This window comes from Cupriavidus phytohabitans (genome assembly GCF_000426345.1).
Classification (GTDB): Bacteria; Pseudomonadota; Gammaproteobacteria; order Burkholderiales; family Burkholderiaceae; genus Cupriavidus.
The window spans coordinates 1-57671 of the sequence record NZ_AUFE01000041.1; the positions used below are offsets into that span (position 1 = coordinate 1).

42 protein-coding genes and 2 pseudogenes are annotated in these 57671 nt (G+C 58.3%); 29 read left to right on the top strand and 15 right to left on the bottom strand.

What is annotated here, in order from left to right:
* The 4 genes and pseudogenes from K309_RS37225 to flgA form a co-directional block, all read right to left on the bottom strand.
* Nucleotides 1-386 (bottom strand): annotated as a pseudogene (locus K309_RS37225) (transposase); the annotation flags it as partial.
* Between the two features lie 125 nt (nucleotides 387-511).
* Entirely contained in the window at nucleotides 512-973 is a 462-nt protein-coding gene (locus K309_RS0123840; protein ID WP_029048747.1) for a flagella synthesis protein FlgN, read from the bottom strand.
* A 7-nt stretch (nucleotides 974-980) separates the two neighbouring features.
* The gene (flgM, locus tag K309_RS0123845; RefSeq protein ID WP_029048748.1) at nucleotides 981-1289 is read right to left on the bottom strand and encodes a flagellar biosynthesis anti-sigma factor FlgM; all 309 of its coding nucleotides are present in this window, start codon (nucleotides 1287-1289) and stop codon (nucleotides 981-983) included.
* A gap of 201 nt (nucleotides 1290-1490) precedes the next feature.
* Nucleotides 1491-2285 (bottom strand): flagellar basal body P-ring formation chaperone FlgA, encoded by a 795-nt coding sequence (gene flgA, locus K309_RS0123850; RefSeq protein ID WP_029048749.1) that lies wholly within the window; start codon nucleotides 2283-2285, stop codon nucleotides 1491-1493.
* 233 nt (nucleotides 2286-2518) lie between these two features.
* Here flgA and flgB point away from each other — a divergent pair, with 233 nt between their 5' ends.
* From flgB to K309_RS0123960, 22 genes are all read left to right on the top strand, one after another.
* Nucleotides 2519-2926, top strand: coding sequence for a flagellar basal body rod protein FlgB (flgB, locus tag K309_RS0123855; RefSeq protein WP_029048750.1), 408 nt, complete (start codon nucleotides 2519-2521; stop codon nucleotides 2924-2926).
* A gap of 33 nt (nucleotides 2927-2959) precedes the next feature.
* Complete coding sequence (gene flgC, locus K309_RS0123860) at nucleotides 2960-3367, top strand: flagellar basal body rod protein FlgC (RefSeq protein ID WP_029048751.1); 408 nt, start codon at nucleotides 2960-2962, stop codon at nucleotides 3365-3367.
* A gap of 38 nt (nucleotides 3368-3405) precedes the next feature.
* Nucleotides 3406-4077: a flagellar hook assembly protein FlgD gene (flgD, locus tag K309_RS0123865; protein WP_029048752.1), complete on the top strand. Its 672-nt coding sequence runs from the start codon at nucleotides 3406-3408 to the stop codon at nucleotides 4075-4077.
* A 63-nt stretch (nucleotides 4078-4140) separates the two neighbouring features.
* Nucleotides 4141-5421 carry a flagellar hook protein FlgE gene (gene flgE, locus K309_RS0123870; protein WP_029048753.1) on the top strand — a complete coding sequence of 427 codons (1281 nt, stop codon included), beginning with the start codon at nucleotides 4141-4143 and terminating at the stop codon, nucleotides 5419-5421.
* Nucleotides 5422-5466: 45 nt separating this feature from the next.
* A complete protein-coding gene (gene flgF, locus K309_RS0123875) occupies nucleotides 5467-6210 on the top strand; it encodes a flagellar basal-body rod protein FlgF (RefSeq protein ID WP_029048754.1) in 744 nt (247 codons plus the stop codon).
* A gap of 80 nt (nucleotides 6211-6290) precedes the next feature.
* Nucleotides 6291-7076: a flagellar basal-body rod protein FlgG gene (gene flgG, locus K309_RS0123880; protein ID WP_029048755.1), complete on the top strand. Its 786-nt coding sequence runs from the start codon at nucleotides 6291-6293 to the stop codon at nucleotides 7074-7076.
* A gap of 11 nt (nucleotides 7077-7087) precedes the next feature.
* A complete protein-coding gene (flgH, locus tag K309_RS0123885; protein ID WP_035878273.1) occupies nucleotides 7088-7786 on the top strand; it encodes a flagellar basal body L-ring protein FlgH in 699 nt (232 codons plus the stop codon).
* Nucleotides 7787-7793: 7 nt separating this feature from the next.
* Nucleotides 7794-8939: a flagellar basal body P-ring protein FlgI gene (locus K309_RS0123890; RefSeq protein ID WP_369796494.1), complete on the top strand. Its 1146-nt coding sequence runs from the start codon at nucleotides 7794-7796 to the stop codon at nucleotides 8937-8939.
* A 2-nt stretch (nucleotides 8940-8941) separates the two neighbouring features.
* The gene (flgJ, locus tag K309_RS0123895) at nucleotides 8942-9979 is read left to right on the top strand and encodes a flagellar assembly peptidoglycan hydrolase FlgJ (protein WP_029048758.1); all 1038 of its coding nucleotides are present in this window, start codon (nucleotides 8942-8944) and stop codon (nucleotides 9977-9979) included.
* A 287-nt stretch (nucleotides 9980-10266) separates the two neighbouring features.
* A complete protein-coding gene (flgK, locus tag K309_RS0123900) occupies nucleotides 10267-12189 on the top strand; it encodes a flagellar hook-associated protein FlgK (RefSeq protein WP_029048759.1) in 1923 nt (640 codons plus the stop codon).
* A gap of 41 nt (nucleotides 12190-12230) precedes the next feature.
* Nucleotides 12231-13457: a flagellar hook-associated protein FlgL gene (gene flgL, locus K309_RS0123905; protein ID WP_029048760.1), complete on the top strand. Its 1227-nt coding sequence runs from the start codon at nucleotides 12231-12233 to the stop codon at nucleotides 13455-13457.
* A gap of 1001 nt (nucleotides 13458-14458) precedes the next feature.
* Nucleotides 14459-15589: an SAVED domain-containing protein gene (locus K309_RS0123915; RefSeq protein WP_029048761.1), complete on the top strand. Its 1131-nt coding sequence runs from the start codon at nucleotides 14459-14461 to the stop codon at nucleotides 15587-15589.
* 39 nt (nucleotides 15590-15628) lie between these two features.
* Complete coding sequence (locus K309_RS0123920; protein WP_029048762.1) at nucleotides 15629-16852, top strand: nucleotidyltransferase domain-containing protein; 1224 nt, start codon at nucleotides 15629-15631, stop codon at nucleotides 16850-16852.
* 92 nt (nucleotides 16853-16944) lie between these two features.
* Entirely contained in the window at nucleotides 16945-18573 is a 1629-nt protein-coding gene (locus tag K309_RS40235) for a ThiF family adenylyltransferase (protein WP_232232470.1), read from the top strand.
* A gap of 8 nt (nucleotides 18574-18581) precedes the next feature.
* Nucleotides 18582-19040 carry a Mov34/MPN/PAD-1 family protein gene (locus K309_RS40240; RefSeq protein WP_084402515.1) on the top strand — a complete coding sequence of 153 codons (459 nt, stop codon included), beginning with the start codon at nucleotides 18582-18584 and terminating at the stop codon, nucleotides 19038-19040.
* A 122-nt stretch (nucleotides 19041-19162) separates the two neighbouring features.
* A complete protein-coding gene (locus K309_RS41875) occupies nucleotides 19163-19990 on the top strand; it encodes a GIY-YIG nuclease family protein (protein ID WP_156914438.1) in 828 nt (275 codons plus the stop codon).
* 294 nt (nucleotides 19991-20284) lie between these two features.
* On the top strand, nucleotides 20285-21844 hold the full coding sequence (locus K309_RS0123930) for a class I SAM-dependent DNA methyltransferase (RefSeq protein ID WP_029048764.1): 1560 nt from the start codon (nucleotides 20285-20287) through the stop codon (nucleotides 21842-21844).
* Nucleotides 21834-23198 carry a restriction endonuclease subunit S gene (locus tag K309_RS40250; RefSeq protein WP_084402517.1) on the top strand — a complete coding sequence of 455 codons (1365 nt, stop codon included), beginning with the start codon at nucleotides 21834-21836 and terminating at the stop codon, nucleotides 23196-23198. Before K309_RS0123930 ends, K309_RS40250 begins: the two co-directional genes overlap by 11 nt.
* A gap of 7 nt (nucleotides 23199-23205) precedes the next feature.
* Nucleotides 23206-26292, top strand: coding sequence for a type I restriction endonuclease subunit R (locus tag K309_RS0123940; RefSeq protein WP_029048765.1), 3087 nt, complete (start codon nucleotides 23206-23208; stop codon nucleotides 26290-26292).
* Nucleotides 26293-26364: 72 nt separating this feature from the next.
* Nucleotides 26365-28833, top strand: a complete 2469-nt coding sequence (locus tag K309_RS37235) for a DEAD/DEAH box helicase (protein WP_035878280.1) — start codon at nucleotides 26365-26367, stop codon at nucleotides 28831-28833.
* A gap of 195 nt (nucleotides 28834-29028) precedes the next feature.
* Nucleotides 29029-30528, top strand: a complete 1500-nt coding sequence (locus K309_RS40255; protein ID WP_084402519.1) for an AAA family ATPase — start codon at nucleotides 29029-29031, stop codon at nucleotides 30526-30528.
* A 65-nt stretch (nucleotides 30529-30593) separates the two neighbouring features.
* Nucleotides 30594-31904: a hypothetical protein gene (locus K309_RS0123960; protein ID WP_051320579.1), complete on the top strand. Its 1311-nt coding sequence runs from the start codon at nucleotides 30594-30596 to the stop codon at nucleotides 31902-31904.
* A gap of 184 nt (nucleotides 31905-32088) precedes the next feature.
* Here K309_RS0123960 and K309_RS44055 read toward each other — a convergent pair whose 3' ends face one another.
* The 10 genes from K309_RS44055 to K309_RS0123995 all read right to left on the bottom strand — a co-directional run bounded on the left by K309_RS44055 (nucleotide 32089) and on the right by K309_RS0123995 (nucleotide 42398).
* Entirely contained in the window at nucleotides 32089-32637 is a 549-nt protein-coding gene (locus K309_RS44055) for a Mov34/MPN/PAD-1 family protein (protein ID WP_084402520.1), read from the bottom strand.
* A complete protein-coding gene (locus K309_RS44060) occupies nucleotides 32634-33242 on the bottom strand; it encodes a ubiquitin-conjugating enzyme E2 (protein ID WP_084402521.1) in 609 nt (202 codons plus the stop codon). The genes K309_RS44055 and K309_RS44060 overlap by 4 nt, the downstream gene beginning before the upstream one ends.
* Nucleotides 33239-33499, bottom strand: coding sequence for a hypothetical protein (locus tag K309_RS41880; protein ID WP_156914439.1), 261 nt, complete (start codon nucleotides 33497-33499; stop codon nucleotides 33239-33241). Before K309_RS41880 ends, K309_RS44060 begins: the two co-directional genes overlap by 4 nt.
* A gap of 1 nt (nucleotide 33500) precedes the next feature.
* Nucleotides 33501-34625, bottom strand: a complete 1125-nt coding sequence (locus tag K309_RS40270) for a HesA/MoeB/ThiF family protein (RefSeq protein WP_084402522.1) — start codon at nucleotides 34623-34625, stop codon at nucleotides 33501-33503.
* Entirely contained in the window at nucleotides 34622-34867 is a 246-nt protein-coding gene (locus tag K309_RS44065; protein ID WP_029048768.1) for a J domain-containing protein, read from the bottom strand. Before K309_RS44065 ends, K309_RS40270 begins: the two co-directional genes overlap by 4 nt.
* A 1305-nt stretch (nucleotides 34868-36172) precedes the next feature.
* Nucleotides 36173-37324: a hypothetical protein gene (locus K309_RS0123975; RefSeq protein WP_029048769.1), complete on the bottom strand. Its 1152-nt coding sequence runs from the start codon at nucleotides 37322-37324 to the stop codon at nucleotides 36173-36175.
* Between the two features lie 9 nt (nucleotides 37325-37333).
* Entirely contained in the window at nucleotides 37334-39181 is a 1848-nt protein-coding gene (locus tag K309_RS39280) for a hypothetical protein (RefSeq protein ID WP_051320580.1), read from the bottom strand.
* A gap of 2 nt (nucleotides 39182-39183) precedes the next feature.
* Nucleotides 39184-39990, bottom strand: a complete 807-nt coding sequence (locus K309_RS0123985; protein WP_029048770.1) for a hypothetical protein — start codon at nucleotides 39988-39990, stop codon at nucleotides 39184-39186.
* On the bottom strand, nucleotides 39990-41429 hold the full coding sequence (locus tag K309_RS0123990; protein ID WP_156914440.1) for a hypothetical protein: 1440 nt from the start codon (nucleotides 41427-41429) through the stop codon (nucleotides 39990-39992). Before K309_RS0123990 ends, K309_RS0123985 begins: the two co-directional genes overlap by 1 nt.
* Before the next feature lie 225 nt (nucleotides 41430-41654).
* Nucleotides 41655-42398 (bottom strand): DNA/RNA non-specific endonuclease, encoded by a 744-nt coding sequence (locus tag K309_RS0123995; RefSeq protein ID WP_232232469.1) that lies wholly within the window; start codon nucleotides 42396-42398, stop codon nucleotides 41655-41657.
* Between the two features lie 889 nt (nucleotides 42399-43287).
* Between K309_RS0123995 and K309_RS37245 the strand changes: the two genes are divergently transcribed.
* The 7 genes and pseudogenes from K309_RS37245 to K309_RS43085 all read left to right on the top strand — a co-directional run bounded on the left by K309_RS37245 (nucleotide 43288) and on the right by K309_RS43085 (nucleotide 50273).
* The gene (locus tag K309_RS37245) at nucleotides 43288-43491 is read left to right on the top strand and encodes a hypothetical protein (RefSeq protein ID WP_035878283.1); all 204 of its coding nucleotides are present in this window, start codon (nucleotides 43288-43290) and stop codon (nucleotides 43489-43491) included.
* A 70-nt stretch (nucleotides 43492-43561) separates the two neighbouring features.
* On the top strand, nucleotides 43562-45424 hold the full coding sequence (locus tag K309_RS0124005; protein WP_029048773.1) for a DUF262 domain-containing protein: 1863 nt from the start codon (nucleotides 43562-43564) through the stop codon (nucleotides 45422-45424).
* A 171-nt stretch (nucleotides 45425-45595) separates the two neighbouring features.
* Nucleotides 45596-46447: a hypothetical protein gene (locus K309_RS0124010; protein WP_156914441.1), complete on the top strand. Its 852-nt coding sequence runs from the start codon at nucleotides 45596-45598 to the stop codon at nucleotides 46445-46447.
* A gap of 1359 nt (nucleotides 46448-47806) precedes the next feature.
* Nucleotides 47807-48127 (top strand): hypothetical protein, encoded by a 321-nt coding sequence (locus K309_RS40275; RefSeq protein ID WP_084402526.1) that lies wholly within the window; start codon nucleotides 47807-47809, stop codon nucleotides 48125-48127.
* A 937-nt stretch (nucleotides 48128-49064) separates the two neighbouring features.
* Nucleotides 49065-49823 carry a type IV toxin-antitoxin system AbiEi family antitoxin domain-containing protein gene (locus tag K309_RS40280; protein WP_084402523.1) on the top strand — a complete coding sequence of 253 codons (759 nt, stop codon included), beginning with the start codon at nucleotides 49065-49067 and terminating at the stop codon, nucleotides 49821-49823.
* 79 nt (nucleotides 49824-49902) lie between these two features.
* Nucleotides 49903-50054: pseudogene (locus K309_RS43080) on the top strand (aldehyde dehydrogenase family protein); the annotation flags it as partial.
* A gap of 39 nt (nucleotides 50055-50093) precedes the next feature.
* Nucleotides 50094-50273: an HD domain-containing protein gene (locus K309_RS43085; protein ID WP_232232471.1), complete on the top strand. Its 180-nt coding sequence runs from the start codon at nucleotides 50094-50096 to the stop codon at nucleotides 50271-50273.
* 315 nt (nucleotides 50274-50588) lie between these two features.
* Here K309_RS43085 and proA read toward each other — a convergent pair whose 3' ends face one another.
* Nucleotides 50589-57191 carry an anti-phage protein ProA gene (gene proA / locus K309_RS0124030; protein WP_029048778.1) on the bottom strand — a complete coding sequence of 2201 codons (6603 nt, stop codon included), beginning with the start codon at nucleotides 57189-57191 and terminating at the stop codon, nucleotides 50589-50591.
* Nucleotides 57192-57671: the final 480 nt, after the last annotated feature.

Below are 57671 nucleotides of genomic sequence, written 5' to 3' on the forward strand. Positions count from 1 at the left end.
GTACATGGCAATAATGCGCTCATCGAAGCCGGTAAAGCGCCGCTCATGCTTCGGGATCAGAACTGGCTCGAAGCTGCCATCGCGGTCGCGTGGCAACTCGACCCGCACCGGGCCGCGCTCGGTGATCACGGTCTTGCCGCTGAGGCCGTTACGGGCATTGGACTGCTCGGCCGGCTTGGGCTCGCCTGGCTTATAGCCCAAATGCATGCTCATCTCGGCGCCCATCGCCCGTTCGATGATGGCCTTGTTGAACGCTAGCATCAGGTCCTGGACCTCGCTGGGGGTCATCGGCCCTTTGACCAGCTCATCCAGCCCTCAGGCAAAGCCGGCAGCGGCCCGCGGGCCGCTGCCTGAGACGCTACCGTACGTTTCTTCTTCATTGGCATATCCATGGTCATTACCTCCATGATATGCCTCGTACACAAAATTCCGGATAGGTCCTTCCGCCCTTTAGGGCGGAACCGGGCGCATCAAGTAGCTACCAGATGCCCAGCCGCAAATCCAAGCCCAATCAGCCAGCAGCCAGGCTGACACCCCCCACCCCAGCCGCCGCCTTCCCATCCTTCCCATACAACCCGGCATCCCCCCCATTATGCTGCCGCAGCGCCTGAATGGCCTCTTGCGTGAAATCGAGATGCGCCTTGATAACCGCCCCATTCAGCGCATTGCCGTCCCGCGTCACCCGCGCAGCAAAGATCAGCTTGCGCCAGGCCTCCGCGACATCGGCATCAATCTGCCGGCCAAGCAAGTGCCCATCCGCACCAGCACGCAGGCCAAGCGCCTGCATCTGCGCTTCACGCGCCCGAACCTGCCGCGACAGCCCCTGACCCACTTCCACCTTGCGCGTCAGCAACGCGCTGAGCGCGGTGAAATCCCCGCGCTTGATGGCATCGCGCTCTTCCGCGAGAAGTTGCCCGAAAGCTTCAACGCCTTCGGTTTCACGCTGCAAGGACTGGATCAGGCTTTGGCTCATGATTTGGCTATTGAGGGTCGGCCTGGCCTAGCTCGCGCAAGCTGGCGAGCAGGCCATCGGCAATCTTGCCCGGGTCGATCTTGATCCGGCCTTCGGCAATGGCCTGGCGGATTTCTTCGACCTTGGCGGTATCGATATCGTCGTCGGTTTCCTGCGCCAGGCGGCTGCTGATCTCGCGCACCTGCGCGGCCAGCGGGCTGACGCTCAGCCCGGAGGACGGCGTGGCGGCGCTGGCCGGTGCGGCCTGGGGCCGGGCGGCGGCGTCGCCTGCGGGCGCGTCGGCGGGCCGGGACGAGGTGGAATGGTTGATCTTCACGGGCGTTCCTTGCTGGTTTCCTATGGCATTACGGCCGTGGCGGGGAAATCTTTAGGGAACGTGCCCCAGGGGTGTGTCCCCGGAGTGTGCCCCCGGGGTGTGCACCACCATATCGCCCACACGGCAGGACCGGCGGCATTTTCGCATGCCGCGGCGCCATCTGAATCCGGCTGCCAGCCACGATCAGCAGACTAGAAGTGCCTATTGCAGCACGACCGTGTCGCTGCTGCGCACCAGGCCGTTGACCACCTGGCCATTGCGCAGGCGTACCTGCACGGTGTTGCCGGTGGCGGCGTCGGCCAGCACCTTGCCCTCGCTGGTGATCTGGAACGCTTCACCCTCGACCGACACCGTGACGGTCTGTCCCTGGCGCACCGCGATGGCCTTGCGCAGCAGGTCGCTTCGCATGGGCGAGCCGGCGGCGATGCGGTTGGCGGCGACGGCGCCGGCGAGCTGTGCCGGGTCGGTGATGACCGCGCGTGGCAGGGTGGCAAGGTCGCCCTGGCGCACTTCGATATCGCCCTGGCTGACCGGTTCGCCGGGGCCCAGCGCGCGCGCGGCGACGTAGTAATCGGTCAGCACCGACACGCGCGCCTGCATATAGCGCACCCACGGCCGCTCGCCGCCGCAGCGCACGCCGACCGAGACCCGGCCCCACGGCGAAGCGCCGGCGGGCAGGAACGGATCGGGCAACACGCATTCCGGCGCGCGGCCGCCCGACGGCGGCGCCACCTGCACGCTGACCTTGCCCGGCAAGCCGGCGGTCTGCTGCAGCAGGAAGCGCTCCACGGCAACGCGCGCGGGATCCTCGGTGAAAGGGCTCGCAGCGGCGGCGTGCTGGCCGGCCGGTGCCTGCATGGCGACCGGCGTGACCTGTGCCGGCGCGGCGCCGGTGGCGCCGGCAAGGCACAGCAGGCACGCCGCCAGCAGGGCCTGCGCCTTGCGCGGGCCGTTGCGGCGCGAATAGCGGCGGAGGGTGCGGCGATTTGGGTTCATGTGTACTTCCCGGCAAGGACGGCGGGGCCTGCGCTGACGGCATGCCCGGCGCGCTGCCCCGTGACTGGCGGCGCGCCCCGTCTACATCAGTCATCGGGTTCCGATTGTAGGCAGCGCCTCGCGCGAGGGCGTGCCGAAATGCAAGGATTTCCCGTCCTTATTCATCCGATTGGCGTGACCGGCCCCCGCCTAAGATGGCAACCCTGAAGAAGGTCGTCCAGGGAGATGCCAGCATGATCGACAGACTCGACGCGTCGCTACGCTTCCAGCAGGAAGCGCTGAGCCTGCGCAACCAGCGGCAATCGGTGATTGCCTCCAACATCGCGCACGCCGACACGCCGGGCTACAAGGCCCGCGACTTCGATTTCGCCAGCACGCTGGCGCAGTCCGTGGAACGCGGCCATCGCAACGAAGGCATGTCGCTGTCGACCACCCAGGTGCGCCACCTGCCCGCGCAGGCACCGACCCGCGAGGCGTTCGACCTGGCCTACCGCGTCCCGCTGCAGTCCAGCGTCGACGGCAACACCGTCGAAATGGATGCCGAGCGCGTGGCCTTCGCCGACAACGCGGTGCATTTCGAGTCGGGCCTGACGGTGATGAACTCGAAGATCAAGACCATGCTGGCGGCGATCCAGCAGTAAGCGAGCAACAGATCCAGCAGCAGGAGAGAGCGCATGCCGGCAATGAACATCTTCGACGTCGCGGGCTCGGCCATGGCGGCGCAGTCGCAGCGCATGAACGTGACCGCGTCCAACCTGGCCAACGCCGACAGCGTGGTCAGCCCCGACGGGCAGGCCTACCGTGCCAAGCAAGTTGTGTTCGGCATGGCGCCCACGCCCGGCCAGAGCGACGTCGGCGGCGTGCAGGTGGCGGGCATCAGCGAAGACCCGTCGCCGCCGCGCATGGTCCACAACCCCACGCATCCGATGGCGAACGCGCAGGGCTACGTGGTCATGCCCAACGTCAACCCGGTGGAAGAGATGGTCAACATGATCTCGGCCTCGCGCTCGTACCAGGCCAACGTCGAGGTGCTCAACTCCGCCAAGAACATGATGCTCAAGACGCTGACGATCGGCCAGTAATGGCTTTCGTCGATCTCAGGAACAGGAACCGCGCCGCCATGACAACCACGTCTTCGGTCAACAACAACAGCAGTGCCACGAACATCAACGACGCTCTGAAGAGCAGCAGCGCCAGCGCCGCCGACCTGCAGAACAACTTCCTGAAGATGCTGGTGACCCAGCTCAACAACCAGGACCCGCTCAAGCCGCTGGACAACTCGCAGCTGACCTCCCAGCTGGCGCAGATTTCCACGGTCAGCGGCATGCAGACCATGAACGCGACGCTGTCGCAGTTGCTGAACCAGGTCAGCGCCAGCCGCGCGATGGATTCCGCCGCGCTGATCGGCCGCACGGTGATGGTACCGGGCAAGCTGGTGACGGTGGAAGGCGGCGTGCCGGGCAAGTTCGGCATCGACCTGCCCTCCACGGCTGATGCGGTCACCGTCGACGTGCTCGACAGCAAGGGCAATGTGGTGCGCACCATCGACATGAAGGGCCAGACCAGCGGCGTGCACGACGTTGCGTGGGATGGCAAGAACGATGCCGGCGTGCCGGTCGCCGACGGCGAATACAGCTTCCGCGTCACCGCCACGGCGAACGGTACTTCGGTGGAACCGATTGCGCTGGTCTACGGCAAGGTGCAGAGCATCAGTGGCGATGCCTCCGGCGTCCTGGTCGACCTGGGCAACGGCCAGACGGCAAATGTGGACGACGTCCGCCGCATTCTCTAACTGCATGCGCCGTCCGCGCGCAGCGGCGGGCATCAATGACAGCTCATTCAAAGGAAGATAGCCATGGGTTTCGGTCAAGGGGTAAGCGGCATCAACGCCGCGGCAGCCAATCTGGATGTGATCGGCAACAACATCGCCAATGCCAACACGGTCGGCTACAAGCAGTCGACCACGCAGTTCGCCGACGTGTATGCCGGCAGCAAGATCGGCCTGGGTACCACGGTCAATGCGGTGGTGCAGTCGTTCAAGCAGGGCAATATCGAAGCCAGCGGCCGATCGCTCGATGTGGCCATCACCAATGGCAGCGGCTTCTTCCGGCTGGTCGGCACCGATGGCTCGGTGCATTTTTCGCGCAACGGCCAGTTCCTGCGCACCGATGACGGCCGCATCGTCAACGCGCAGGGCCTGCAGCTGACCGGCTATCCGTCGGCTGCGGCAGGCGGCGGCGCCACGCCGCAGCCGCTGGTGGTGTCTTCCGCGACGATGCCGCCCAAGGTCACCACCGACATCACCGCGCAGTACAACCTGGATTCGCGTAGTACCGTGCCTGCCGATGCGTTCGCCAGCGCGCCGGGGAGCCTGCCGACCACGTCGATGTACAACTACAGCACCAGCATGACGGTGTATGACTCGCTGGGCAATGCCCGGCAAGTGGTGGCGTATTTCAGCAAGACCAGTAACGACGCGACGGCGACGCCGCCGCGGCCGGCCGTCGCCGGCGGCACCGACTGGGTGCTGAACGTGACCGACGCTGCCGGCAACCGGCTCGGCGTCGACAACACCACGACCACGCCGCCCACGGCCGCGGGCAATACGGTCACGCTGTCGTTCGACAGCGCCGGCAAGCTGGTGTCTACCAGCCCCGCCAACTTCTCGCTGACTTCGCCGGCGGCCAACGGCGCCGCCGCCATGTCGATGAATGTCAACCTGGCCGGCACCACGCAGTTCGGCTCCGACAACGACGCCGCGCCGCCCACGCAGAACGGCTACGCTTCGGGCAGCCTGCTGGGTTTTGCAATCGAAGCCGACGGCACCATTCGCGGCAGCTATTCGAACGAGCAGACGCAGCAGCTGGGTACCGTGGTGCTGGCGAGCTTCGGCAATGTCGAAGGCCTGCGCGCCGAGGGCGGCAACACCTGGGCAGCCACTGGCGCTTCCGGCCAGCCGGTCATCGGCACGCCGGGCGGCTCGCGCGGCCAGCTGATGTCGAATGCCAATGAAGCGTCCAACGTCGACCTCTCCGCCGAGCTGGTCAACCTGATCATCGCGCAGCGCAACTACCAGGCCAACGCCAAGACCATCGAGACCCAGAACCAGGTCATGCAGTCGCTGGTGAACATGTAAGCCGTGGCGCGCCGCGTGAAAAGCAAAACCAGCTGAGGCAAGTCGATGGACCGCATGATCTACACCGCCCTGTCGGGCGCCAAGCAGATACTCGACCAGCAAGCGGCGGTATCGAACAACCTGGCCAACGTGTCGACGCCGGGTTTCCGCGCGCAGGTCAACCTGTATCGCGCGGTGCCGGTGGTCGGCGCCGAGGCCGGCACGCGTGCCTTCACGCTGGCGTCCACGCCGGGCGCCGACATGCGCGCCGGCCCGCTGACCTACACCGGCCGCGCGCTCGACGTGGCGCTGCAGGGCAACGGCTGGCTGGTGGTGCAGGCGCCTGACGGCACCGAGGCCTATACCCGCGCCGGCGCGCTGCAGGTGGCGCAGGACGGCCAGGTGCAGACCCTGTCCGGCCTGCCGGTGATGGGCGACGGCGGCCCGCTGGCGGTGCCGCCGGGCTCGCAGGTCACCATCGGCACGGACGGCACCATCACCGCGCGCGGCCCGGGCGAGGCCTCGGCCGGCCTGGCCCAGGTCGGCAAGCTGCGTGTGGTCAACCCGCCCAACGACGCCATCGCGCGCGGCGACGACGGCCTGTTCCGGCTGCGCCCCGGTGCGCAGCCGCTGGAGGCCGATCCCACCGTGCGCGTGATCTCGGGCGCGCTGGAAGGCAGCAACGTCAACCCGACCGAAGCCATGGTCGAGATGATCGCCAACGCGCGCCGCTTCGAGATGCAGATGAAGATGATCCAGGGCGTGGACGGCAACGAGCAGCGCGCCAACCAGCTGCTGTCGACCAATTGACCCGACTGACGCGGCGACAACACTGAACCCAAGCGCGGAGCGCCAGCGCTACCGCTACAAGATTCCCAGCAAGGACCACCATGATCCGCTCTCTCTGGATTGCCAAGACCGGCCTCGATGCGCAGCAGACGCAGATGGACGTGATCTCGAACAACCTGGCCAATGTGTCGACCAACGGCTTCAAGCGCGGCCGCGCGGTGTTCGAGGAACTGATGTACCAGACCATCCGCCAGCCCGGCGCGCTGTCGTCGGACCAGACCACGCTGCCCTCGGGCATGCAGCTGGGCACCGGCGTGCGTCCGGTTGCGACCGAGCGCATCCACACCCAGGGCAATCCGCAGCAGACCGGCAACAACAAGGACGTGGCCATCATCGGCCAGGGCTTCTTCCAGGTGGCGCTGCCGGACGGCACCACCGCCTATACCCGCGACGGCTCGTTCCAGGTGGACCAGAACGGCCAGCTGGTTACCTCCAGCGGCTTTGTGATCCAGCCCGCCGTCACCATCCCGGCCAACACGCTGTCGCTGACGGTCGCGCGCGACGGCACGGTGTCGGTGACGCAGCCGGGGTCGAGCGCCAACGTGCAGGTCGGCCAGCTGCAGCTTGCCACCTTCATGAACCCTGCCGGCCTGGAGAGCATGGGCGAGAACCTGTACGTGCAGACCGATGCGTCGGGCGCGCCCAACACCACCGTGCCAGGCCTGAACGGCGCCGGCGTGCTGCAGCAGAACTACGTGGAAGCGTCCAACGTCAACGTGGTGGAAGAGCTGGTCAGCATGATCCAGACCCAGCGTGCGTACGAGATCAACAGCAAGGCCGTGCAGACGTCCGACCAGATGCTGCAGCGCCTGGCGCAGATGGGTTGAGGGTTGTGGACATGGCCATCTTGCTTTCCCGCCTGGGCGCGCTTGCGCTTTACTGCCTGGCCGGCGTGGCAATGCTGGCCACGAGCGGCTGCGCGCTGGTACCGCGCGAGCCCCTGGTGCAACTGCCCACCACCGCGCGCGCCGAGCCGCGCCCGGTCGGCCCGGCTTCCGGATCGATCTACCAGTCGTCTTATGCCGGCAATCCGCTGTTCGAGGACCGCCGCCCGCGCAACGTGGGCGATATCCTGACCATTGTCATCACCGAGAACGTCAACGCCAGCAAGAACTCCGGCACCAATACCAGCCGTACCGGCAACACCACGCTGGCATTCGACGCCGTGCCGCGCGCGCTGGGCGGGCTGTTCGGCACCAGCCAGAACGCCGACATCAATGGCGCCAACACCATGAAGGCCAGCGGCGGCGCCAGCGCGGCCAACACCTTCAACGGCACCATCACCGTGACCGTGCTGGAAGTCTTGCAGAACGGCAACCTGGTGGTTTCCGGCGAAAAGCAGATGGCCATCAACCAGGGCGCCGAGTTCATCCGCTTCTCGGGCGTGGTCAATCCGCGCACCGTCACCGGCGACAACGCAGTGCTATCCACGCAGGTGGCCGACGCGCGCATCGAATACACCGCCAAGGGCGTGATCGACGAAGCGCAGAACATGGGCTGGCTGCAGCGCTTCTTCCTCAATGTCTCACCGTTCTGAGCGCGCCATGTCCGCTTCCATGCTCGCCCGTTTCCTGTCACGCCTGCTGCGCGTGAGCGTGATCAGCCTGGCGCTCGGCGTGGCCTTCGGCGCCTTCGCCACTGTCGCCAAGGCCGAGCGCCTGAAGAACCTGGCCACATTCCAGGGCGTGCGCGACAACCCGCTGGTCGGCTACGGCCTGGTGGTCGGGCTGGACAACACCGGCGACCAGACCATGCAGACGCCGTTCACCACGCAGAGCCTGACCAACATGCTCTCGCAGCTGGGGATCACGCTGCCGGCCGGCAAGAACATGCAGCTCAAGAACGTGGCGGCGGTGATGGTCACTGCCACGCTGCCCGCGTTCGCGCAGCCCGGCAGCCAGCTTGACGTGGTGGTGTCGTCGATGGGCAATGCCAAGAGCCTGCGCGGCGGCACGCTGCTGATGACGCCGCTCAAGGGCGCCGACGGGCAGGTCTACGCCATCGCGCAGGGCAACATGCTGGTGGGCGGCGCGGGCGCGTCGGCCAACGGCAGCAAGGTGCAGATCAACCAGCTCGCGGTAGGCCGTATCGCCAACGGCGCCATCGTCGAGCGCGCGGTCGCGCCGTTCCAGCCGGACGGCGGTGTGCTCAACCTGGAGCTGAAGGAAACCGATTTCGGCACCGCCGAGCGCGTGGTGGAAGCCATCAACCGCTCGATGGGCGGGGGCGTCGCCGCGGCGCTGGACGGCCGCACGGTGCAGGTGCGCGCCCCCTCCGCGCCGAGCGCGCGCGTGGGGTTCCTGGCCCGCATCGAAAGCATCGACGTGATCCCGGCCAAGGCCGCGGCCAAGGTGATCCTGAACGCCCGCACCGGTTCGATCGTGATGAACCAGGCGGTGACGGTGGAAGACTGCGCGGTCGCGCACGGTAACCTGTCGGTGGTGATCAATACGCAGCCGGTAATCAGCCAGCCCGCGCCGTTCAGCGAGGGGCGGACCGTGGTCGCGCCGGTATCGCAGATCGACATGAGGCAGCAGGGCGGCTCGCTGCAGGTGGTCAAGGCGGGCGCTTCGCTGGCCGCCGTGGTCAAGGGGCTGAACGCGCTGGGCGCGACCCCGGCCGACCTGCAGACCATCCTGGAAGCCATGCGCGCCGCCGGGGCGCTGCGTGCGGAACTGGAAGTGATCTGATCATGAGCGCGTCCATGCCACCGCAGGCCGCGGACCTGACACAGCGCTTCGCGCTCGACACGCAGGGCTTCGAAGCACTCAAGCACAGCGCGCGCAACGGTGCCGACGCGGCGACCCTGCAGGCGGCCGCCAGGCAGTTCGAGGCGGTGTTTACGCAGATGGTGCTCAAGAGCATGCGCAATGCCACGCCGCAGGACGGCCTCTTCGACAACGAGCAGAGCAAGCTCTACATGTCGATGATGGACCAGCAGCTCGCGCAGCAGATGTCGTCGCGCGGCATCGGGCTGGCCGAAGTGATGGTGCGCCAACTGGCGCGTGCCGCGGGCACGCCGATGCCGACGGGCATGAATGCGATGACGCCGGCCGAATCCGGCCGTGCCGCCGATGCCGAGATGGCACGTTTGCTCGACAGCCGCGGCGCCGCTTCTACCGACGGCAATGAATCCGCAGAACTGCCTGCTCTCGGCACGGTTGTGCCGGGGCAGAACTGGAACCCCACCGCAGGCTTGCGCGAATACCAAGCGCGGTTCCACGGTGAGCAAGGCCGGGGCGGCGAGGCGCTCGGCCCGCTGCCCGCCGATGCGCCTGCCCATGTCAGCGCCTTCGTCGCGCGCATGGCGGCCGCGGCCGAAGCCGCTTCCCGTGCCTCGGGCGTGCCGGCACGGCTGATCGTCGGCCAGGCGGCGCTTGAATCCGGCTGGGGCCAGCGCGAGATCCTGCATGGCGATGGCTCGACCACGTTCAACGTGTTCGGCATCAAGGCCGGATCGGGCTGGAAGGGCCGCGTGGCCGAGATCACCACAACCGAGTACGTCGACGGCCAGCCGCAGAAGGTGAAGGCGAAGTTCCGTGCCTATGGATCGTATGACGAGGCCTGCGCGGACTACGCGCGGCTGCTGACCAGCAACCCGCGCTATGCGGGCGTGGTGAGCGCGGGCTCGGCGGAGGAAGCAGCGCATGGGCTGCAGCGGGCGGGGTACGCGACCGATCCCTCGTACGGGCACAAGCTGGTGAAGATCATGAAGAAGGTGGCGGTGTAACGTCGCCAGTCGTAGCCGACACCGTATGAACGAGGCTCCCCTCCCCCGCAAGGCGGGAGAGGGGAGCAAACCGCCGCAAGTGGAACCGCATGTGGCCGCCTATTGGCTATTGGCTATTGGCTATTGGGTATTGGCAATTGGCTATTGCGCACGGAGCGCACCGTGCGCTCGTGCGCAATGGACCGCACGCCAACCTAAAGTCCCGCCCCCAACCAACCGATAACTCCCACATCCACCGCCGCCGCCCCAAGCCGCGGGCAGTCCAACGAATCCGGGATCAGAGCACGATGTCTCTCTTCAGTATTGGTCTTTCCGGCCTGAACACCGCGCAGAATGCGCTGACGACGACCAGCCATAACTTCGCCAACTCCGCGACCGAAGGCTATTCGCGCCAGAACACCATCGTGGCATCGGCCGGCGGCCAGTACACCAGCCAGGGCTTCTACGGCTACGGTTCCACCACCACCACCGTGATCCGCGTCTATGACGAGTTCCTGACCGGGCAGCTGCGCGGCGCCACCTCGGCAAGCGCCTCGCTGGCGGCGTACTCCGACCAGATTGCCCAGATCGACAACCTGCTTGCCGACCAGAAGGGCGGCCTGGCGCCGCTGATGCAGAAGTTCTTCGCCGCGGTGCAGGCAGTGGCCGACACGCCCGCCGATCCGGCCTCGCGCCAGGGCATGCTCTCCGCCGGCCAGGCCCTGGTGGGCCAGGTCCGCTCCGCCAGCAACTACTTCAAACAGTTGCAGAAAGGGGTCAACGAACAGGTCAGCACCGCGGTGTCGCAGGTCAATGCCTACACCACGCAGATCGCCAACCTCAACAAGGAAATCACGCGCTTGAAAGCCGCCTCAGGCGGCCAGCCGCCCAACGACCTGCTCGACCAGCGCGACCAGGCGGTGGCCGAGTTGAACAAGCTGGTCGGCGCCAAGGTGGTGGTGCAGGACGGCGGCACCTACAACGTCTTCGTGGGCAACGGCCAGCCGCTGGTGATGGGCAATGAATCGTACGACCTGAAGGCCGTGACCTCCGCTGCCGACCCCGACCGTACCGTGGTCGCCTACTCGCTGCCGAACGGCAGCGTATATGAAAGCCAGCCCGGCGCGATCACCGGCGGCTCGCTGGGCGGCCTGCTGCAGTTCCGCACCGAAACGCTCGATTCCGCGCAAAGCGCGATCGGCCGGCTGTCGCTGGCGATCGGCCAGAGCTTCAATGCGCAGCACAGGCTGGGCATGGACCTGACTGGCGCGATCGGCACCGACATGTTCAAGCTGGGCAATGCCACGGTGCTGCCCAACGACCGCAACACTGCCATCAGCACCGTGGCCTCGGCCACCATCGACGACGCCTCGGCACTGACCACCAGCGACTACAAGCTGCAGTTCGACGGCACCAACTACACGCTGACGCGCCTGTCGGACAACGCGCAGGTGGCCACGCCAGTGCCCGGCACGCCGGCGCCCACCTATCCGCTGACCTTCAGTGCCGACGGCTTCAGCGTCACGATCAACGCGGCAATGGGCACCCATGATTCGTTCGTGATCCAGCCGACGCGCAATGCCGCAGCCGGCTTCGACATGGCGATCAGCGATCCCGCCAGGATCGCCGCGGCCTCGCCGGCACGCGCCGATGCGGCAGCCGGCAACAAGGGCAGCGCCACCGCCAGCCTGAGCAACGTTGCGCCGGGCTTCACGCCGCTTGCCGGCAAGATCACCGCCATCTACGACGGCAGCAAATACGTCTTCAAGAACGCCGCCGGCACGGACCTGTCGCCGCAGCCTGTTGGCGTAGCCAACGGCGACAAGACCGACTACAACATCGGCGGCCTGACCTTCAGCTTCGGCGGCACGCCTTCGGTGGACGACTCCTTCACGCTCGGCGGCAACGCCGGCGGCGTCAAGGACAACGGCAACATGCTGAACCTGGCCAAGCTGCAGAACGCCAAGACCATCGGCGGTGTGTCCAGCTTCAGCGATGCGTATGCGCAGCTGGTCAACGACGTCGGCACGCGCGCCAGGTCGATCAAGATCGCGTCGACATCGCAGGACAGCGTCACCACGCAGATCAAGGCGGCGCAGCAGTCGGTGTCGGGCGTCAACATGGACGAGGAAACCGTGTCGATGCTGCGCTTCCAGCAGCTATACCAGGCAAATGCCCGCGTGATCCAGACGGCCGGTTCGCTGTTCGACACCCTCATCGGCATCCGGTAAGCCCTGCCCGCACGTCAACGTATTCGATAAGGCAATCCATCATGCGCGTTGCAAGCTCCACCCTGTACCAGCAAGGCCTGGCGTCGATGAACCTGCAGCAGGGCTCGCTGCTGCATATCCAGCAACAGCTGGGCACCGGCCGCCGCGTCCTCACGCCGTCCGACGACCCCGTCGCCGCCACCCGCGCCCTCGGCGTCAGCCAGGCGCAGGCGGTCAACGGCCAGTATGCAACGTCGCGCAGCCAGGCCAATATCGCGCTGGCGGCGGAAGAAAACGCGCTGCAGTCGGTGACTACCGTCACGCAGAACATCCAGACGCTGCTGGTGCAGGCCGGCAACGGCACCATGAGCGACGCCGACCGCGGCTCGCTCGCCACCGCGCTGGAAGGGCTGTACAACCAGCTGGTCGGCCTGGCCAACTCCGATGACGGCAACGGCCAGTACCTGTTCGGGGGCACCCGCTCCGGCACGGCGCCGTTCACGCAAGCCAGTGGCGCCGGCGTCTACGTCGGCGACACCGGCCAGCAACTGCTGCAGGTCGACGTCGCGCGCCAGATGCCCGCGGGCGACAACGGCCGCGACGTGTTCATGAACGTCACCGGCGGCGCCGGCTATGTGATCAAGGGCAACAGCGCCAACACCGGCAGCGCCACCTTCGGCGCGGTCTCGATCACCGATCCCGGCGACCCGCTGCACGGAAAATCGCTGCAGGTCACGTTCCAGGCCAACGCCAGCGGCCAGATGGAATACAGCATTACCGACATGGACGCCCCGGCGCCCGCACCGGTGCTGTCCGGCCCGACCGCCTACAACTCGCCGACGCGCATCGAACTCGGTGGCGTCACCTTCAATGTCACCGGCGAGCCCAAGAGCGGCGATACCCTCACCATGGAGCCGGCCAGGGAAGCCGGCACCGACATGTTCGGCAACCTGCAGACGGTGATCGACACGCTGCGCCAGCCCGCCACCACCCCCAGCGACACGGCCCACCTGAGCAACGTCCTGGCCACCGCGACGCGGCAGTTCTCCAACTCGCTGGACAATGTGCTGACGGTGCGCGCCTCGGTAGGCTCGCGAATGCAGGAACTGGATGCGCTGAACGACGTCGGCACCAACCGCGACCTGACGTATTCGCAGACGCTGTCAGGGCTGCAGGACCTGGATTATGCGGCAGCGATTACCGAGTATTACCAGCGGCAGACTGCGCTGCAGGGTGCGCAGCAATCGTTTATGCAGATACAGGGGATGAATTTGTTCAAGTATTTGTGATGGGGGGAGGTCGCCAGCAATCCACCCAAGTGGCATTGATAAATACATACCTGCAAAAGCCACAAACAAATACCAACAAAGTACCCACCAATCCGGCTGCATTCCTTGTCCCATAAGGCTTGCAGCTATATTTTTGCCAGACGCCTCCGCCACGCACCTAAGCGCTACACCCCGATTCTTTGGCCGAAGATGATGGTTAGTGGTTGCTTACTTCGTCGGTGCCGGTCTGCGAAAACGATATCAACTAAATAGTAAAGCCGGGCGGTTTTAAATTTAGTATTTGGTGCGCGCCTAAACTGGTTAGTTTAGGAAAAAGGGGTGCTATACAGGGCATGCACCTGACACCAACCGAGTCCCTCGACGCCAACGACCTCGCCACCATCCTGAAGGTTTCCCCTTCAACCATCCTCCGTCGCGCACGAACCAAGCCGCAAACCTTGCCCCCAACAGTGCATCATGGCCCCAACTTTCCGCTTCGCTGGCGTCAGAGGGACGTCGCCTCTTGGCTAGTGGAACAGGGGCGATAAAGCACGCGGGCTCGATGCCTGCCCAGGGCATCCAGAGTCCAGAGGCATTTCGCATCCCGTTGTAGTAGTGCAAGGCATGCGGTTAGTTTTTTTGGGGATTAGACGCCGACGCCGCGATGGTCTTCGCCGCTGGCCATCCACACTGTCTGCCAACGAGTCTCGATGCGGTAACCCAACTGAACGAGTTCGAGGTTGTCCATCAGGTTCGTCCATAGGAAGCAGCCGGTCTCCGTAGCGAAGCGAAGGAGAAATTCACAAATCCACAGACCAGAGTTTTCCGCCAGAGAGATTATACTGGGACGTCAATGTGATTTAAGGGGTACATTTGACGGTTCATGCTACCGCAGGGTTGTGCAATTCTTTCCTCGACGCATGCCTTCCGTGTTGCACTACTATATGTAGTAAAAAGTGTGATTTATAACACAGCATATAGTATGATGTGACGCATACCGACAATAAGAAGGGTGCTCAGGAATGGTCGAGCTTCTGAGGTGGTGTAGAGGGGTTGCCGACAGGCTGATAGATTGGTTCCTCCGGCCTACCAACGTTGGCCTTCGGCTCGTGCAAGGTGGGATGGGGTTGTTTGGTATTGCCTCTGCTGGGAACTGGCTTTTCAACGTCAACGCGGACACTCCGTGGGGAAAGTTTTCGTTCCAGCTTTCGAACCCCGGCAGCACGTCAGATTTCCTGACCTCGGCGGCGGCGCTTCTGGCTTTGTTGATGATTGTCGGCGGAGCAGTGTTTGCCGTAATCAATCAGGTCCGCATTAATCGTCTGCAAACTCGACAGCGCGTCCTTGTGCTGGAAATGCGGGGTCTAGCCGATACCTCAGACGCGCCACTGAAAGACGCCATACCGAAACGACTGACAGGAATCCCGGAGAGTGTGTTGGTCGACGTCAGGCAGCACATGCAATCAAATTCCACCTCTTCGCTAGGGGTTGTCCTTGACGAGCTCAGCGGTATCCCCAGGGACCTCGGTAGCCGGCGTAAAGACTTCGCTCGCTCGGACATTTCAACAGTCGTGGGAGGCATTCTCCCGGTCCCATTCTTGTTTCACGTCGGGGTGTTGTTGGACGATGAGAGCCACGTCACGCTGATGGATTGGGAGCGTACGGAGGGGGAATGGCGCGACCTTGCTGAGCCAGACGATGGAAGGCGCTTCGAGATTTGTGGGCTGGAGCAGCTGCAACATGGGGTCCACAAAGAAGTTGTTGTGGCGGTTTCAGCGAGCTACTCGGTCGACGAGCAAGGCATAGCAGAGACATTCGCTGGGTTCGCGGTTGTGCATCTTCGTGTGCCGTCACCGATGCCGAACGCCTTATGGTCTGAGGCCAAACAGCAAGCTCTGGCAAATCAATTTTTGCAAACGCTCGGGATTGTTGCGAGCGGTGGCACCGAAATGGTCCACTTGATTCTCGCTGCACCGGCCAGCCTTGCGATACGGCTGGGCAGTTCCTATGACGTTCGGAACTTTCCCGCAGCGATTGCCTATCAATACGAACGTACTCAGCAGAACAAATATCCGTGGGGAGTTCGATTGCGGACCCATGGTGTAACACGTGCCGAAATCGTAGAAACCAACCGCGCAACAATGGTTGCTTGATGCCTGCGCAACGGCGACTAACTCCCAGGAGAAAGACCAGTGAACCAGAAGCTCTCTTTGTCGAAGTCCGTCATTGCGTCGCTCGTGGTGAGGCAACAAACACAGCAATGGGAAAGTTTCGTGGTCTCGATGCTGAAGCGCTTGGAACTGGATGCTAGTGAGTTGGCGAGAGCCAAGGCGCATTACGACATCTTGGCGCAACAGCTTGCACGGAAGCTTGATATTGCTGACACCGACGTGCATATAGTTGTGCAGGGTTCCATGCGGACCCAAACGACGATTTCACCTCGCGGCAACGCAAAGTTTGACCTGGATATTGTTGTTAAGCTAACTGGCGGATTGTTTGACGGGACAGATTCGGAGACTTTTTTTGCTCGATTCGGGGAGGCGTTGACAGGGTTGAACGACTCCGCCGGCGAACCGAAGCCCAAGCCTCGGTGCTGGCGACTCGAGTACACAGGTGAGCCGTTCTATTTTGACGTGACGCCCGCCCTTCCGGGTAGTCAGTTGATTACCGGAACAGACCTGCGCGTACGGGACCCAAAGACGAAGTGGAGCCCGTCGAATCCCGAAGAATTCGCCGATTGGTTTTGTCATATCGCTGACCTTAGGTTCGGTTTTGAGCGTCGGGTCATGAAGGGATTCGCGCTCGACCATGCCCAGATTGACCCTATTCCGTCGGCGCCGGTAGAAATCGACGATGTCTTGAGGCGGACAGTTCAACTTATCAAGTTGCATCGCGACAACTATTACTATGGCGCGTCGATTTCCCGGGAGCGCAAGGAAGCAAAGCCGATTTCCGTCATTCTGGTCACTTTGGCAACGCACGCATACCAAGACCTTTGGATGAAGGACAAGAGCGCATTCGCATCCCCTATCGAACTTGTACTCGAGATTGTCGACCAGCTTCCCCATCGAATTGAGCGAGCCAATGGGAAGTTCAGGGTAGCGAATCCCGCACTTACAAGGGAGAATTTCGCCGAACGTTGGAATGAGGACGGCGGTCTTCGCGCCAAAGAGTTCCAGAGTTGGCATACCCAACTCACTGGTGACTTGGAACTGCTCTTTAATGAAGACTACGACAGCAAGTCGGAGCAGCGAATCCGCAGTGTGTTCGGGCAGCACGGTGTGGACTCGTGGAAGGCAAGTCGAGCGACGCCAGCTGCAGGAGTGCTTGCCGGGCTGCGCGCCACTGCACCAGCTCAGCCCCGTTCAAATCCGAGCTCTCCCATGCCGGTGGGCTCGAAAAACACCCTCGCATAAAGCACGCCGTGGATAAAATTTCCCCACTCGATGTTGCAGCAGGCGCAGTAGAAGCCTGGCTCGATGGGGCGGGCTCATCTTTCGCTAAGCGTGTGGTAACACCGGGTTCGTCCCGAAAGGCTCGGGCATGGCAGGTAGCGTTGGAGCATTCTGCCCTCGGTGGCAAGCCCATAAGAATCCGGCTGCCTAGAGACTTTCCATCTACGCCCGCGCAAATCGAGGTAGACAAGAGCCTGTGTTTGGTCCTGCCTCATGTCGAGGAAGACGGCCGCGTATGCCTTGGCGTAGCGCCTGCGCCGTCAGATTATGACGACCCGTGCGGTGCAGTCAATCGCGTGGTCACGGCTTTCGAAGACTTCTTGACGAAGTGCGAGGACGCAAGCTGGGTCTTGAAGGAGTTCCAGGACGAGCGCCTTGCTTACTGGGCGCGGTTTAGCCTTAGGCAGCATCGAAGTCGCGACGCAAGGCCCGCGTTGCAGAAGACTTTTGTTGTCCTCGAGGCCATGAAAGGGCCAGTAGAAGGAACTGTTGCCGCTTTCAATAAGGGCAAAACTGCGGTTGCATGCATCGGCTCGCGGGACGCAAATGCCCTGGCGCGCCGCCATGATATTGGCCGAGGCACGATGACAAGGGGGCACGCCCTCTACGTCCCAATGCCGTCCAACGAGCCGTGGACCCCGGCGGCATGGCCTAGGACGTTTGGTGCCCTGGAACAACTAGTTCAGCGACTGACATTTGGTGAGACGTCCGTTGTCGACTGGCTAATTGATAAGACACCTAAGAGTGACGGCCCCTTCCTCGTCGTGTTCGTTCAAGGGACGGTACTCTACGGCTACCAGGTATTTGGCTCGGTTGTTGCGCGACTTGCCCAACCGTCAATTGAACCACTTAAGATAGACCGGCTGGATGCCGCATGGAGTCTTACACGCGACCATGAAACCGTGCGATTCAGTGCTAGGCAGAACGCACGAATCCTTGTGCTTGGCTGCGGCTCGCTGGGCAGTCCTTTGATTGAATCTCTTGCACGCGCAGGCATCGGAAGTCTCGACATTGTTGACGTGCAGCCGTTTGAGGCTGAGAACTGTTCGCGACACGTTCTCGGTCTCCCCTCTGTAGGCACAGGCAAGGCGGCAAACCTTGCTCGCAAGCTTCTGAGGGAGATTCCTGGGCTCAAGGTCAGGGCATATCACGCATTCGCTAGCTCCTTTATTGCCGATTGCTGTCGACCAGGAGAGCATGACCTGATAGTCGAATGCACTGGCGAAAGCTCCGTCCGGACACTTCTTAGTATGTATCGAGGCAGCGCGACCGCTGGTGTGCCTCTAGCCTTATGCTGGCTGGAACCGTACTGTGCTGCGGCACATGTTGTGGGCATCCGGCCAGAAGACAACTGGCCAAAGGAAGACCCGGCTGACGTTCATGTGAATGCTGCTGACTGGCCGGACGAAACTAGGGTGAACCTTCCAGCGTGCAGTTCTGGCTTCCATCCCTATGGGGTCGCGGATGTCTGGCAGGCTGCGGGATTTGCTGGCGAGCGAGTACTTGCCATCTTGGATGGGCACCTGGAGGTTTCGACTATTTGGAGTTGGGTACGCTCGCAGGCCTTTTTCGACAGCATAGACGGAGATGTCGAACCAAGAGCAATCGTGCAGCAGGGCGCATCGTGTTTTGACTCCCAGATGGTTTCCCGGCCCTACAGAGAATTGCTAGGGCTTGGATGACAGCACCTATGACTTTTCGGATTCCGGGGGCAAGCTGGCAAATTGTGTTCTCGGACGAGGCCTTGGGTGTTCTGGACACGCATCGGCAGCGACGTACGAATAGCAGGGAGTCGGTCGGGCAGATATACACTGCTGACCTCACCCAGTGTGATGTAGTGGTGCAACTAGCAACAGTGCTGGAGCCTATGACCGCTTCAATTCATAGCGTGGCGTTTAGCCCCGAAGCGGCACGGCGGGAGCGGGAGGTGTTATTTGAGCGCGGCCTCCATTGCATAGGCCTCTGGCATTCTCATCCCCAGAGGTATCCAACACCTTCGGGTCTTGACCTGCAGCTCGCAGCAGACCATGCTCGCGCGGCGCGTGGCCATATTACGGGGATTCTGTTCGCAATCGTGGGGACCGCTGCATTTCCTGAAGGGCTTTTCGTAGGTGTTCACGATAGCGAAAGGCTACTTCGGGCAATTTAGGAGAAATCATGCTTCCAGAGGCGCGCTGTAGCGCCGGTAGGCAGGGAATGACATTCGCAAGTGATATCGAGCAATAGAAGAATAATCAAATTATGGACACCCGGCGACTTCTCAGTGCGCTCATGCGCAAACTCAATGTTCGTACAACGCAGGAACTCGCGACGTTGCTGGGTGCAAGTCAAGCCAACTTCAGGGACTGGGAGTCTAACGGCCTGACGGAGGAAAAATTGGCGCGCGCTATAGTGAGAGCTATGCGCTCGAGTGAGCAAAATGAACGCGTGAAGATAGCAAAGGATACTATTGGTAGTCTCCGTGGAAAATTTGAGGTAGGAACCAATGGGGAATTTAGCAGTGAGCTGGGTATTTCTGTCGGAACTATAAACAATTGGCTTCGATACGGTCTCACAGGCAGGAAACTTTCGGACGCTTTAGTGAAGGCAAAAAAGAGTGCGGTAGAGACGGCTCATGCTTGTGTTATTGCACCAGTGGTAGAGTTTTTTCCCGTTACTCCAACCCGAAAATCATCCAATGGCGCTGCTGAGCTATTCCCTACCCGTGGCGCGGCGGCGACAAAAGTACTACAAGGATTGAAGAGTGCCCTGGAGGATAGCCACGGCATATATGTGTTCTACGACTCGCGAGGACGCGGGTTATACGTGGGTAAGGCGCAGCGACAAAGCCTTTGGAAAGAAATGAATCTCGCCTTCAATCGCGACCGAGACACGACGCAACGCGTATATCGTGTCCAGCATCCCAGGCGAGGTGAATTCAAGACGTCGGATGAGTATGCGCGGCAAGTTCGGCTAACGACGCGGCACCTCAGTCATCTCGCGGCGTACTTTTCTGCTTACGAAGTGGACAATCCGTTAATCAACGAACTGGAAGCGCTATTAGTTCGCAGCTTTGCAAATGACCTGCTAAACGTCAAGATGGAGCGTTTCGGCAAGTAATGAGTGCAGAGTGAGGCATTTTAAGTGAGTGGTCCACAGTTTCGAGGGGCGGCATTGAGGGGCGTTACAGCTAGGTACACCGCCTCAGTGCTGGCTGCAAATTTGTCGTCGCGCGTCCAACGCCTGGCGAGGTGGCAGACATGACTGACTGATGAGTAAGTTCGCGCACCAACTGTTGTCGACGTCGGACTGGACGTCAATATTTTGGGTCGCCAGACGGGAGTATGGTACTGCCGATGAGGGTCTGGCCTCATAATGGTGCCTTCGCTCAAAACACCCCCCCGAAGCGCCTCAATGCTCGACGACATCAGGAAAACCCTCTGGGCCGCCGCTGACAAGCTGCGAGCCAACATGGACGCCGCCGAATATAAGCATCTCGTCCTCGGCCTCATCTTCCTCAAGTATATTTCCGACACCTTCGCCGCCCGGCGTGCCGAGCTGACGCGCCGCTTCGCTGACGAAAACGACGAGTATTTCCTCCACGACTGTGACGATGAGGTGCTCGCGGATGAGCTGGAAGACCGCGACTACTACAAGGAAGTCAACGTTTTCTGGGTCCCCGAGTCTGCCCGCTGGGAGAACCTGCGCAGCGCGGCGAAGCAGACGGACATTGGCAAGCGCATCGACGAGGCGCTGGCTGAAATCGAGGGTGAGAACCCCAAGCTCAAGGGCATCCTGGACAAGCGCTACGCCCGCGCGCAGTTGCCCGATGGCAAGCTGGGGGAACTGGTCGACCTGGTTTCCACCATTGGCTTTGGCGCGGATGCCAGCCAGGCGCGTGACGTGCTGGGCCAGGTTTACGAATACTTCCTCGGTCAGTTCGCCAGCGCGGAGGGCAAGAAGGGCGGCCAGTTCTATACGCCGGCATCTATCGTCAATACCTTGGTGGCCGTGCTCGCACCCCACCATGGGAAAGTCTATGACCCGTGTTGTGGCTCCGGTGGCATGTTCGTCCAGTCGGAGAAGTTCATCGAGGCCCATGGCGGCAAGCTGGGGGATGTGTCCATTTATGGACAGGAATCCAACCCCACCACCTGGCGCCTGGCAGCCATGAATTTGGCTATCCGGGGCATTGATTACAACCTGGGCCGGGAACCGGCGGACACTTTCGTCCGCAATCAACACACTGACCTCCGCGCTGACTTCGTCCTGGCCAACCCGCCGTTCAACGTCAGCGACTGGTGGCACGGCAGCCTGGAGGGCGACCCTCGGTGGGTCTATGGCACGCCGCCGCAAGGCAATGCCAACTACGCCTGGCTGCAACACATGCTGTATCACCTAAAGCCCAATGGCCGGGCCGGCATCGTGCTCGCCAACGGCTCGATGAGCTCAAGTCAGAATAGTGAAGGCGACATCCGCCGAGCGATGGTGGATGCCGATGTGGTTGAAGTCATGGTTGCCCTTCCGGGGCAGCTCTTTTTCAACACCCAGATTCCAGCTTGCCTGTGGTTCCTCGCCAAGCAGAAAGTCGCCCGAAAGGGTGAAGTGCTGTTTATCGATGCGCGCAAGCTGGGCACCATGATTAGCCGAGTTCAGGCCGAGCTGACCGATGAAACCATTGAAAGGATTGCCAATACCGTCGCCGCTTGGCGGGATGAGGCTGGCGAAGGGGGCGGCAAGTACGAGGACGTTCCAGGCTACTGCCGAAGTGTGAAGCTGGCAGAGATTGCCGAGCACGGTCATGTGCTGACCCCGGGGCGCTATGTCGGCGCTGAGGAGGTCGAGGATGACGATGAAGCCTTCGCCGACAAAATGCAGAAGCTTACAGAGAAATTGGGCGAGCAGATGGCGAAGGGTGCAGAGCTGGACCAGTTGATTCGGCAGAAAATTGGGGCGCTAGGATATGAGTTCTGAGTTTTTGGTTTCCCCAATCGACTGTCCGAGCTCATGGCGGCTCGTTCGCTTGAAAGACATATCGACAAAGATTGGCTCGGGCGCAACACCGACCGGGGGCCAGGCCGCGTATCAAGAGAAGCGCACCAATTATGCATTGGTCCGTAGCCAGAACGTGTTCGACCGGGCGTTCTCTAACGACGGTTTGGCTTTCATATCCGACGAACAGGCTGCTGGGTTGCGAAATGCGATGCTAAAAAAGGATGACTTGTTGCTGAACATTACCGGTGACGGGGCTACCTTTGGGCGCGCATGTCTGGTTCCCGAGTCTGTCTTGCCTGCATGTGTAAACCAACATGTATCTATAATTCGTCTGGACAAAACGCAGGCAAATCCAGGCTACGTGCTAAGCTACCTCACTCATCCTTTAATCAAGGCTTATATTGAGGGATTTAATGCCGGAGGGTCGCGAAGGGCTATCACTAAAGGCCATATAGAGTCGTTCGTCGTTCCCCTTCCCCCCCTTGCCGAGCAAGAGCGGATGGCGGGGATTCTTGACGCTCTCGACGAGCGAATCTCCCTTCTGCGTGAAAACAGCACCACGCTGGAAGCCATCGCCCAAGCGCTGTTCAAATCCTGGTTCATCGACTTCGACCCCGTCCGCGCCAAACAGAGTGGTCGGGTCCCGGAGGGCATGGACGAAGCCATCGCTGCGCTGTTTCCAGATGCGTTTGAGGAATCGGAGTTGGGGCTGGTGCCGAAGGGGTGGAGGCCATGCCCGGTGTATGAATTGGCGAGTTATATCAATGGTGCTGCATACAAGGCTTTTGACCCCAACGCTGAACGTCGTGGATTACCAATAATTAAGATTGCCGAATTGAAAGCCGGCGTTACATCCCAGACGGCGTACTCTGATGTGGAGATGTCGGAAAAATATCGCATTCGACTAGGAGATATTCTATTTTCGTGGTCTGGTAATCCCGATACGTCCATTGACACGTTCGTTTGGCATCACAGCGAAGCATGGTTGAATCAGCATATCTTCCGCGTGGTCCCGCATCGCGCAATAGAGCGGTCATTTGTCCTCCAAACGCTCAGGTACTTACGGCCGAAGTTTGCTGAGCTGGCTCGCAACAAACAGACTACAGGATTGGGGCATGTAACTGTTGCTGATATGAAGCGACTGCGTGTTGTTCGACCCGATGAGACTGTCATTAGTCTTTTCAGTGAGATTGCCGGCCCAATTTATGAGAAGGCCTTTGAAAACCAGACGCAAGTCTCATCCTTGGTAGCTATTCGAAATACCCTTCTTCCCCGACTAATATCCGGTCAACTCCGCCTCCCTGAGGCAGAAGCAGAAGCCCTCGCAGCCTGAAGCCACCATGACAGAAGACCAACTGGAAAAGGAAGCGCTCGGCTGGCTCTCCGAAGTCGGCTATGACACGATTTTCGGCCCGGACCTCGCTCCCGATGGAGCGAACGCCGAGCGCGCCGACTACCGCCAAATCCTGTTGGTTGAACGTCTACGCTGTGCCATTGCGCGCTTGAACCCAAGCATCCCACTGGCTGCCCGCGAGGATGCCGTGCGTCAAGTTCAGGACCTGGGTGTCCCCGTTCAACTCTCCGCAAACAGGCGTTTCCACCAAATGCTTGTCGGTGGTGTGCCGGTCGAATACCAAAAGGACGGCGAAACCCGCGGCGATTTCGTCCGCCTTATCGACTGGAGCAACCCAGCGGCCAACGAATGGCTGGCTGTAAACCAGTTGTCCATCAAGGGCCCGCATCACCCAAGGCGACCAGACATTATTCTGTTCGTCAATGGCCTGCCCCTGGTGCTGCTCGAGCTTAAGAACCCCGCCGACGAGGTCGCCGATATCTGGAAGGCCTACAACCAGATTCAGACTTACAAGGACCAGATTCCCGACGTCTTTCAATACAACGAAATCGTGGTCATTAGCGACGGCTCGCAAGCGCGCATGGGCTCGCACTCGGCTAATGCCGAGCGCTACATGCAGTGGCGCACTATCGATGGCGTCACCCTCGACCCGCTCGGCCAGTTCAATGAGTTGGAAACGCTCGTCCGTGGAGTGCTGGCGCCAGCTTACCTGCTGGACTACCTGCGCTTCTTCGTGCTGTTTGAGGACGACGGCACCCTGGTAAAAAAAATCGCCGGCTATCACCAGTTCCACGCAGTTCGCGCCGCCATACGGCAAGTAGTGTCGGCTTCCCTGCCCGGCGGCAGCCACAAAGGCGGCGTAGTCTGGCACACGCAGGGCAGCGGGAAGAGCATCACCATGACGTGCTTTGCCGCCCGCGTGCTGCAGGAAGCGGCGATGGAGAACCCAACCATCGTTGTCATCACTGACCGCAACGACCTCGACGGCCAGCTGTTCGGCGTGTTTTCGCTGGCGCAGGAATTGTTACGCGAGCAGCCCGTGCAAGCGGTCACGAGGCAAGACTTGCGCGACAAGCTGGCCAACCGGCCCTCAGGTGGCATCGTCTTCGCCACCATCCAGAAGTTCATGCCAGGGGAAGATGAAGATACCTTCCCCATGCTCTCGGACCGGCACAACATCGTGGTCATTGCCGACGAAGCCCACCGAACCCAGTACGGCTTCGAAGCCCAGCTCAAAGGGAAGCCTGGGCAGGAGAAGTACCAGGTCGGCTATGCGCAGCACCTGCGTGATGCGCTGCCCAATGCCACATTCGTCGCCTTCACCGGCACCCCAGTCTCAAGCGAGGACCGCGACACGCGCGCCGTTTTCGGCGACTACATCCATGTTTACGACATGCAGCAGGCCAAGGAGGATGGCGCCACGGTTGCCATCTACTTCGAGTCCCGCTTGGCCAAGCTGTCGCTTAAAGCTGAGGAGCTACCTCAGATAGACGCGGAAGTGGACGAACTCGCCGAGGACGAGGAAGAAAGCCAGCAGGCGAAGCTGAAGACCCGCTGGGCCGCCTTGGAAAAAGTCGTCGGGGCGGAGCCTCGCGTCGCGGCTGTCGCAGCTGACCTTGTAGCTCATTTCGAGGAGCGCAATAAGGCACAGAGCGGCAAAGCCATGGTGGTCGCCATGAGCCGCGAAATTTGCGTTCACCTCTACAACGAAATCATCAAGCTACGCCCCGACTGGCACGACTCCGACCCGGAGAAGGGTGCTATCAAAATCGTGATGACGGGCTCGGCCAGCGATAAGGAGCTGCTGAGGCCACACATCTACAGCGGCCAGGTCAAGAAACGCCTGGAAAAGCGCTTCAAGGACCCTGTCGACCCGCTGCGTATGGTCATCGTGCGGGATATGTGGCTGACAGGCTTCGACGCGCCGTGCGTCCATACCCTGTATGTGGACAAGCCCATGAAGGGCCACAATTTGATGCAAGCCATTGCCCGCGTGAACCGGGTTTTCAAGGATAAGCAAGGTGGCTTGGTAGTGGATTACATCGGCATCGCCAATGAGCTGAAGAGCGCGCTCAAGGAATACACGGCCAGCCACGGACGAGGCCGGCCCACCGTCGATTCCGCCGAGGCCTATGCAATCTTGGAAGAGAAGCTAGACATCCTGCGCGGCATGCTCCATGGCTACGATTACGGCGATTTCCTGACCAGCGGCCACAAGCGCCTGGCGGGCGCTGCCAACCATGTGCTGGGCCTGGAAGACGGCAAAAAACGCTTTGCCGACACGGCGCTTGCAATGAGTAAGGCGTTCACCCTCTGCTGTACCCTGGACGAGGCTAAGGCCATCCGAGAGGAAGTGGCGTTTATGCAGGCCGTTAAAGTCATCCTGACAAAGCGAGAGCTCAGCGAGAAGAAGCGAACCGACGAGGAGCGGGAGCTGGCTATCCGGCAAATCATCGGGTCGGCTGTGGTATCGGAAGAAGTGGTGGACGTTTTTGAGGCGGTCGGCCTCGACAAGCCGAACATCGGCATTCTCGACGATGCATTCCTCGCTGAAGTTCGCAATCTGCCGGAACGCAACTTGGCGGTGGAACTGCTGGAGCGATTGCTGGAAGGAGAGGTCAAGAGTCGCTTTGCGGGCAACGTAGTTCAAGAGAAGAAATTCTCCGAGATGCTCGCCAATGTGGTGAAGCGGTACCAGAACCGGGCCATTGAAACTGCCCAGGTCATCGAAGAACTCATCGACATGGCCAAGAAGTTCCGAGCAGCTGCGAGCCGGGGCGACGAACTCGGTCTGTCCGAGGACGAGGTGCGTTTCTACGATGCTTTGGCTAACAATGAGTCCGCCGTTCGAGAGCTTACCGATGAGACGCTAAAAAAGATTGCGCATGAGCTGACTGAAAACCTACGCCAGAACATCACTGTTGACTGGTCGGCGAGGGAAAGCGTTCGGGCGAAGTTGCGGCTGCTGGTGAAGCGCATCCTGCGGAAATACAGGTACCCGCCTGACCAGCAGGATGGGGCTGTGGAACTGGTGCTGCGGCAAGCGGAGGCATTGGGGGAGGCGTGGGCGTAGTGCGTCAAGCCATTGATGCCTCAGTTGTACGTTTCGAATTTCGTCGGCAGTTGAATGAGATGGGGATGTGAAATGCTGGATTTCGATGCACTGAATGCAGGCGGCGTTGGTGGTCCGCTCCTTGAGCCACGCAAGATTTTCACCACCTTGCAGCGGTCGAGCAAGTTCCGGCGTCCATCGGATGAGCAGGGGGAAGTATTAGACGCTTGGTTTAGGGCTCGGACCCAGCGAGATACGACCATTAAGATGAATACCGGCTCTGGTAAGACGCTTGTCGGCCTGCTAGCGCTGCAAAGTTGCTTGCAGGAAAAGATGGGTCCCGCAGTTTTCATGGCAGCCGACAATTACCTTGCCGAGCAGGTTCTGGCCGAAGCCAAAGATTTGGGTGTCCCCGTAACCCAGGACGAAACTGCCTCAGCTTTCTTGCGTGGGGAGGCAGTCTTGGTGGTCAATCCTCAGAAACTGTTCAATGGCAAGTCCGTGTTCGGGCTTGGCGCAAGCGCGGGAAAGATTGCCATTGGTAGCATCGTCATTGACGATGCTCATGCTTGCATTGCAAAGATACGGGACCAATTCACTCTCACCATTAGCAAAGATAACCAGGTATATAGCGAGTTGATGGCCTTGTTCCGAGATGATTTAAAGGAGCAAAGCGTCGGCGAGCTTCTAGACTTGGAGGCAGACGACCCGCAAGTCGTGCTAGAGGTGCCTTTCTGGGCGTGGCAAGACAAGCAGGATGCGGTGCTACCAAAGCTTCATCCGCTGCGTGATGCAGAAGACCATAAGTTTAAATGGGCTTTGGTTCGCGACGTGCTCCCCCTTTCTCAGTGTGTGTTTGGCGCAAGGCAGGTTGCGATTGCACCACGCTGTTTGCCAGTTGATGTTATCCCGAGCTTTGCCAGAGCGAAGCGACGGATTTATATGACGGCAACTCTAGCGGATGATGGCATGCTCGTATCGGATTTGGCTGCTGATGCACAGACAGTGGCAGCGCCAATAAAGCCAGCAGGCGCTGGTGACATGGGAGACCGGATGATTCTTGCCCCACAAGAAATCAATCCGCAGGCTACTCTTGAGGAAATTCAGGCTTTAGTGGTGGACGTTGCGCACCAATACAACGTTGTCGTAATCGTTCCCTCGCACAGGCGAGCCGAAGACTGGTCCGCATTGTCGCAAATGGTTTTAACACGTGAGAACTTGTCTGCAGGTGTGCAGCGCTTACGCGAAGGGCACGTCGGCATCGTCACCATGGTGAACCGATATGACGGTGTGGACCTGCCAGACGATGCGTGCCGACTTCTGGTCATTTACGACCTGCCACAAGATAGCGGAGTGCTGGAGAGAAGAGAGAATGTGTTACTCGATGGCTCGACGCTTCTCAAGAGAAGACAGATTCAACGCATCGAACAAGGTATGGGGCGAGGTGTTCGCTCGAGTGACGATTACTGCGTGGTTTTGCTCGTTGGCGGGCGCCTAACCAGCGCTATCCATGGAGGAGACGCGCTTGACATGATGTCGCCGGCGACGAGAGCTCAAATTGAGCTCGGCCAGCAGGTCACCAAGCAGTTGGTCGGTAAGTCGGTGGCCGAACTTCGTCCGGTCATCTCTCTTTGCTTGACTCAAGATGCGCATTGGCGTGAGGCTAGCAAGCGTCGGCTGGCCCAAGCGCCTGGTAGTGGTGCTGGATATATAGACCCAACTGTGGTCAAGCGTCGCCGCGCATTTGATGCCGCAGTGGCCGGAGCTTATGGCGACGCCGTCAAGGAGTTGGCGACCGCAGCAGACCAAGAAGAAGATAGGGTCGTCAAGGGCTATCTGCTGCAGCAAGTGGCCGAGTACCAGCACCATAATAGCCCAGCACAAGCCCAAATGACATTGGCTGCTGCCGTGAAGTTGAATCGGTCAGTGGTTAGGCCATTACAGGGCATTGAGTACCGTAAGCTCAATCAGAGTGGAGAGCAAGCTCAGCAGGTGGCAACTTTCCTTCTGCAACGATTCGTCGAGGGAGCAGACCTGGTAATCTGGAAGAATGGACTACTTGAGGACCTACTCTGGGGCAATGAGTATACGTCACGCTTTGAAGCCGCGTTGCAGGATGTTGGGTGTCTTCTCGGATTCGGTTCGCAACGCCCTGAGAAGGACGTCAAGAAAGGGCCAGATAACCTGTGGGCTGTCGGTGGCACAGACTACTTCGTAATCGAATGCAAGACGGGCTCCAAGAGCGATGACATTGCTAAGAGCGATGTGGACCAGCTTGCTGGTAGCGTGAACTGGTTCTCACAGAACTACGGTAAGGACTGCTCTGCTATTCCCGTGATGATTCATCCGCGTACCAGATTAGACAGGACGGCTTCCGCCCCTGCGGGAATGCGGGTAATGAGCGAATCGGAACTCCAGAGCTTTAAAGACGCTTTATCTAAGTTCGTGACAATGCTGGCGTTCGCTCAGCATTCGGATATTTCCGCGATAGCAAACGCTCTGATTCAATTTAAGCTTACAAAAGACCTCTGGATTGACACGTATACTTCGCGTGCGAGGTAGGCTCGGGCGCTCGCAGTCGGAAAATGCCTGATGACAAGACGGTGGAGAAGGCTGTGCTCAAGCGGATAATGTGCATAATCTGTACATCTAGAAAAGCCCGCCGGCGGAACGACCCCACGAAAGAGAACGGGAATACTCAGGCTGAGTCAAGGTTGTTGCGCCCAATACGAAACATTCGGTGTTAAAAAAACAGAAATGCCAATCAGTCAGCAAAAGCTCATCAAACTTGAGGTTGAAGAGCTGAAGAATCTTAGGGATTTTGAGCTTGATTTTCAGGCGGCACCACTTACGGCGATTATGGGAACGAACGGGTCGGGAAAATCTACCGTTCTTCACGCGCTAGCTTGTGCCTACAGTCAGCCAGAGGAGCAAGAGGCTTATAAATTTCCGATGTTTTTTAAGCCGAGTACGGACGCTCTATGGGCGGGGAGTGCGTTCGCAATTCATTATGAACAACGAGATGGTGTAAATTATCAGCGGAGTTTAACGCAGAGGTATTCCAAGGCAGCAGACCGGTGGGCTCCGCGATACGACAAGCGCCCGGAGCGTTCCGTGAGGCTCATTACAATCCGAGAGTCTGTGCCGGAGGTCGAGACTCTTGGAATAAACTCAATGGTTCATTATCGAAGAAGCAACCTCGATGGCGACACACATAATCGCGTTCGCGAGGCCGCCGGACAGATTCTTAATCGACATTACGCCGAATACCATCGAGTTCACTACCAACGTGGATGGCGTCCTTCGATTGCTGTCAGGGCAGGGAATATTAACTATTCGGCGCTTTCAATGAGCGCAGGCGAACAGCGCGTCTTTAGAATTTTGGATGCTGTGTTTTCAGCGCCGAATTATGCGCTAATTCTTGTAGATGAGATTGACATCTTCCTTCACCAAGATGCACTGAAGAAGCTTGTCGACGTATTGCATGAGCATTGCGGAGAAAAAAATAAGCAATTGGTCTTCACCACCCATTTTCCACCAGTTGCGGACATGTACGAGAAGGTGTCAGTTAGAACGCTTCATCGAGTCGCAAACAAGACACTGGTCTGGCTAGGGTACTCCTATGATGCCCTTCAACAGATAACTGGTCAGATGCAACGCCCACTTCAAGTTTACGTGGAAGATGACGTTGCTGAGGCGATAGTTCGTGAGGTCGCAAGGCCGCTTCGAGTAAGAGCGTACCTGAGTGTGGGCCGATACGGTTCCGGTGAGAATGCGTTTTCTCTGGGAGCCGGCCTAGCCTTGTCAAACGTAGACCTGAACAGGTGTCTCATTGTTCTCGACGGGGACATAAATACATCGAAAGGTATCCGTAAAATCAAGGTAGCAAAATTTCTAACAGGAAACGAGCCGGGAAGGGATACTCAGCGAAAACAGCTTCGAGGAATTATTCGCCCTCTCCGCACGCCTGGCCTAGAAGTGCCAGAACGAGTACTACACCGATTGGTTACTCAACTTGATGATGCGGTGGTTCCCCCGGGGGATGTTCAGTTTGTCCAAATCGTTCGAAACGTCGTGAACGTACTGGACCGGCACGGCTACGTTGGCGAGATTGTGCGTTTAAGCGGTGAAACAAGAGCCTATGCGCTAGCCAAGATGGTTGAACTGGCTAGCCTAAGCCCTGGCTGGGCACACTACACACGGCTAATTCGTACGTGGCTGTCGCGGCAACGCGATGCGCTCAATCTTCAGAGATAGGCTGGTACTCCAAGGACGGAGCACAACGCGCACGGATGACAGAACGGTGGAGCAGAATGTCACGCATGTACGAACAAGAAGCTCCCTCTGGCAACGGCCAGTCTCAGGATGCGAGCGCTGAAACACCCTCGGGCGCAGTCAGTCGTGAGTCGCTCTACGAACTCGTCTGGTCTGAACCGATGCTAAAGGTGGCCGCAGGATTTGGCGTGTCATCCAGCTACATGGCAAGGGTATGCACATTGCTCAATGTACCGCGCCCCGAGCGTGGATATTGGGCGAAGTTGGCTGCTGGCAAGTCGGTCAAGAAGCCGAGTTTGCCGGATGCGCGTCCAGGAGATGAGCTCGTGTGGTCTCGCGGGGATGGTCACCAGGAAGTCACTCGACCACTGCCGAAACCACCGTCTAGCACGCCCAGAAGGCGAGTCATACCCAGTAAGCCAAAACTTGCCGAACACCCTCTACTCGCTGGGGCAAAAGCTATCTTCGAAGGTGGGAGAATTGGCCACGGCGCGGGGTATCTGAAGCCGACAAAGAAGTTGCTCGTCGACGTCGTCGTAACCAAAACAGGTCTCGATAAAGGTATTTCGTTTGCCAACAAGCTCTTCCTCGCCTTGGAAGAGGACGGCCATCGCGTTGTTATCGCCCCGCATTCAGAGCGGCTTACGCGGAAGGATTTCGATGTGCGTGAGGTACCTCGGAAGGACCATAGCTACCGTGACCAATGGTCGCCAATGCGCTGCACGGTTGTCTACATCGGTACTGTGGCCATCGGACTCACAATTGTTGAGATGTCAGAAGAGGTCGAGGTGAGGTACGTTAACGGGAAATACGTGCGTCTCGGCGAGTATGTTCCTCCGAAGCGGGGACCCGACCATGGATGGACCAGCAAACAAGATTTGCCAAGCGGCCGCTTCTGCTTGCAGGCCTACTCTCCATACTGGCGCGCCGAATGGAGTATGCAATGGCGAGAAACGCGGGACCGTGACATCGCAGGTCTCGTTCCGGTCATTGTGAAGGAGCTGCGGCGGTCGGCTCCGGAGGTCGCTAGGTTAGCCGCGGAGGGCGAGCGGCAAGCTGAACTTGAACATCAGCGCTGGGAAGCCCAACGCGAGCAATGGCGCCGAGAGGAAGCGGAAAAGCGAGCGGCGAAGGCATTGAAGGACAGTATGGAGGAGCTCCTTCAAATAACTGACGGCTGGGCTCAGTCGAGGCGATTGGCAGAATTCTTCTCCGATGCCGAACGTAGTTTGAAAGACTTGGGCACCGATGAACAGAACAAGATGCGTGAACGCCTAAAACGAGCTCAAGAGCTAGTTGGCAGCGTCGAGGCACTAGAGCGCTTTCGCTCGTGGAAGGCGCCGGAGGAGCGCCAGTAATGGGCGGGCAACACAACGCGTGAGTCAGCTGAAATTTTTGGGGGTATTCTCCAATTCGCCGGTACTCCGGCGGTCTGATATTTAGTCTGAAAGGGCCTCCGGAAGATTTGGGTGGGAGGTCACCGACTTCGAAGCAGCCAAGCTCGTCAGGGGGGGCGAGCCACGCTGGCAGATGTAACACGCCCTACACTCGAACGCGCACCTGCTGTGGGACTAGCGGCTGCGATTCGGCGCCTACGAACCATGCTTCTTCATTTCTTATTGGGTCAACAACGAGCCCAAGGCTGTAGGGCTCCCTAAAGAAGCTTCTTTGCGTGGCGCGGTCAGTGCTGCTGAAAAAAGCACCTAGATTAGGGTGGGTGTGGTACCACCCGACAACGTTTAGGTTGGCTCCTCGGTAAGCTGCCGCCTCTTGCCAAACGCGAGGGCTCATATTCAGCGACACCGACGTCGAATGAAAATGCTCGCTTGGCACAGCCCGAATTATCTCAACGGCCCGGACTTCGCCCGCTTCACCTGCGAAGACCCTTCCCACCATGAGCCCCCCAAGTTCAACGTTATCAGATTTTGCATGCTGCCATATTCGGTCGGCCACATCTGACTGTAGCAATACCACGGGCATAGTCCACTCGCGCTCCTTAAGCAGGCGTATCGCGTCGACGAAACCCAGGCGAGGAGCCAAATCTGAGATTGAAAGCGGTTTTGCGTCTGGCGGCAGGTCGTTCCATCTCATGTGGTTACTTGAAACTGATGAGAACACTTCGGACAAGAAACCTCACCCGCCCTACCGCTGGGAATCCTAAGACTCACTTTACAGTTTGAGCATTGAACAATGACGCGGTCCAGGGTGGGGCCGGGTTCCGTCCTCAAGGTGTTTCGCGTCGTTGGAAAGGAATTGGGGTGGGCACGCAGCGCAGTTCGGTACCACTCGACAGCAGCCCCATTTGCAGGGGAGCGCTCGTTCAAGACTTCTGGCTCAAAGGTGATAATCTGAATAATACGCCTTACAAGTAGGTCCAATCCATGGCTCGGCAGCCACTTGGTCCCCAAGCATATCTTGCCACTCTGGAAAACGTTAGGGTGAAATATTGGAGTTGTGATTACCGCATTCGGCTCTACGAATGGGTATCTACTCATGAGTTCAATCTTAACGGTGGTTGTATTTTGTATTCGTGACGGATAATCACGCGATGGCGCAGTTGGATAGGCCAACTCTATGTCGATTCGTTTTGCCGGCTTACCACTAGTGCCAGCCACCCGAACGCGTCCATTGGTTTGCCTGGAAAGCTCGGACAACTTTTGTAGGTCCTGAGCGATACGCTCCTCAATTACACTCATGGGGTCACTCCAGCGACTAATACCGGCTGCACCTCAAGAATATCCCCATCTTTCACACCACTAGCACTTAGAGCAGTTGTTGGGACCAGTGCTCGCCCTTCACCCGTATGAACGAGAGAATAATCTGTATCAGTAGGGAGATTCCAGTTGTCGACTGCCGCCTGGATAATGTCTGCACCCAGATTATCGGGGCGAACGGCGATTTCCGCTTTGCGAGTGAGGTCAGCCGTTCGCAGTATGACTTTGATTTCCGCCATATCACTTCTCCAAATCAAGCACGTATGTTCTGTTGTCCTGCTGAAACCACACAAATTTCGATGGAAGCCGTTTGCCCAAATACGGGCCAACAAGTTCGGAGATGCTGAAATTGTCCACAATCTCGACTTCGACGCTGTCCTCGTTACAGTTCGGGCACCACTGTAGCCGGGTGTCATAACGAGATGCTCTCTCGAACATGAGGCTAGAGTCGCCCGATTCGCCGGAGCAGTTTCTGCATTGAGCGCGTATGATTATAGGGTCACTTACGTAGATTGCTACGTCATCGTTCTGCCCCGCTATTGACGCGAGCTCATCGGTAACGATTGGGCTAGAAGATGTCACAGTTACTTTCCCGACGAGTCCCCTGCAGCAGGCACAATCAATGTTCTTGCCTAGTTCAGAAACTGTCATTCGACCGGAAATCGAGTCGACAAACAGGCGACGTGCTCGCAGCTGGCCTTCTGTAGGACCAAGTCGTAAACCAGCGGAAACAGCATGTGCGGCGGCAAGACTAGATGTAACAATAGTTGTTGGAATCTTGCGCTCGACGTGTGAGATACGCTTCAGCCACCCGCAAGAATAGCGTTCTCGAATACGTTTATAGGCAGACAGAGGAAGATTGCATTCGTAGCATGCACAACCCAGCAAATCTCGAAATGGAAATATCTCCACCATTGCTGACCGACTGTCAATGCCAGCATTAACAAGATTTGTGCCACTAAAACGACACAATTGATTGAGCTTGATACGTGCGTCGAAGTTGTCTACGCAACAAAAGACGACCGCATACTGCTCCATGCCGGACAAGGTCATCCATTCCCAAAAATCTCCTGGGAAGGCCTCGACGTCCACGGAGGAATCGAGCTCGCGTATCTTTTGCGCAGCTACAATGGCTTTGTTACTACCAACGTCCGATTCCCTAAATAGAACACTACGCGTAAGGTTATGAAGCGCAATAGTGTCGAAGTCATATAAATGCAGGGAACCAACACCGAGCAAGGCGAGGTTCTTCGCAACTTCGTTCCCCACAGCACCACAGCCGACTATTGCGTAGCGTGACGACTTGAGTGACTCTTGCGAGAACCAGTCAATGAGGCTATGCCTCTGATATCGGTCAAACCTCATCTCTTCTTATCCGACTGAATTGCTTCCATCGCAAGGTTTAAGAGCTTCGTTACCTCTTCACCGTGCGCTCGCATGAACGGGTCGGCCTGGTCCGGATGATACAAGCGGACTTTAGTGCGGAACGCTCGCTTTACCACGTCTAAAGATGCGTTGGGACTGACACCGAGGAGTTCATATGGGGAGAGCTTTCGTAAGTCGTCGAGGCGACTCTTGTAACCAATGTCAAGATTGGTCCATTTCATCAATGCACCCCTAGAATCATGCCTGGCTCAGAAACAATAATTTCATAGCCGTAGGTCTTATGTTCGACAATTAGCCCACGAACTCGAACACGTTTGCCCTCAAGTGAGAATATAAACGGCTTACCACCAACTGCCCGTACTGCGCCCCGGAAGAAGACCAACTTAAACCCTTTACTCCAAGACTTTTCCTCAAACATCACCGCGAAGTCGTTCCCACGCCTGCTTTCACGAACGCTCGGTACGAAACCTTCGAAAGTAACAACTCGACCGACATGCAGATGATAGTCGTCTAACGTCACGACAGCCGGCGTGTAGTCCTTGCCACTACGTGGGCGCTGACCCTCCGCGACTGAAAGTAGCGTATTCGCTTGGCAGGCAACGCATCTTCCGCTGTTCTCCGCGCGAAGCAACTCTACGCTATCTGCGTGGTAGAAAACTTTGCAGGAGGTGCATTGGAATAGCCCCCTTGCGATGTCTAGCGCAGCGCCCGTGAGGGCATCGTGTAGGCCCTTCAGGTCCAATTCAGGGGTTGTGCCGGTAGTAGAGGACCCAGCGGAGGGCGGATTATTAAACTGTATGCCAGTGGTTCTTTTTGCTGCAGGCGACGGCCGGAATGTAGTCGAGTTCTGAGGTTTACGGGAAGTCTCGGGAACATCCCGAGATGAATGAGGTTGTCGAGTTGCCGGAGGTTGCGGACGCGAGGTGCTTCCACGCTGCTTGTCGCCAAACAGCGCGCGTATTAGCCACCAAATCAGAGTGATTGCGACAACACCAACAAAAAATGTCATTTTTCTTCTTGTTGTGCAAATACCACCATATCATACTCGACAAAGCAGCACTTTGTGAGATGAGGGAAATAGTATCCTATCAAGTTAGCCGGAAATTTCACCTAGCCCTATGCTCGCCAGCGAGAGCGAAATTACCCAGCAGAAAAGCCCCTTATCTAGGCAGCTTTCATTCTTGCAGCGAAACGCGACTCCATAACCCGTTTGGGTTGTTTGCTTGAAGCGGCAGCGGCCACCCTAACAGTGAACGCTTTGAAGCACAGCTCGGAGTAGGTCCATGAAATATCGAGGTGGGCCAGTTGAGGTTAAGCGGCATGCTCACGGGGAGCGCCAGAGGAGCGTTACCTTCCGTCGGCCACCACGTCGTCCCTTGCGAGGTAAGGGCGGGGCTTCCTGCCGCTAGTCCCCCGGAGCTGATGGCAGCCGGTGCCGATGATGTAGTCCTGAGTGCACCTGCCCAGAGGCGTAAGCTTATCGCCACAAACGCGGTGCATTGCGGAACAGCTGCCCAGGAAGGCCGCTATCGGCGTGCTTCAACTTTGTAGAAATAGTTCTCGACCATGAGGCGCGCTCGGTCAGACTGCACGGCGTCGGAAATTGAGCTCTTCAACTGGACGTAGTGTCTGCACTCGGGGTCCTGTGCCTTACTCCAATTGAAGATACCCTGAATCTTGCTCGCGAACGCTTGATAAGAATGTGCTCCGGCCAGCGCGCTATCGATGCCGGGCAGCGCTCTCGCAGCTCCTTCTCGACGCGGAGGCCAGGCTGATGCGATGACCACGGACTCTGGGCGAACTTCGACAGCGAACAAAAATTCTACCTTCCCGCTTTCATCGGCCCAACATGGTGGGAAGTCCCGACCGCCACGAGCGTCGAGCCGATTCTTCAGAAATGCAACCTGTCCGCGTAGGTCGGAGTTCTCCTTCTTGATGGACTCAGGGCTTTGGCCTCCCTTTGCCAAGTCACCGAACCCTTTTGCTGCCGCAACCACCTCTTGGACTATCTGGGCTTCCTGACCGGGCTTTAGGTCTCGGTCGAGCTTGTCCTCGAGTTGCCTGCGAAGTTCTGCAGTGGTTGCGATAGCCTGTCGGACTATATCCATGGCTACCTTGTCACGAGCGCCTCTCACCGAGGCAGTCTTGCCTTCCACTGCAGTGGCTGCTCGTACGCCAGAGGATGAGAGAGCGTTTGTCGGCTTCGCAGATGAGGCCACGTTCGCCTGCTCTATCGCCGTACGCACTTGTTCCTGTAGTGCGAGGGCCGACATGACTTCCTCTTGAGTAACCCCGGGCCTGCTCGCCTTGGCCGCCCGTTCAAGTTCCTCCTTCAATTCGGTAAGAGCGGTCAGCTTAGCGTCGAGGTCTTCAACCTGCTGCTTCAGCCTATCACGCTCCGCACGAGCTTGGTCCGCTGCGATTAACTTGGTGATTACTTCATCAGGACTCGACACGCCTGCTGCTTGGAGCGCGTTTGCAAGCGAAGACCTTGCGGCATCGAGTGCTGCCGCAGCTTGCTGCGTCGTCTGTACCTTCGCCAGGTCGGCTTCAGCCGCTAGCCTACCGCTCTGCTCCCTGAATACAAGGTAGCCAAGCAGGAGCAGCAGGAGGAACGATACGGTAAATGCAATCTCCGTCAGCGAAAGCTGGAAGACTTGGTCATTTCGTTGCGCCACATGAAGTCCTCAAGTTCCCGGAGCGCGGGGTAAAAAAGACTGCGGTGCGGCTCCGGTTGCCGCTTCTGCACCGGAGTCTTCTCCATTCGGTCGCTTCAAATCGACCGCATTTGAAGCACTAGTTATTGAATAGGCGCTCGTACCGTTGCCTGGGGCTTGCGGTTGTGCAGCTGTGTGGCCTATTGCCGAATGCGGAACTTCCGGAGACGAAGAACTCAATGCTGAGCGCAACCCATGCGGATACAGGCCCGCTACGGATGACGCTGGAGGCTCGACCACAACCTTCACATGCTGAATTCGAGATGCAACATCACGCAGTTCGGAGCTTTGAGCTTGCATCGTCGCGTCCAGAGCCGAGAGTTGTCGAACCATTCCTTGTAGCTGGTCGATTGCTTGGTCAACTCTGTTAACAGCTGTTGTGGCCTGCTCACCTAGATTGGAGAACAACTGAACTGCCTTCAAATCCGCGACGGCAACGGCTTCCAGCTTGCCGGCTACAGATTGTGAACTTTCGGCTGCGGCAACCATATTGGCAGAGGCGGATTCAGCTGCTGCCGTACTCGCTAGCAGCTTTGTCGAGATGGTCTCTGCGGCGGCGTTCGTTGCGGTCGTGTTCGCCTCAATCTTCGTGGCCACGGATTGGGTGGCCTGAGCTTGAGCATGCAGCTTTTCTACAATACCAGAAAGCCCCAATTCAACTGTGCGTCGGGTCTCGGCGCCGTCGGAAATCACTCCGGCGACTCGGGCAGAAAGTTCATCTGTGGCAGTGTTGCTGGCGGTAACCCCGGCCAGTGTTCCAGCCAAGGCTTCGTCGACCTTGATGAGGGTCGCGCCAAGTTGCTCCAACGCGGTTAGCTGCCCTTGAGCGGTGTCGAGCACTGCATGCTGTTGCTGGGCCAGTTTGAGTACGGTCTCAAGCGAGTCTTCGGTCGCTCCGGCTTTGTCTTTCAGCTTCTTTAATGCGACTGACAGCACAACCGTGGATTCGCTGACTTCCTGGAAGGAAGTCTTAATGCCCCCGGCCAGCGCCGTCGAGCTTGTCTTCAACTGAGCTAGCGGCTCATTCAAGTGTCGCGCAAAGTAGTCGTCCGGGAAGGTTGTGGTTTTAAGCCTTTCGGTGACCGCATCGGTGAATGCCCCGACTTTGGCTTCAATGCTCGCAAGGTTCGCTCGCATCCCTTGGGCGTAGCCATCGACCGAGTTGGACAAGCGCTGACTTGCGGTCTTGACCTCTCCAAGAGCCTGTGTGAACGCATCCTGGTTCCTCGTTGTTAAGTCTGCAAAGAATTCGGCGAGCTTCTCCGCGTGGTTCTTGGAGAGGTTCTCGACCTGCATGTTGACTCGTTCGACTGTAGTTTTGGCAGCTGTGTCAACCTGAGATTCGAAATCACGGAGCCGCTCCAAGGCAATGGTTAGTTGCTCGGCAAATTTACGGCTGGCGTCAAGAACCGCATCTTCCGCGTCGGCGATTGCATCAGCCACGTCCTTTTTGAAGCTGACTAGATACACACGAACACCTAGGCCAAAAACTGTGCTGACCATAGCCGTGCCAAAACGAACAGCAATGTCCTGAATCCTTGTGCCGATGTTCGGGAGGTCGAACAGGCAGAAGATGATGGACGTGATGGTGAAGATGAACCCGAGGTAGTAGCACGTGTCCGCGAACTTATCGTCAGTCACGTCGTTATCCCGCCTGAAGCACCCAAGGAAAATATAAGCGCCCATGACGAGCAGCGGAACTGCCAAGCCCAATATCCATGGGTCTTGCAGTTTCCATCCTAGGAAAGAGGACCCAACCTTGAGAATGAGCGCGATTACGAACAGCTTCTTGACTCGGACATCAAAAATGCTCCTCATGATTAGCCCTCGAGCGGTCTGACGGCCACGATGCGGGCCCCTGCCTTGGAAAAGTAGTCCTCCCAGAACTTTAGATTCTTCTTTGTCTGAAGTTGTGGGCTGTTCATGAGGTAGTGCAAGTCAACCTCTACATCGCGGAGTTCAGGTTGCGCCTTCTTCCCATAATCAGTTGCGGCGAATGTCGCGTAGTCAACTGGTCCTTTGTACATGGTGAACTGGGGCGTATTGTGAAGCATGTCGGACACGATGATGAGTCGACGCTCCCCTTTTACATCGTGCTTGTGATAGGCGTTTATGCCCACCAACTGAAGCATTTCAAAGACTGGTGACCACTTTGCGGGTTGACTCGAAATAAGCGACTCGGACTGCTTGAGCACTGGTTCCATGAATTTCAACCGGTACTGAGCCTTAAGCCTCTTTAGGTTGGCCGTTAGTTCGCTCTTGTCCGAACCGTCACCGGGATTGCACAACTCCACCAGCGGGGCAGCTGTCTCCTTGAAATCCTCGCCAAGGACAAACACTGATAGGAGATAGCCCTCTGGAATCCGCTTCTCCACCAGCTCTTGGATGATGACGGAGAAGGCCTGCTTCTGGGTGAAATTGAGCGGGTCCGTTTTGTCGACCATCAAGACGTAGTGACCGACAGGTCCGTCGGGAGGGCACATCGTCTCGGGATTCAAACCGTTGGGACGGCTCTTCATGTTGTAGCCCACAACACCCAAGCCAGCTGCAACCACTAACAGCGCAAGCGTTCCAAGGACAAGTTCCCGCGTGCGGCGTTGTCGCCCACGCCTTCCTAGCTGCGCCATTAAGCAATCTCCTTGGCCGGGAAATGAGTATCGAGCGGCTTGAGACGGTCAAAGTGTTGATTGAAGGCGGCCTGGATGCGGGCTCGGATTTCCTGCACTTCTGCCAGAAGGGCTTTAACCAACTTTCGCTGTTCTTGCAACTCTGTTTCGTCGGCGGCTGTGCCAAAATCTGGTATTTGAATCGGCCTAAGGTCCGGCTGCCTGTCGAAGTACGTGGGTCGCTGTAGCCCCCTGCGATGAAGCTCGTTCTCGGTTCGGAATTTTCGAAGAAGGGCGTCCAGCGAATTGTCCGCATCGAGGAGAGCTGTAGACAGTCTCGAGCCCGCCATATGCTTGTCTTTGATGAGCGCCTCAAAAACCGCCACATCTGCCTGGGCGCGCTCGAGCGTCTTGTCAAGCGCCTTCAACTCTTCGTTCTTAAGCTCTTCGAGGTCGACGCGCAACGTGTTGAGTTCGTCGCCATGGTCGTCCACCGCGCTCAGAGTGCGGCGCGAGATGGACCCGTAGCCAGGGTAGAGGTCGTCACTGAAGAGCCCGTCAAACAATGAGGCGATGCCAAAAATCATGCTAATGACAAACAGCGCCCACGAAAAGAAGTCCCGAAGCTGGAGCGGATGCTCAATGAACGCGTCAAGGGCGGCCTTCGCCGGATTTGCAGCCTCCGCCGAGAGGCTGTCGCGGTAATGTGCGATACCCATCCCGACGCAAACCATAACAAGGAGTGAGAATGCAAGCGCTGCGAGCCCCAAGGTCTTGAGAATTGCACGTCTGTGATTTACATAGCGAATCGCGAACTTGCCAAGCATGAACGCAACGGCGACATTGATTGCCGCCATGATGCCGGCCTCGGTGAAACCCCCGAGTAGCCCTGAGTCCAACCCTTGTGCGAAGAACCTAGCGTTGAGGACAGCCTCTACTCCGACCAGCAGAAAGAGGACTGCATATAGAAGGTAAGTCCGGGTTCCAGATGGGAAGTGAGCCTCACGAGTCAATCGATGCTCGGTGCGAAACGCGTCAAGTTCTTCTTTGCTCTTCCTTGCAGTCTCGCCTAACGTCCGAAGGAGGCTGTCTTGTTCTGTCAGAAGTGTGCTCGCCTTACGCTCAAACTCTTTGTCGGCTTGGCGCGCTCGATTCACGTCCCGCATGACGTTGCGCCGGCCTATATCTTGACTGAGAACATTGAGCCGCAGAGCGGCCCAGTCAACGTAATCTTGCCGCGCTTTTTCCACGCGCTGAACCACGCTGGCTTCTGGTCCTGAGATTACCGTTGCGTCCAAGGCGGGCAGCCCTGCCTCGCCAAGACGCTTGGCATCGTCGACAAGACGAAGCTCCTTGGCGAGCTTATCTACCTCCAAGGGATAGAGGTCGGGGTGACCCTTTCGGGGTTTACCCGACCCTGACGATGTGAGCCAGTCCCATATCCGCGCCAGCAGACCCATGAAGAACCCGTATTCTATTGTTCTCCCACGCGTTGACCTCCGCTTCTGCACCGGGGTAACGCTCCTTTTCTTCATTCTACCTATTGATGGCCGCCTTTAGCATGCGGTGTGCCGAAAACAACGAACTGGTTCTCAAAGGTGCACTCTTTTTAGCAACGAGGCCGGCCACCTCGGACCTACAGGCCACTAGGTATCCCCAAGCATAATGAGGCATCGAAATGCCCATCATTCCGCGATAGGGACGCCGGGCAGGAACTCCACACCAGTTCGTTTTACCAATTCACGGTACGAAATAGGGCGTCCAATTCGTACTGAGTCCGAATTCGCAATCCAATGCGCCCAGGCTCGGTGGGTGGTCGGGTCGTAAACGAGCTTGAAGAGGTATTTGGGCACCCAGACTCGGTTGGCACCGATGGTAGGGGCGGCCGTCCCGAACACCGGTCCCGTGATGACATACACATCCCCTTTGGCACGCAGCACATACTTGCGAGTTGCCTTCTCGATGCCGGCCCAGCTCTTTCGATTGTTCTGCGGCGCCTGGGGCACCATGTTGGCGAGCGAGAAACTCTGTGCCATGGCCGTGGCATTCGGCATATCCCCGGCTGGAGCCAGGTGGCCTCGGTCATAGCCCGAGCTCTTGTAGTCATCGAGCTCCGCGCGTTCGGTCCGGGGTAGTCGAGCATCAGCGAAGAAGCGGTTTGTCCGTTCTTCGTCCTGCGCGTCGGCGACCTGCTCCGAATTCAGCCGCTCAGCCACATAGACGGGCGTCTTCGTCGTTCCAGAGTGCAAGACGGCGAAAGCATCAAAACACAGGGCGCGCGGCTTAAGACTTTGGGCGTTCCGGACCTGTGGAGCTGAACCCTGAGCAAAGAACTGTGGGCAACGGTCAAATTCCGTTGCCGCTTGAGCTGGGCCAGCGACGCCTAGGCAAAAGGCAGCAGTTGCGGCCAGCCGTAAAACAAATTGCATTGATTCCATCCTTTGGCTATCTAACCCTTCCAGACTGCGAGGAAGGGCCGGAAGGATAGCACTCGCCAAGCATACTTCAGCAGACTAGCTATGGCATACCCCACGACCTCAAGGACCAGGGAATCCCGCTTGCCTCTTGCGACGGGTACCTTTCCGGCTATGCCGGCGCCAAAGGCGAGGGAGGGAGGACGTCGACGCCAGTTGGAGGTTCTGGATGGTGGCAAACTGCAACTTCCTGCAGCCTACGGCTCAGGAGCATCTGGGTGCTGCACTCTTCACCACGCGTTTCCCTTTGACAAAGCCGGGCCAACTCTGGTTGGAGCGCCAACCAGTTGTCGTCGGACCGAATTTGTAGTGATGGATGGATTGGCGGCAGTGCCGCCAATTGCGACCGTAGGAAGAAAAATCTTGAACGTGGCTTTCAGGACGACCGCTCGATTGTGAGCGATGACTTGCGAGCAAAGCTCGCAGACCAAGGTGCCTGCACTCCAAGCTGACGCGGCGGAACTGCTGCAAGCAGCGTCCTGATGCCAACTGAAAGTGTTGGCTTGCTCAGCAAACACTGGAATCCCATCTCGGTATGCAGAGGGTACAAGGTCAGTTGTGTTGCTCGACCGCAAAATGTACTCCCCCACGCGACACTACGCCGATACAGACGAAGTAGTAGCGAGCTGAGCGCGTAGCACCATAGCAACACCTATCGCATCGAACTAGCCATCGCGCCGACAAGTTCGGTCGCCAAATGTGCTGTGGTAGGCATGACATAAGTTGGCGCTCACTGCCATACGGGTGTTCGTTCACGGAAGGGGCTTCCCTCCAACGTTTGGGTGATGGTTTTCTTAAACCCCAGCATGTATGGTGGACCGCTATACAAACGCCAGTGCCACCCATGGAAGCAGAAAAGACTGTCGCGCTGAGCTTTCGCGTTACTCCCACGATGAAGCGCAAGCTCGAGGCCGCCGCTGCGCAGGAGCGCAGGAGCCTGACCAATATGTTTGAAGTGTTAGTGGACGACTTTTGCCGGATGCACGGCATCAGCGGGGATGATTGTGAAGGCCATCGCACCCCAGACATTGCGTCGCACCAAGGCTGACATTGCGGCTGAGCTATCATCACGTTCGGCCAACAGTCACAAGAAACAGACGAAACTAAAGAGACGACCAATGGATGCAAATGCCATCGCGCTGCTGGACATCTTCGAAAGGAAGATGCGACTCGAAATCCCAATGTTCCAGCGGCAGTATGTATGGGGGCAGGAGCATCAGTGGGAGCCTCTCTGGGAAGACATATCCCGCAAGTTCACAGAGTTCATTGAGGACCGTCGGGACGCGCCAGTCCATTTTCTGGGCGCAATGGTGCTGGACCAGAAGCAGACGCATGTTGGTCGCGTTGAGCGGCGGAGCGTAATCGATGGCCAACAACGCCTGACCACGCTGCAAATCTTCCTTGCGGCATTTCGCGATTTCTGTCGCGAGGAAGGTCTCGAAGAGTTCGCGGAGGAGTGCGAGAAGTACACAGTCAACTCGGGCCGGATGGCAGAACCGGAAGTCGAGAAGTTCAAGGTCTGGCCGACTCTCGCTGACCGTTCGCAGTTCACCGACGTGCTGACGGCGGGCTCGAAGTCGTCCCTCGAGAAAATTCACCCTCTCACTCGTCGACCGTACGCAAGAAAGTTCAATCCCCGGCCCCGCATGGTCGAAGCGTATCTCTTCTTCCATGAGCAGATACTGGCCTACTTCAAGGGCTCCCCAGACGAGCCTCCGGTCGGCGACGAAATCGCGATGGAGCATCGCATCGAAGCATGCTTCGAAGCGCTCAAGACTGCGCTGAAAGTCGTAGCGATTGACCTGGGCGACGGTGACGACGCACAGGTCATATTCGAAACGCTTAATGCAAGAGGTGAGCCGCTTCTGCCTGCAGACCTGCTGCGAAATTACATCTTTTTGCGGGCCGCGCGATATGGCGAAAAGCAGGAAGAACTCTACGAACAGTACTGGTCGACGTTTGATGAGCCGTTCTGGCGTGAAGAGGTGACGCAAGGCCGGCTGCGTCGGCCCCGCAGCGACCTTTTCATCCAACATTACCTTGCCAGCAAGCAGGCTCGGGATATCCCAATTAAGCACCTGTTCGTCGAATACAAGCACTGGGTCGAGCGCGAGAAGCCTTTCTCAAGCGTCCAGGAAGAGCTTGCGGAGCTTGCCCGACAGCGCGACAACTTCCGGAAGATTTCGGTTTCCCACGAATCTCCTTTACTGGGTGACCTGGCGCATTTTTTGAACCTCTTTGACGTCAGCACGGCCTATCCACTGCTACTGGCAATGCTCGACTTGGGTGCCAGTGACGCTGACATGGCCAAAACGGCTAAGATGCTCGAGAGTTACCTCGTGCGTCGGGCGGTTTGCGGCGGTGAGACGAAGGCGTACAACAGAATCTTTATGGCTCTTACGCGGACAGTACGCAGCAAAGGAGCTACTGCCGAGGTTGTCCGCGAATTCCTGACGGCGCTCAGAAGTGCGACTGATGAATGGCCCAGCGACGATGCTGTATCCGCAGCTTGGATGAGCCGCAATGCATACCAATCCCTCAACAATCTGAGGTTGACACACGTTCTGTGGCGCATCAGCGAAACGTATCGGTCGTCCAAATCGGAGAGCGTAAGCACCAACTCTCCGCTTACGGTTGAGCACATCATGCCACAAGGTTGGGTACCTCACTGGCCGCTCGCAGACGGCTCGCAGGGTGTTGAGCATGCGTGGTTCGCCGACGAAGCAGCGCCAGGTGTGCCCGAGAGCCGGCGTCGAAACGAACTGATTCAGACTTTCGGTAACCTAACGCTTATCACTGGAAGTCTTAACAGTGCCTTGAAGAACGGTGCTTGGGCAACGAAGCGCGAGGCGATTCTCATGCACTCGGTGTCACCGATAAACGGTGTGCTCAATCGCTTCCTTACCTGGGACGAGTCGACAATTGAGACACGCGGCCGCGAGTTGCTGGACCGTGCGTTGACGCTTTGGAGCAGAGGCTAACTTGGGCAAATGTAGAGGCGAACTGGTTCTGTACATTAGAAGCAAGCGGTTTAAATCCACATTAAATGTGAGCGCCGAGCGGGTTGCGTTGACCACCGGGAGCTTCTCTGTTGGCCATAGCTAGCCGAGTACTGTGCACTGGTTATGAGAACGCAAACGACAGGTGAATCCATGCCTCGAAACGATGAATCGTCGCTTAGCATTCCAAGTGGCACATTGAATAGCGAACATACTGCGCTAGTGAATTCGGTGCTGCATCGCCTCGGTCGCAATATCATGCTGTTTCAGCAGATAGAATCGGGCTTGAAGTTCATGCTGCCGTTCATGCATCCACAGGGCAGCGCGAGTGGTGGCGATGCGTTCACCAGCTTTCGGGATAAGGCTAAGGGGCAAACACTGGGAAAGTTGGTGGAAGGCTTTCTGGAGTCGACTAAGACGGATAGCGACGCGTTGGCCCAGTATCTCGGTCGCATGGTCGAAGAGCGCAACAAGCTGGTCCACCATTTCCACGAAATGCCGGGGGTCTCATTATTGACTGAGGATGGCTGCCGCGCAGCGCTGCAAGTCCTTGACGACCAGCATCGGGACGCTCAACCGTTCCAGGATATTGTTCACGTGTTCGGCGTTAGCGTGGGTGCAGCATTAGCCAAGTCGAGGTCCAAGGATGATACCGTCTTGACGACCCTATACCAGACATTGAAACAGCGGTTACCAGACCACGTCGAGTATATTGACTTAGCTGACCCGCGTGAAACGAACTGGCCCACGACGCGAATCGTTCGAGCACTCCAGCAGGCTGAGTTGCAGACCGAGCCGGTGAACGGCATGACATCGTTGGCCCGAGCTGGCGCCTTCCTCCATTCGCTCGACGATGGTCTGACTCCGCAAGCGTATGGCGTGGGAAGGCTTAAGCGGGTTCTGCTGTTATCCGATGCCTTCGAAGTCGTCGAGCACTATCCGCACGAGGGCGCAGAGGCCATTACGCTCTACCGCAGCAAGGCGAATGGACTAGCAGAGACATAGAGGAATTTGGCGATACAGCTTCCGAGGCACTAGGCCCTCAACACTCATACAAGCACTCCTGGGCGTCGACGCAGCACGAATCGAGTGGGCGATTCGCCTGAGCGCCTCTGACTTTATCCGTCATCGACCGATGGGCATGCAGGCACAGACTGGTACGATTCGATAGACTTGCATCCGGCGGTAGACAGCCTACACTGAAAACGGACGCACTAGTCGCGCCTCACCGTTGCCGCCACAAGCAGAACTACATCCTGGCAACAATCTTTCCAACGATTACATACGCCATCTCGTATAACGACGCTCGCTAGCCGTTCGCGTGGCTATTCGTCGCGCCAGCCGTAGCCCACACTCTGTTGGGGTAAGCATGGGTCTTCCCGCATCTGCGTCCGGGGAAGGGCATTGGTGCACTTGATTGCCGTCAAGGGCATTGGTGCACTTGATTGCCGTCGCAACCCGCAGATGTGTGCGTCGGATATGGGTGAAGACGACATGCTTCGCATCACGGTTGAACTGCTGCCAGGCGGCCAGGGGGGTAGCCGTAAGGTCCTTGCGACTGGAGATGTTGGCCGCGTTACGGGTGGCCGGCTAGGGACTTACTCCGTCGTCCTTAACGAAGAGCTCTTCGGGGTGGTGGCTAGCGGCAAAGTTGGAAACTACCCGCGGTACTCTTGCAGCATCTGGGACCTTGTCGCTAGGTGTGCCATCGTTGCGATGACTGGTCGCGAGGAGATGCCGCCCAGACCGACGCTGCCCGACGTTCCTATTCACCACACAGGCTCTCTCCCGTACGTTCGTTTAAGTGAGATTCCTCAGCCGGCCCGCGCGCTCTTTGAGAGTAATCTCCAAACCTTGACTCGGTCCTTGATTGCAGGTGTGGATGAGCCGGGTGAGTGCGTACGCGCGAGTGTGTGGGAGGATTTTCTTGATGGCAAGCGGTAGTCGGAAGCCCATCGACATGTCCGGCGCAGGGAGATAAGGACCGCCGCCTCAGGTCGTGCCACGCATTCAGGGCATGCGGACAGCGAGCTTGCATCTGACCGGAAACGTCCTACACTCCAGTCACGCGCCCCCCGGCGCCTCAACGTTGCCGCTACAAGCAGAACTATATCCTGGCAACACATCTCCCAATCTTGTTTGCACAAGCGCTATCCGCCGAAGCAAATCGGTGGCGCGTCGCGTCGCTCGCACCGCTAGCAGCAAGGCCGTGCCTCGACGCATGAACGGCAGGTCTAACACATCCCTTGGGCACGAGCACTAGGGGTAGTGAACCACTGCCGCCTGCGTCCAGCACCAACCGAAGCGACATAGTTTTTGCTGCGAAACAAGCCGAATGCCGCGTTGTCGTGGCAGGGGGGGCTCATGCCAGTCTGGTCCGTCATTGGTGTCGATGAACAACCTGACATCACACTGCAACGCTGGAGAGTCTACGAGACCGAACGTGGCCAGCACCATTTCGTCGGCTACTGTGTGGAGAACCACTCAGGACGCGTGAGTTCGGCCATCGTTTCTTACGATGCGAAATCCCGAGCAGGAATCACACGCAGTGGAAGGCGATACGTTCTGTCAGGCGCGCCGGGTTTCGACGGAGACGCGCTGCATGTGTGGAGTTACTGGGCAATTCGCAATAGCGTTACCGAGACCAAGGACGTGAGCAGCGAGTACTGGCTGCAAGCAAAATAGCTGCATCCCGGACACTGGCGTGGTGTCCTCGATGCCGGCAACATTGCTTTCCACCTTCGCCAGACAACACGTAGCCGATAGCTGGCGAGTCCGCGACTATGCAGGAGGTCTCTATGCCTATATGGAAGTCGGAGTCGAGGGACACGGCCGGGGACGCAGTCCTAAGAGACTGGCGGGTCTTGCAGACTTACGCCGGCTCCCGGCACTTTGTTGGCAGATGCGCTCGCACCGGCCCTTACCGTGTAAGCCCACCTATTACGTCTTTTAGTTCGAGTACGCGGACGGGCGTGACAAGAGATGGCCTGCGCTTTGTCCTTTATGGTCCTCCAGCTCGTGAGAAGGGCCTCTGGCAGCTCTATTGGCTCGTGGCGACATGGGAGAACAAAGTCTCAAGCACGAAAGACATCACAGGCGAGTATCTGGAGAGATAGGCGCCGCACTGCTACCAACGTACGGCTCGATTCCAACGGTAATGGCGCGAGTTCATGGAGGTGAAAGCGATGAGCTCCGTAATGCTGACGAAGATTGCATTGCAAGCAGCTGAGTACAAGCGCACATATGTTGCAGAGTGGAGGCTCGTGGAAACTTACCTTGGCAACCGACATATTGTCGGCAGGTTCTCTGACACTGGCAGGTACTGGGCGACCCCTCCGATAGTTCGTCTGGATTCCATTATCAGCAGGGCTATCGCTAGAGATGGGCGCCAGTTCACGCTAATCGGCGACCCGGGCCCGGCGGCTGCGGCGGCCTCCTTCATCGCGCTATGTGCGGCTTTTGATGAGCGTCTTTTGACAACAAGGGACATCACAATGGAGCTTCCGCTATGTCCGAGCTAGTTTCTCTGAAAGCCGCCCAACGGGCGGCCCCTTATGCGCCGGCAACAAGATATGTCATGGCAAACACACTGCCTGATTAGATTCAGCATTGAAACTACAACATGGGCAGAACATCGCGATATCAAGTAATCAAGCGCATGCAGGCGGAGATGCCCCGCGGGGCGCCGTTCTGCCTTTCTGCTTTGAGTCGGTTAGGGATATCTGCACAGTTGGCTGCCCAGTACGTTGCCAGCGGATGGTTAGTGCGTCTTGCTCATGGCGTGTACGCATATCCAAACGATGATTTCAACGTCTATGATGCTCTCTTGTTTCTGCAGAAGTTGGTTCCAGGTTTGCATGTCGGGGGAAAAACGGCCCTAGGATGGCAGGGTGTGATGCATAGCGTGAGCAGCAGACATGCGCTTGTGCTCTGGGGTGACAAGCGATTTCAACTGCCAAATTGGTTTACTGAACGCTTCTCTGCTCGATACGTCCATGCTCAACTGTTCGAGTGGTCAGACGACGAACTATCACGAAGAACGCTGACGACACCGCCGACCCTTCCCGAAGGGCTGAGCGTTGCAGCCCCGGAGCGTGCCGTGCTCGAGCTGCTGTATGAAGTTGGCGTCAAGCAGAGCCTCGAAGAGGCGCGCAACGTGTTCGACGGAGTGCGTTCACCCCGTAAGGCCTTGCTTGGCCGATTGCTGGCATGTTGTACGAGTGTGAAGGCGGTACGCCTATTTCTCACTTGGGCACGCGAAACGAACCTGGTCGACGTAGATGCTCTACTGAAACAACATGCAGTCCGCACCGGTAGTTCGAAGCGGTGGATAGGCCGGCTCGATGATGGCACTTTGCTGAGCTTAAAACCTCACGGATAAGCCCACGCTGGGCGGCAGTCATCTTGGCAATGCGGGGAGCCTCCGTGAATCAGGGAAGCCGTCCGGCCTGGCGCATTGGGGTGCGAAGCTGTTGGTCGACGGTCGGAGCTACAAGGTCCCTGGCCATGAGCAACGCTTCTTCATTGGTGCTACGTTGTTCGACAATGTGACCCCTGAAATGCGTAGCTACAAGGAAGAAAGCTCCGTCCGGTGCTTGTCTGCGTGCGCTTATGCTCCTCATCGACGACATTGTGGAAATTGATGCCGGCGATGTTCCGTTTCGACCCCGCGGCGCGCGCTTGTCAGGCCGAACGGGAGCAACTGGGCGCCGAACGAATCTTCTCGTTGTTGCCCGACGCACAGGCAGCAGAATCTCGCTGCCTGTGGTTTGAGTTCGAGGCGGGGGAGAGCGACGACGCAAGGTTTGCAAAAGCGTTGGACCGCTTTTAGCCCCTTCTCCATAACGCCGCAACTGGAGGCGGCAGCTGGGTGGAGTGTCAGGTCACTGAAGAGCAAGCCCTTGCACGTTACCGGCCCCCCATCGAGCGCGGGAGGAGTCCGCCAAGCTCATCCGAGAACATTTCCACAAGTTATAGACCGAATGACGTATCGGAAAGCGTCGATGCTATAAATATCGCTACCGGGGATAAAGCAATTCCTATAAGGCAACCAGAACCGTGGCAACCAGCCTCGCGAGCGCTGATGCTCGCGGAGGCAGGTTGCAGGACGAGGCGTCCGTCTCGTATTGCTGGACAGTTCCTACAACTATTCGGATGCCTTTATCCAAGCCCGTTCGAGTCGCTCTCTGCTTGCTGTGCGGAGCTTTAGAAGGCCCACTTCCTTTGCCATGGCGTTCAATGCCGCTTCGCGGTCAAAATGGCGCTCCTTAAATTCGGTCGCGAGAGAGGCGAGTTCCGCAAGAGCAATCTCATCGACTGCCCGTGCTGTGCCAGGTGCTGGTCGGCGAAAAACTATCGGTTCCTGGGAGCCGCCATCCTTTACCCGGAAGAAAAGACCGACGTCTTCCTCCTCAGTGTGGAAATGACGCTTACTCAGCTCAACCACGCGCTCAACGATTCGAGAACCTGTCCGAGACCAGCCGTGAGCGCGAGCAATGCGGCGGGCGAGCACTTCGTCGCGTACCGGACCTTCGGCTCTAACAACGTGCTCCACCATCGCCAGAAGACGAGCATCGTAGTCGCGCTCGAAGAATTGCTCTGCTTCCGGGACATGGTCGGTCATGGCCAAGTCTACCTCAATGAAGGTGGCTCCAGACACGTGGTTGATTGACGATGTATGATTCTTTGCATACATCGCCCCAATGCTCGGCGAACCTTCACTCGAGGTAACGTCCGGTTCAGTCGGCGGGTCAACTTGCGGTTGCACGACAGCCGACTCGTCACCGCCATCTGGTGCTGCTCTCGCGGCCTCAATTGCCTGCTGGGCAAGCTCGGCGGCGCTTTCGCTCATAGTTCTTTGTGCACGCTGCTGGGCAAGCAGTGCGTCTAGCTGAGTGTGGACCTTTTCCAGCGTGCCAGGCATATCAATCCACCAATCGGTGGACCAAATGCGAACGATGTCCCAGCCAAGACCGCGAAGAACCTGCTCGCGCAGCTTGTCCCGGTCACGTGCGGTCGCGGAGCGATGGTATGTTGCGCCGTCACACTCGACACCCGCCAGATAGCGTCCTGGTGCATCCGGGTCAACCACGCCCAAGTCAATCCGGAAAGCGGATACGCCGACTTGGGGATGAACAGTCCAGCCTTTTTCCGCAAGCGCGGTGCAGACTGCCTTCTCAAATGGGCTATCGAAGTCGCCAATGCTGCCGGCAACTGCTTCGCCCAGTGCTCGAGAACCGCGCTCGGCGAACTCAAGGAAATGCTTGAGGTCTCGGACCCCGATGGCCTGCGTCCGGGATAGGTCCATCTTCTCCGGCCTGAAGCTCCCAAACACGCGCAGCTCTTGGCGGGCCCGAGTAATCGCGACGTTGAGGCGTCGCTCTCCGCCTTGCTGATTCATGGGGCCAAAGTTCATCGGCATCGTGCCGTCAAGACCAGGCCCGTACGTGATGGAGAAGTACATAACATCACGCTCGTCGCCTTGAACGCTTTCAAGGTTCTTGACGAAAACTGGCTCAAGTGCTGTTTCGGCGAAGAATGGCTCGATTGACGGGTCCTTGCGCCGCTCCGCGTCCAACAGGTCCTCGATGAGACGTTGCTGCTCAGCGTTAAAGGTCACGACGCCGACAGTCTGTCCGCTGTCTTGGAAATCCGGAGACTTGAGACGTCCAACAAGGTCCGCAACGAGAGCCTTGGCCTCTGGCTTGTTGGTACGGGACCCCCCGCGTTCGTATTGTCCCGCGGGCGCGAGATTGAAGCTCACGGCCCGGTCATTTGTGACGGGGCTCGGGAAGGTCACCAGGTCCCCACCGTAGTAGCGGTAATTGGAGAATGCAATGAGGCTTTCGTGGCGACTGCGGTAGTGCCACGATAGCTTCATCGTAGGCAGATTGGCGCCAATGCATTCTTCCAGAATGCTTTCCAGTTCGGTCTCGATGTCTGTGTCGTCGATGTCGGACTCTGCACGGTCAAAAAAGCTGGTCGGCGGCAACTGCTTCGGGTCACCGACCATGATGACCTGCCGCGCACGAGCCATTGCACCGATGGCGTCCCATACAGGAATCTGCGACGCCTCATCGAAGACTACTACGTCAAAATTTGACGCTTCGGCCGGCAAGTACTGGGCAATGGAGAGGGGACTCATCAACAGACAGGGCGTAAGGCGCAAGACGGCGTCCGATGCCTTGGTCAGCAATTCTCGCAGCGGGAGGTGCTTGGTCTTCTTTTGCATCTCGTACCGCAAAAGGCCCCACTCAGAGCCATGCGATACTTTCGCTGGCGAGGGAAGCCCGGCCGACAGCTGCGCCCTGACCCATGCCTGGGTCAACGAGACAAAGCGCTCATCAAGTTCACGGAAGTCATGAATACGCTTCTCGTGCTCCGCCGAAACAAAGGTGCGCAGAACTTCATCACCGTCGACCACCGCATTCAGCCACCAGCGGCAATAGTCAGTCTCGAACACCTCTTTGACACGACCGCGCGCAATGGCGCCGTTCTCAAGTCCAGCAACCAAGGGCGCGAGACCAAGCGAGAGCGCCTGTTTCCGGACCTTGCGCCATGCGCACCATGCGTTCAGTCGATTCGAGCCCTTAACGACATCCAACGCACGCTCGGCGAGTTGCCCTGGAAGCAGGTCAGTAAGGGTTGAGTATTCAGGCGTGCTCAGGCCACTTGCTGCAGCGAATCGCCCTGCTGAATTCTCAAGGGTTTGTAGCGCGTCAGTATAAATTCGCCCCTTGCCAGCAAGCGTTCCCGACGGCTCGAGGAGGGAGTTACTGTCGCCAAGCAGGAGCGCCACGGGAGTCTTCAATGCGGCGAGAAGGTCTGGGGTATCTGCTAGGTTGGCGAGCGCACCCACTAAGGCTTCGAAGAACTTGAGAGCAGGTTCTATGGCTTCTGTCTTCGTGTGAAAGCCGTTCCACAGGCCTGATGTCTTGGCCGAGAGGTCCGAATATTCGAGAAGAGTAGCATTGAGGGACACCAACTGCCGCATCGTCTTCAGGTCAGCCACCGCATTCGGCCCGGCGCGGCCGGTCTCGATTGGCGAGAACCCGTCGTCGACCCACTGACTTTCCGTCTTTGCGGATGATAGTGCCACCTGGAAGGCTACGAATGCCTTTGCAACCCCAAGGTCAGTTCCATGCCCTAACCATATGCCATCGGTGTCGGACTGAAGAGGAGCGAGGCGTTTGATGACTTGCTCAATCTGCCGCAATTCTCGCATGCGTTGCAGGTCATCTCGGGCAGCATCGCCACACTGACCCCGACTAACCGGGTCGAGCCCCACATCTTCCCAGGCATCGCGCAGGCGTGCCTGAGCGAGCGCTGTCTGGAACAAAAGAAGTGCTCGAACAACGTCGATGTCTGTCTTCAAGCCGACCCAAGCGTTGGAGGTTGGCAGCGAGAGGTCCTCCAATGCTTTGATTTGGTCGTTCAATGTTTCGATTTGGACCAATCGCTCGATGTCGCCATCGATATCCGGCTCTCCGCCGCTCGTGGCTAAGTCTTTGAGTTTCTTGGTTAGTGAGCGCTTACGCATCAGGCTCAATGGCCATGCGGAGTCCTTAAGCTCTCGAAGGTCGGACTGCAGGTCGCTGACAATCTTCGTGGGGATGCTTTCCGAGTACGGCAAAGAAAGTTGACCACGGACGTCGGACCTCTTGCGCAACAGGTCAATGCCGTTCGCGAGCTTTGCTCGAAGCGCCTCACTCCACGGCTGTGACAGCTGAGAGTGAAGTTCGATGTCCCGCTGCAGTTGACTGATGCCGAGCCGCAAATCGTCGAGAGTTTGGTTCGACTTCGGTGTCGACAGGGACCGGAGCAACTCTCGATACTGTTCGAGCAGTGGAGCGGCTTGACGAAGTGAGTCCGCGATGGCCTTTGCGTCAGGGCGAAGAGCAAAGCGCCAGTCGTAACCAGCTGCTGCAGGAAGCGTGGTAGCGAGAATGCGTAGGCCTTCTCGTACCCGCCGGTCCAGAGGTAGCAGCGGCAAGCCGATAGATTCGCGTAGCTCTGTCGCTGCCTTTTCAAACCTTGCAACTACCTCCGGCACGTCCCGAGCAGCTTCTAGCAGTGCTGCTTGCCAAAGTGGTGACCATTCGGTCTGGGCTACGTGAGACAGAGCATTCGCGGTGAGTTGAACTTCCCCGAACGCTTTGGCGTTGATATCGAGCAACTCGGCAGTCTCGCGAAGTCGTCGCATGCCCTCCACGTCATGTGCTTGGGCAGAAGGCCACGACAGACGCAAGGCAGGCAGGTCGTGTCCGCCCACAACGCGACCAATGGCTTCATAGACGCTCAGGCCGTTTGAATGGCGCTGATGCAGTCGTTCAACATAACCGTTAAGGTGTGAACGAAGCCCTTCAAGCCGCGCAGCCTCGGCGTCCCACTGGTCAGGCGCAAGCGAAGCAGAAGCATCCCACGAAGTGCGAAGTTGTTCGAGTACTTCTGTCTTCCTTGCCTTGCTGGAGTGCAGTTCAAGACAGAAATTGCCGAGGCCGACATCGGCCAGTCGTCGATAGACGACGTCGAGAGCAGCCATCTTCTCCGAGACAAAGAGGACGCGCTTCTTCTCGGCCAAAAACTGCGCAATCAAATTGGAGATAGTTTGGCTCTTCCCGGTACCGGGAGGTCCTATCAGAACGAAATCCTTGCCCTTGCTACCGGCGACGACGGCTGACAGTTGCGAAGAGTCAGCGGGCAGCGGACAAAACGTCTCCTTTACTGGGAGTTCTGCATCGAGACGTCTAACGTCCGGAAACTCGACCGAAGTTTGATAGGAGTCGCGGGGGGATTCGATTAGATGTCGAACAACAGCATTCTGCTTGAGCTGCTCGGTTCGCTCGGTAAGGTCTCGCCACATCAGATACTTCGCGAACGAGAACGAGGCGAGGACGACTTCCTCGACGACCTCCCACCCCTTGATGTCTTTGATGGCGTTGGAAACTGACTTCCAAATTCCTGCCACGTCCAAACCAAAGTCATCCCTTGGCAGTTCTGAATCCCGTATACCCAGTTCGAGGTCGAAATCCTGGCGCAACATCTCGATGAGCGTGGGATTAAACCGCGGCTCATCGTCGTACAGCTTCAGAGTGAATCCGGACCGAGCGCTGCGCCTTTCGAGCCTGACCGGTAGCAGAACCAGAGGAGCCCGGTACTTCTTGTCTTCCTTGTCATCACGGGTCCATGAGAGAAAACCCAAGGCAAGATACAAGGTGTTGGAGCCCCCTTCCTGAAGCGTGGTCCGAGAACTGCGGAAGAGCTCTAGCAGGCGGTCGTCCATTTCCTGTTGTGCGAGGCCGACGAAAACCTCGTTACGCTTGAGCGCATCCAATGCGTGCCGGCGCTTCAGGTGCTCTCGCTCGCGAGCCTCGTGGATGGCTTGACTTCGTGGGTCGGCGCCGTCCATGAGGTCTGGACGTGTCAAAAGCTTCAGCGCATGTCCCTCGGAGAGTATGTCTTCGAGCAGCTCTGGTTGCGGTGCATCGAGCTTTACCGACTTCTTACCCGCCTTGAAGCTCAGCAGGTTGTTCCTGAGCGATAGGTCAAGCAGCTTGCGCTGCCAGCGCATGAGACGGTCTTCTGGACGTTCGAATACGTCTTCATTGCCGGCAGCGTCAGCTTCAGTTGGCAAGTCTGGAGCTTCTTCCCAGAGAGGGACCTGTTCGTCGTCGCCCTCGGATTCGGCGGTACCGCGTACCACAGCTTGCTCACTCGCAAGCGGCTTGATGCGCTGAAGACGTGCACGCCGGATGTCGACTGCCAGCTGGAACTTCGGCTCAGCTTCTTCGGAAAGATGCTCTTCGCCCTTATCGATGGTGAAACCGAACCGGGGTAGGGGACGCTCTGTCAGCAACGTCGACTCGAAGAGGACCATCTCCTTCAGCTTCACTCGTTTGCGAAGGGCGGTGATGTCATCGACCACGGTGGTGGAGAACTCTTCCGGTTTCAACCACACGCCTGGGAACGCATGACCACACTGGAATACGATGAGCGGATTCAGTCCCGCTTGTTCGAGCGCTGCACAGACGAAAAGAGTAAGGTCAAGGCACGTGCCAAGTCGCGACTCGGTAATCTGGCCTGGTCCGCGGACCTTTTGGCCATTCTGTTCGAAACTGGCGGGGGGAAGCGAGTAATCAATTCCCATCCCGCCAATCGCGTTCCAGATGGCTGATGCGAGTTCCCATGCACGCTTGGGCCCTTCCTGGTAGCCATTGATGGCGCCTGACTTCCCTGCCGCCCGTAGGACCGTTGCAGCTTGTTTGAGAACGCGCTCGATTGCAGGCTCGTTTGGCTGCACGAATGCCGCCACCATGTCTGGCAACGACGACAATCCGCTCCACTGATTCCGTGGAAGGAGCTCAACAACGGATTCTGTCGCCGCCAAGGCTATCGGCTCTTTCCCGCCGGCGACCAGTTGATACGTAACAACCGCCTTCTCGGATTCAGTCAGACGACCTAGCAAAGGGCCGTCCAGCCCCAGGTCCAAGTCAGCGATTCGTACCGTTTGGCCGCTCGCAAGGTGGTCGATGTGCCATGTCTTTGGCTTGAGGAACGCCGGCTCTGAACTGGCTGTAAGCCGCAACTCTTTGAAATCATTCTGCGTATCGTTGACAAGCGATAACTCTCGAATGACCGGAACCGCATTCTGAAAGTCGGCGAGATTCACCTTGCCGACAATCGTGGTCTTAATTTGCACGCAGCTAGGCTGTGCCGGCTCGTCGGCCGGGTCGATGACGGCTGATTCCATTTGGCCCCATTCCCTTAATCTTGTTCGTCTTAGCTCTCGTCGCGCGATGGGTTGCAGTGGCTTATTCACCGTCTGCCTTGTGCCCCACCCGCAAGTATTCCGATTGTTGATAGCGGCCTGAAGATGTCAAATCCCCCGTACGGAGGATGTAGCCGCTGAGAACCTCGGTCTGGTGTCATGGTCGCCCATCGGTAGCCGATGGCTGGCTATCGACAAGGATGCCGTTCCGTTCGCAGTATTCCTCCAAAGCAACTTCGAGCATATTTGTGAGACTTCGCTTTTCGTGTGCTGCAGCACGCTCCAAGAGATTCTTGAAGGAGGGGGTAACGCGAAAACTGATTCCTACGCTTTTTGGGGAACTCATAAATGTGATTTGTATTGCGCTTTACATTACATCATTACAGCATCTGTTACGAAAAGTTACAAGTGGATGTCGAAATAGTGATGCATAAGGCATTTTAGGTGCGGTTTTTTAGGTAT

Excerpts from the sequence above, each read along its gene's own strand:
- K309_RS0123840 (WP_029048747.1), bottom strand. The coding sequence starts at position 973 with ATGAGCCAAAGCCTGATCCAGTCCTTGCAGCGTGAAACCGAAGGCGTT.
- flgA (WP_029048749.1), bottom strand. The coding sequence starts at position 2,285 with ATGAACCCAAATCGCCGCACCCTCCGCCGCTATTCGCGCCGCAACGGC.
- flgB (WP_029048750.1), top strand. The coding sequence starts at position 2,519 with ATGATCGACAGACTCGACGCGTCGCTACGCTTCCAGCAGGAAGCGCTG.
- flgC (WP_029048751.1), top strand. The coding sequence starts at position 2,960 with ATGCCGGCAATGAACATCTTCGACGTCGCGGGCTCGGCCATGGCGGCG.
- flgD (WP_029048752.1), top strand. The coding sequence starts at position 3,406 with ATGACAACCACGTCTTCGGTCAACAACAACAGCAGTGCCACGAACATC.
- flgE (WP_029048753.1), top strand. The coding sequence starts at position 4,141 with ATGGGTTTCGGTCAAGGGGTAAGCGGCATCAACGCCGCGGCAGCCAAT.
- flgF (WP_029048754.1), top strand. The coding sequence starts at position 5,467 with ATGGACCGCATGATCTACACCGCCCTGTCGGGCGCCAAGCAGATACTC.
- flgG (WP_029048755.1), top strand. The coding sequence starts at position 6,291 with ATGATCCGCTCTCTCTGGATTGCCAAGACCGGCCTCGATGCGCAGCAG.
- flgH (WP_035878273.1), top strand. The coding sequence starts at position 7,088 with ATGGCCATCTTGCTTTCCCGCCTGGGCGCGCTTGCGCTTTACTGCCTG.
- K309_RS0123890 (WP_369796494.1), top strand. The coding sequence starts at position 7,794 with ATGTCCGCTTCCATGCTCGCCCGTTTCCTGTCACGCCTGCTGCGCGTG.
- flgJ (WP_029048758.1), top strand. The coding sequence starts at position 8,942 with ATGAGCGCGTCCATGCCACCGCAGGCCGCGGACCTGACACAGCGCTTC.
- flgK (WP_029048759.1), top strand. The coding sequence starts at position 10,267 with ATGTCTCTCTTCAGTATTGGTCTTTCCGGCCTGAACACCGCGCAGAAT.
- flgL (WP_029048760.1), top strand. The coding sequence starts at position 12,231 with ATGCGCGTTGCAAGCTCCACCCTGTACCAGCAAGGCCTGGCGTCGATG.
- K309_RS0123915 (WP_029048761.1), top strand. The coding sequence starts at position 14,459 with ATGGTCGAGCTTCTGAGGTGGTGTAGAGGGGTTGCCGACAGGCTGATA.
- K309_RS40240 (WP_084402515.1), top strand. The coding sequence starts at position 18,582 with ATGACTTTTCGGATTCCGGGGGCAAGCTGGCAAATTGTGTTCTCGGAC.
- K309_RS41875 (WP_156914438.1), top strand. The coding sequence starts at position 19,163 with ATGCGCAAACTCAATGTTCGTACAACGCAGGAACTCGCGACGTTGCTG.
- K309_RS0123930 (WP_029048764.1), top strand. The coding sequence starts at position 20,285 with ATGCTCGACGACATCAGGAAAACCCTCTGGGCCGCCGCTGACAAGCTG.
- K309_RS40250 (WP_084402517.1), top strand. The coding sequence starts at position 21,834 with ATGAGTTCTGAGTTTTTGGTTTCCCCAATCGACTGTCCGAGCTCATGG.
- K309_RS0123940 (WP_029048765.1), top strand. The coding sequence starts at position 23,206 with ATGACAGAAGACCAACTGGAAAAGGAAGCGCTCGGCTGGCTCTCCGAA.
- K309_RS37235 (WP_035878280.1), top strand. The coding sequence starts at position 26,365 with ATGCTGGATTTCGATGCACTGAATGCAGGCGGCGTTGGTGGTCCGCTC.
- K309_RS40255 (WP_084402519.1), top strand. The coding sequence starts at position 29,029 with ATGCCAATCAGTCAGCAAAAGCTCATCAAACTTGAGGTTGAAGAGCTG.
- K309_RS0123960 (WP_051320579.1), top strand. The coding sequence starts at position 30,594 with ATGTACGAACAAGAAGCTCCCTCTGGCAACGGCCAGTCTCAGGATGCG.
- K309_RS44055 (WP_084402520.1), bottom strand. The coding sequence starts at position 32,637 with ATGAGATGGAACGACCTGCCGCCAGACGCAAAACCGCTTTCAATCTCA.
- K309_RS44060 (WP_084402521.1), bottom strand. The coding sequence starts at position 33,242 with ATGAGTGTAATTGAGGAGCGTATCGCTCAGGACCTACAAAAGTTGTCC.
- K309_RS41880 (WP_156914439.1), bottom strand. The coding sequence starts at position 33,499 with ATGGCGGAAATCAAAGTCATACTGCGAACGGCTGACCTCACTCGCAAA.
- K309_RS40270 (WP_084402522.1), bottom strand. The coding sequence starts at position 34,625 with ATGAGGTTTGACCGATATCAGAGGCATAGCCTCATTGACTGGTTCTCG.
- K309_RS44065 (WP_029048768.1), bottom strand. The coding sequence starts at position 34,867 with ATGAAATGGACCAATCTTGACATTGGTTACAAGAGTCGCCTCGACGAC.
- K309_RS39280 (WP_051320580.1), bottom strand. The coding sequence starts at position 39,181 with ATGAGGAGCATTTTTGATGTCCGAGTCAAGAAGCTGTTCGTAATCGCG.
- K309_RS0123985 (WP_029048770.1), bottom strand. The coding sequence starts at position 39,990 with ATGGCGCAGCTAGGAAGGCGTGGGCGACAACGCCGCACGCGGGAACTT.
- K309_RS0123990 (WP_156914440.1), bottom strand. The coding sequence starts at position 41,429 with ATGGGTCTGCTGGCGCGGATATGGGACTGGCTCACATCGTCAGGGTCG.
- K309_RS0123995 (WP_232232469.1), bottom strand. The coding sequence starts at position 42,398 with ATGCAATTTGTTTTACGGCTGGCCGCAACTGCTGCCTTTTGCCTAGGC.
- K309_RS37245 (WP_035878283.1), top strand. The coding sequence starts at position 43,288 with ATGGAAGCAGAAAAGACTGTCGCGCTGAGCTTTCGCGTTACTCCCACG.
- K309_RS0124005 (WP_029048773.1), top strand. The coding sequence starts at position 43,562 with ATGGATGCAAATGCCATCGCGCTGCTGGACATCTTCGAAAGGAAGATG.
- K309_RS0124010 (WP_156914441.1), top strand. The coding sequence starts at position 45,596 with ATGCCTCGAAACGATGAATCGTCGCTTAGCATTCCAAGTGGCACATTG.
- K309_RS40275 (WP_084402526.1), top strand. The coding sequence starts at position 47,807 with ATGCCAGTCTGGTCCGTCATTGGTGTCGATGAACAACCTGACATCACA.
- K309_RS40280 (WP_084402523.1), top strand. The coding sequence starts at position 49,065 with ATGGGCAGAACATCGCGATATCAAGTAATCAAGCGCATGCAGGCGGAG.
- K309_RS43085 (WP_232232471.1), top strand. The coding sequence starts at position 50,094 with ATGTTCCGTTTCGACCCCGCGGCGCGCGCTTGTCAGGCCGAACGGGAG.
- proA (WP_029048778.1), bottom strand. The coding sequence starts at position 57,191 with ATGGAATCAGCCGTCATCGACCCGGCCGACGAGCCGGCACAGCCTAGC.